At 69.5% G+C, this 57,671-nt stretch carries 46 protein-coding genes (2 of these 46 cut by a window edge); 24 read left to right on the top strand and 22 right to left on the bottom strand.

Annotation, left to right across the window (positions count from 1 at the left end; all coding sequences use genetic code 11):
* On the top strand, nt 1-339 hold the final stretch of the coding sequence (locus QSK25_RS39340) for a right-handed parallel beta-helix repeat-containing protein (RefSeq protein ID WP_285646094.1). It extends 561 nt beyond the left edge of the window; only the last 339 of its 900 coding nucleotides appear in the window; its start codon lies beyond the left edge, outside the window; the stop codon is at nt 337-339.
* A 399-nt stretch (nt 340-738) separates the two neighbouring features.
* On the opposite strand, the gene QSK25_RS39335 is transcribed toward QSK25_RS39340, so the two are convergent.
* A complete protein-coding gene (locus QSK25_RS39335; RefSeq protein ID WP_285646092.1) occupies nt 739-1,194 on the bottom strand; it encodes an SLATT domain-containing protein in 456 nt (151 codons plus the stop codon).
* Nucleotides 1,195-1,229: 35 nt separating this feature from the next.
* On the opposite strand from QSK25_RS39335, the gene QSK25_RS39330 reads away from it, so the two are divergent.
* Both QSK25_RS39330 and QSK25_RS39325 read left to right on the top strand, forming a co-directional pair.
* Nucleotides 1,230-1,958, top strand: coding sequence for a PIG-L deacetylase family protein (locus tag QSK25_RS39330; protein WP_285646090.1), 729 nt, complete (start codon nt 1,230-1,232; stop codon nt 1,956-1,958).
* Complete coding sequence (locus tag QSK25_RS39325; RefSeq protein WP_285646088.1) at nt 1,952-2,359, top strand: hypothetical protein; 408 nt, start codon at nt 1,952-1,954, stop codon at nt 2,357-2,359. The genes QSK25_RS39330 and QSK25_RS39325 overlap by 7 nt, the downstream gene beginning before the upstream one ends.
* Nucleotides 2,360-2,588: 229 nt before the next feature.
* Here the strand turns inward: QSK25_RS39325 and QSK25_RS39320 are convergent, their stop codons facing one another.
* Entirely contained in the window at nt 2,589-3,884 is a 1,296-nt protein-coding gene (locus QSK25_RS39320) for a UDP-glucose dehydrogenase family protein (RefSeq protein ID WP_285646086.1), read from the bottom strand.
* Nucleotides 3,884-5,215 carry a glycosyltransferase family 4 protein gene (locus QSK25_RS39315; RefSeq protein ID WP_285646084.1) on the bottom strand — a complete coding sequence of 444 codons (1,332 nt, stop codon included), beginning with the start codon at nt 5,213-5,215 and terminating at the stop codon, nt 3,884-3,886. The genes QSK25_RS39320 and QSK25_RS39315 overlap by 1 nt, the downstream gene beginning before the upstream one ends.
* A gap of 110 nt (nt 5,216-5,325) precedes the next feature.
* Here QSK25_RS39315 and QSK25_RS39310 point away from each other — a divergent pair, with 110 nt between their 5' ends.
* The 3 genes from QSK25_RS39310 to QSK25_RS39300 are packed head-to-tail and all read left to right on the top strand — an operon-like array spanning nt 5,326 to nt 10,402.
* Complete coding sequence (locus QSK25_RS39310; protein ID WP_285646081.1) at nt 5,326-7,326, top strand: glycosyltransferase; 2,001 nt, start codon at nt 5,326-5,328, stop codon at nt 7,324-7,326.
* Between the two features lies 1 nt (nt 7,327).
* Nucleotides 7,328-9,151, top strand: coding sequence for an asparagine synthase (glutamine-hydrolyzing) (gene asnB, locus QSK25_RS39305; protein ID WP_285646079.1), 1,824 nt, complete (start codon nt 7,328-7,330; stop codon nt 9,149-9,151).
* Nucleotides 9,152-9,157: 6 nt separating this feature from the next.
* On the top strand, nt 9,158-10,402 hold the full coding sequence (locus QSK25_RS39300) for an MFS transporter (RefSeq protein ID WP_285646078.1): 1,245 nt from the start codon (nt 9,158-9,160) through the stop codon (nt 10,400-10,402).
* On the opposite strand, the gene QSK25_RS39295 is transcribed toward QSK25_RS39300, so the two are convergent.
* Nucleotides 10,374-11,219, bottom strand: coding sequence for a glycosyltransferase (locus QSK25_RS39295; protein WP_285646071.1), 846 nt, complete (start codon nt 11,217-11,219; stop codon nt 10,374-10,376). The genes QSK25_RS39300 and QSK25_RS39295 overlap by 29 nt on opposite strands.
* Nucleotides 11,220-11,328: 109 nt before the next feature.
* Between QSK25_RS39295 and QSK25_RS39290 the strand changes: the two genes are divergently transcribed.
* From QSK25_RS39290 to QSK25_RS39280, 3 genes are read left to right on the top strand one after another with little or no spacing between them, the layout of a single operon-like run.
* Nucleotides 11,329-12,354: a glycosyltransferase gene (locus tag QSK25_RS39290; protein ID WP_285646068.1), complete on the top strand. Its 1,026-nt coding sequence runs from the start codon at nt 11,329-11,331 to the stop codon at nt 12,352-12,354.
* Nucleotides 12,351-13,802: a lipopolysaccharide biosynthesis protein gene (locus tag QSK25_RS39285; RefSeq protein ID WP_285646067.1), complete on the top strand. Its 1,452-nt coding sequence runs from the start codon at nt 12,351-12,353 to the stop codon at nt 13,800-13,802. Before QSK25_RS39290 ends, QSK25_RS39285 begins: the two co-directional genes overlap by 4 nt.
* Entirely contained in the window at nt 13,799-14,992 is a 1,194-nt protein-coding gene (locus tag QSK25_RS39280; protein ID WP_285646066.1) for a rhamnosyltransferase WsaF family glycosyltransferase, read from the top strand. The genes QSK25_RS39285 and QSK25_RS39280 overlap by 4 nt, the downstream gene beginning before the upstream one ends.
* A 1-nt stretch (nt 14,993) precedes the next feature.
* On the opposite strand, the gene QSK25_RS39275 is transcribed toward QSK25_RS39280, so the two are convergent.
* Nucleotides 14,994-15,959 carry a TolB family protein gene (locus QSK25_RS39275; RefSeq protein WP_285646065.1) on the bottom strand — a complete coding sequence of 322 codons (966 nt, stop codon included), beginning with the start codon at nt 15,957-15,959 and terminating at the stop codon, nt 14,994-14,996.
* Between the two features lie 137 nt (nt 15,960-16,096).
* On the opposite strand from QSK25_RS39275, the gene QSK25_RS39270 reads away from it, so the two are divergent.
* A complete protein-coding gene (locus QSK25_RS39270) occupies nt 16,097-16,987 on the top strand; it encodes a YveK family protein (RefSeq protein WP_285646064.1) in 891 nt (296 codons plus the stop codon).
* Nucleotides 16,966-18,294: an O-antigen ligase family protein gene (locus tag QSK25_RS39265; RefSeq protein WP_285646062.1), complete on the top strand. Its 1,329-nt coding sequence runs from the start codon at nt 16,966-16,968 to the stop codon at nt 18,292-18,294. The genes QSK25_RS39270 and QSK25_RS39265 overlap by 22 nt, the downstream gene beginning before the upstream one ends.
* Before the next feature lie 77 nt (nt 18,295-18,371).
* Here the strand turns inward: QSK25_RS39265 and QSK25_RS39260 are convergent, their stop codons facing one another.
* Nucleotides 18,372-19,553 carry an HNH endonuclease signature motif containing protein gene (locus tag QSK25_RS39260; protein ID WP_285646060.1) on the bottom strand — a complete coding sequence of 394 codons (1,182 nt, stop codon included), beginning with the start codon at nt 19,551-19,553 and terminating at the stop codon, nt 18,372-18,374.
* Nucleotides 19,554-19,907: 354 nt separating this feature from the next.
* Between QSK25_RS39260 and QSK25_RS39255 the strand changes: the two genes are divergently transcribed.
* The gene (locus tag QSK25_RS39255) at nt 19,908-20,642 is read left to right on the top strand and encodes a maleylpyruvate isomerase family mycothiol-dependent enzyme (RefSeq protein ID WP_285646058.1); all 735 of its coding nucleotides are present in this window, start codon (nt 19,908-19,910) and stop codon (nt 20,640-20,642) included.
* Complete coding sequence (locus QSK25_RS39250; protein WP_285646056.1) at nt 20,639-20,929, top strand: hypothetical protein; 291 nt, start codon at nt 20,639-20,641, stop codon at nt 20,927-20,929. Before QSK25_RS39255 ends, QSK25_RS39250 begins: the two co-directional genes overlap by 4 nt.
* A 42-nt stretch (nt 20,930-20,971) precedes the next feature.
* Here the strand turns inward: QSK25_RS39250 and QSK25_RS39245 are convergent, their stop codons facing one another.
* The 9 genes from QSK25_RS39245 to QSK25_RS39205 all read right to left on the bottom strand — a co-directional run bounded on the left by QSK25_RS39245 (nt 20,972) and on the right by QSK25_RS39205 (nt 33,726).
* On the bottom strand, nt 20,972-21,532 hold the full coding sequence (locus QSK25_RS39245; RefSeq protein WP_285646054.1) for an acyltransferase: 561 nt from the start codon (nt 21,530-21,532) through the stop codon (nt 20,972-20,974).
* On the bottom strand, nt 21,532-22,611 hold the full coding sequence (locus QSK25_RS39240) for a DegT/DnrJ/EryC1/StrS family aminotransferase (protein ID WP_285646052.1): 1,080 nt from the start codon (nt 22,609-22,611) through the stop codon (nt 21,532-21,534). The genes QSK25_RS39245 and QSK25_RS39240 overlap by 1 nt, the downstream gene beginning before the upstream one ends.
* Complete coding sequence (locus QSK25_RS39235) at nt 22,608-23,255, bottom strand: acetyltransferase (RefSeq protein ID WP_285646051.1); 648 nt, start codon at nt 23,253-23,255, stop codon at nt 22,608-22,610. Before QSK25_RS39235 ends, QSK25_RS39240 begins: the two co-directional genes overlap by 4 nt.
* A gap of 7 nt (nt 23,256-23,262) precedes the next feature.
* Complete coding sequence (locus QSK25_RS39230) at nt 23,263-28,038, bottom strand: DUF4082 domain-containing protein (protein WP_285646050.1); 4,776 nt, start codon at nt 28,036-28,038, stop codon at nt 23,263-23,265.
* Nucleotides 28,039-28,186: 148 nt separating this feature from the next.
* Nucleotides 28,187-29,317: a DegT/DnrJ/EryC1/StrS family aminotransferase gene (locus QSK25_RS39225; protein ID WP_285646160.1), complete on the bottom strand. Its 1,131-nt coding sequence runs from the start codon at nt 29,315-29,317 to the stop codon at nt 28,187-28,189.
* Nucleotides 29,318-29,608: 291 nt separating this feature from the next.
* Nucleotides 29,609-30,604: an NAD-dependent epimerase/dehydratase family protein gene (locus QSK25_RS39220; RefSeq protein ID WP_285646048.1), complete on the bottom strand. Its 996-nt coding sequence runs from the start codon at nt 30,602-30,604 to the stop codon at nt 29,609-29,611.
* Nucleotides 30,604-31,626, bottom strand: coding sequence for a Gfo/Idh/MocA family protein (locus QSK25_RS39215; protein WP_285646045.1), 1,023 nt, complete (start codon nt 31,624-31,626; stop codon nt 30,604-30,606). Before QSK25_RS39215 ends, QSK25_RS39220 begins: the two co-directional genes overlap by 1 nt.
* A 14-nt stretch (nt 31,627-31,640) precedes the next feature.
* Nucleotides 31,641-33,134: a sugar transferase gene (locus tag QSK25_RS39210; protein ID WP_285646043.1), complete on the bottom strand. Its 1,494-nt coding sequence runs from the start codon at nt 33,132-33,134 to the stop codon at nt 31,641-31,643.
* A 376-nt stretch (nt 33,135-33,510) separates the two neighbouring features.
* On the bottom strand, nt 33,511-33,726 hold the full coding sequence (locus tag QSK25_RS39205) for an RNA-binding S4 domain-containing protein (protein WP_285646041.1): 216 nt from the start codon (nt 33,724-33,726) through the stop codon (nt 33,511-33,513).
* Nucleotides 33,727-33,817: 91 nt separating this feature from the next.
* Between QSK25_RS39205 and QSK25_RS39200 the strand changes: the two genes are divergently transcribed.
* Nucleotides 33,818-34,501: a DUF2306 domain-containing protein gene (locus tag QSK25_RS39200; RefSeq protein WP_285646040.1), complete on the top strand. Its 684-nt coding sequence runs from the start codon at nt 33,818-33,820 to the stop codon at nt 34,499-34,501.
* Nucleotides 34,502-34,780: 279 nt separating this feature from the next.
* On the opposite strand, the gene QSK25_RS39195 is transcribed toward QSK25_RS39200, so the two are convergent.
* The 3 genes from QSK25_RS39195 to QSK25_RS39185 are packed head-to-tail and all read right to left on the bottom strand — an operon-like array spanning nt 34,781 to nt 37,146.
* Nucleotides 34,781-35,197: an SLATT domain-containing protein gene (locus QSK25_RS39195; RefSeq protein ID WP_285646038.1), complete on the bottom strand. Its 417-nt coding sequence runs from the start codon at nt 35,195-35,197 to the stop codon at nt 34,781-34,783.
* Nucleotides 35,194-36,396, bottom strand: a complete 1,203-nt coding sequence (locus tag QSK25_RS39190) for a DUF4231 domain-containing protein (protein WP_285646036.1) — start codon at nt 36,394-36,396, stop codon at nt 35,194-35,196. The genes QSK25_RS39195 and QSK25_RS39190 overlap by 4 nt, the downstream gene beginning before the upstream one ends.
* A 54-nt stretch (nt 36,397-36,450) precedes the next feature.
* Complete coding sequence (locus QSK25_RS39185) at nt 36,451-37,146, bottom strand: HAD family hydrolase (protein ID WP_285646034.1); 696 nt, start codon at nt 37,144-37,146, stop codon at nt 36,451-36,453.
* A 35-nt stretch (nt 37,147-37,181) separates the two neighbouring features.
* On the opposite strand from QSK25_RS39185, the gene QSK25_RS39180 reads away from it, so the two are divergent.
* The 4 genes from QSK25_RS39180 (at nt 37,182) to QSK25_RS39165 (ending at nt 43,174) form a co-directional block, all read left to right on the top strand.
* A complete protein-coding gene (locus tag QSK25_RS39180; RefSeq protein ID WP_285646033.1) occupies nt 37,182-38,567 on the top strand; it encodes an SDR family NAD(P)-dependent oxidoreductase in 1,386 nt (461 codons plus the stop codon).
* A 142-nt stretch (nt 38,568-38,709) separates the two neighbouring features.
* Nucleotides 38,710-39,372, top strand: a complete 663-nt coding sequence (gene ku / locus QSK25_RS39175) for a non-homologous end joining protein Ku (protein ID WP_285646032.1) — start codon at nt 38,710-38,712, stop codon at nt 39,370-39,372.
* Between the two features lie 175 nt (nt 39,373-39,547).
* Complete coding sequence (locus QSK25_RS39170; protein ID WP_285646030.1) at nt 39,548-42,418, top strand: bifunctional RecB family nuclease/DEAD/DEAH box helicase; 2,871 nt, start codon at nt 39,548-39,550, stop codon at nt 42,416-42,418.
* Between the two features lie 135 nt (nt 42,419-42,553).
* Nucleotides 42,554-43,174: an LPXTG cell wall anchor domain-containing protein gene (locus QSK25_RS39165; RefSeq protein WP_285646028.1), complete on the top strand. Its 621-nt coding sequence runs from the start codon at nt 42,554-42,556 to the stop codon at nt 43,172-43,174.
* A 65-nt stretch (nt 43,175-43,239) separates the two neighbouring features.
* Here the strand turns inward: QSK25_RS39165 and QSK25_RS39160 are convergent, their stop codons facing one another.
* Nucleotides 43,240-43,989 carry a PIG-L family deacetylase gene (locus QSK25_RS39160; protein WP_285646026.1) on the bottom strand — a complete coding sequence of 250 codons (750 nt, stop codon included), beginning with the start codon at nt 43,987-43,989 and terminating at the stop codon, nt 43,240-43,242.
* A gap of 96 nt (nt 43,990-44,085) precedes the next feature.
* Between QSK25_RS39160 and QSK25_RS39155 the strand changes: the two genes are divergently transcribed.
* The gene (locus QSK25_RS39155; RefSeq protein WP_285646024.1) at nt 44,086-45,318 is read left to right on the top strand and encodes a glycosyltransferase; all 1,233 of its coding nucleotides are present in this window, start codon (nt 44,086-44,088) and stop codon (nt 45,316-45,318) included.
* A 51-nt stretch (nt 45,319-45,369) separates the two neighbouring features.
* On the opposite strand, the gene QSK25_RS39150 is transcribed toward QSK25_RS39155, so the two are convergent.
* Nucleotides 45,370-47,157 (bottom strand): S8 family peptidase, encoded by a 1,788-nt coding sequence (locus QSK25_RS39150; RefSeq protein WP_285646157.1) that lies wholly within the window; start codon nt 47,155-47,157, stop codon nt 45,370-45,372.
* A 191-nt stretch (nt 47,158-47,348) separates the two neighbouring features.
* On the opposite strand from QSK25_RS39150, the gene QSK25_RS39145 reads away from it, so the two are divergent.
* Entirely contained in the window at nt 47,349-48,275 is a 927-nt protein-coding gene (locus QSK25_RS39145; protein WP_285646022.1) for a LuxR C-terminal-related transcriptional regulator, read from the top strand.
* A gap of 73 nt (nt 48,276-48,348) precedes the next feature.
* Complete coding sequence (locus tag QSK25_RS39140; protein ID WP_285646020.1) at nt 48,349-48,918, top strand: hypothetical protein; 570 nt, start codon at nt 48,349-48,351, stop codon at nt 48,916-48,918.
* Between the two features lie 110 nt (nt 48,919-49,028).
* Here the strand turns inward: QSK25_RS39140 and QSK25_RS39135 are convergent, their stop codons facing one another.
* Nucleotides 49,029-50,906, bottom strand: a complete 1,878-nt coding sequence (locus tag QSK25_RS39135; protein ID WP_285646016.1) for a S41 family peptidase — start codon at nt 50,904-50,906, stop codon at nt 49,029-49,031.
* 118 nt (nt 50,907-51,024) lie between these two features.
* Here QSK25_RS39135 and QSK25_RS39130 point away from each other — a divergent pair, with 118 nt between their 5' ends.
* Both QSK25_RS39130 and QSK25_RS39125 read left to right on the top strand, forming a co-directional pair.
* Nucleotides 51,025-53,418 (top strand): hypothetical protein, encoded by a 2,394-nt coding sequence (locus QSK25_RS39130; protein WP_285646015.1) that lies wholly within the window; start codon nt 51,025-51,027, stop codon nt 53,416-53,418.
* A 13-nt stretch (nt 53,419-53,431) separates the two neighbouring features.
* The gene (locus QSK25_RS39125; protein ID WP_285646013.1) at nt 53,432-54,025 is read left to right on the top strand and encodes a superoxide dismutase family protein; all 594 of its coding nucleotides are present in this window, start codon (nt 53,432-53,434) and stop codon (nt 54,023-54,025) included.
* Between the two features lie 11 nt (nt 54,026-54,036).
* Here the strand turns inward: QSK25_RS39125 and QSK25_RS39120 are convergent, their stop codons facing one another.
* Nucleotides 54,037-55,326 carry a helix-turn-helix domain-containing protein gene (locus QSK25_RS39120; protein ID WP_285646010.1) on the bottom strand — a complete coding sequence of 430 codons (1,290 nt, stop codon included), beginning with the start codon at nt 55,324-55,326 and terminating at the stop codon, nt 54,037-54,039.
* 141 nt (nt 55,327-55,467) lie between these two features.
* On the opposite strand from QSK25_RS39120, the gene QSK25_RS39115 reads away from it, so the two are divergent.
* Nucleotides 55,468-57,671 carry the 5' portion of a type 2 lanthipeptide synthetase LanM family protein gene (locus tag QSK25_RS39115; protein WP_285646008.1) on the top strand. The gene runs 403 nt beyond the window's last position, so the window shows 2,204 of its 2,607 coding nt (coding positions 1-2,204); it begins with the start codon at nt 55,468-55,470; the stop codon falls past the right edge of the window.

Below are 57,671 nucleotides of genomic sequence, written 5' to 3'. Positions count from 1 at the left end.
GGCCGCACCCTGACGTTCCGCAACAACCGCATCGACTGCTCCACCGGCAACGACACCGGCGCCCTGTTCATCCAGACCTACGGCGGCGACATCGACAACGTCACCGTCGAGGGCAACCTCCTCGAGGGCGGCGGCTACCAGCTCGGCCTCGAATCGGGCTTCGGCAACGTGTACGGCCGCAACATGAAGTCCATCAACAACCGCTTCACCGGCACCGGCTGGGGCGCGGCCTACGTGAGCCAGAAGGGCGCCACCGGCAAGTGGGCGGTCTGGCAGGACAACTTCCTGCACGACCCGAACGCGGCCGACGGCAAGGGCAAGCCGGCCGGCACCCCGTAGTACTCCCCTCGCAACGCCCTGGAGCCCTTCACCGCGACCCGGTTGCCCTCAACCGCGCGGCGAGGGGCTCCAGCGCTGTCGCGAGCTCGTCCAGTTCGGCGGCCAGCCGCTTCTTCGGCAGATGGGTTCCAGCAGCTCGAACATGCGGCGAGCGACGCGGGTCATGCGCCCATCCTGCCCCGCAGACGGGGTCGCCGAGCGCCAGGTTGCCGAGCGCCGGGCGGTGGAGCGCTGGACAGTCAAGACCAACGCAAGGCCGCAGGCGAGCCCTCAGTCTTGGCTGAACCGCCGAGCCGATGTGGTGACGTACGCACCCAACCCGACCACGTGCGCGTGGGATCGGGGCTCGTCTCGAGTCTTCGCACCCAACGCGGCCACTGCACCGGTGACCTGCTCACCTCACCCGTTGTCGCGGAACTTCAACCACCGCCCGCTCAACGAGTCCCAGATCTCCTGGTACTGCGCGAACATCTCCCCCACCTTCCCGGCATCGATCTGATCGGCCGGAGTGGACGCGACGTAGTACGCGAGATCGTCCTCCAGCCGGTGGAACCGATAGCTCGCCTCCTCCATCAGCACCCACAACGACCGCCAGGCGAAGAACGGCTCCAAAGCGGACACCACGGTCACCACCGCGACCAGCGAGAACGCCGTACCGGTCCAGGGGTTGAGGTTCTGGAGCCCCAGGATGATCGTGGACACCGCCGAAAGCACCAAAGTGGTCAGTCGGACAGTTACGGACTTCCACCTGAACCGCTGCTTGCGCGAGCGCGCGTAAGCATGCCCTCGGGAGATCTGCGACTGCAGGTGCTGTGCGAGTTCCAGCGGCTTCAGGCCGGACGGCAAGTCGGTCACCGGCAAGACAATAGTTTCGGGGTACCTTCCCCCGCGTGCAGTTCGATGGACCGAGAACCTTGCTGGCCGTCCACGCTCACCCCGACGACGAGTCGCGGTCGACCGGAGGAATCCTGGCCCACTACGCCCGCCAAGGCGTCCGGATCGTGCTCGTGACGTGCACCAGCGGCGAGTTGGGTGACATGCCGGACGGGTCGAAGCCCGGCGACCTCAACCACCACCCGCAGGCCGTCGCCGCACGGCGCAGGGCGCAGCTCAACGCGGCGTGCGACGTGCTCGGCATCACGGACCTGGAACTGTTGGGGTACCACGACTCCGGCGAGACCGGCCAGCTCCCGCAGGGCGCGTTCTGCTCCATCCCCGTGGAGACCGCGGCGGGGCGCGTGGCGGCGTTGATCGAGCACTACCGGCCCCAGGTCGTCGTCACGCACGACCACCACAACCCGCACCAGCACCGCGACCACGTGCACGCGGCACGGGTGGCGCACCTCGCGGTCAAGGAGACCGGGATCCCGGCGAAGCTGTACCTGGAGGCGCACGACAGCCTCGCGACGACCACCGTGGACACGTCCAGCGTGGCCGACGTGAAGCGAAAGGCTTTGTACTGCTACGAGAGCCAGTCGCTCATCGGGAAGCTGACGGCGCAGCAGCGGTTCGCGGCCGAGTCGTACATCCGCGCGATCGACACCACCGGCGCGAGCGTGCCGGAGACCGATCTCTTCGCGGGCATCACGCACCACGGACCGGATCTGCCGCGATGGTGAGAACGCTGCTGGTCGTGCTCGCCGACGACCTGTCCACCACCGCCGCAACGCTCGCCCACTACACCGCCCTGGGCGTCAGGACCGTGGTCCGCAGCGAGAACGAGAACATTCGACGCCAAGCGAAAGAACTCGGCGTCACGCACGTGGAGACGAAAGACCCGTACGACCTAATAGAACAATACGAACCCCAGGTCGTCGTCTGCGACCACAACGGACCGCTCAGGGAAACCAAGCTGGCGGTCTACCGGACGGGCATCCCGGCCAAGCTCTACCTCACCGCCACCGGAGGAACGACCAGCGTGGGGGCGTCCGCCGACCAGAAGCAGCACGACCACTACTTCCGAGACCTGGACCGGACGAACGCCCCGTTGCCGGAGACAGACCTGTTCGCGGGTCTCTAGAGCGGCAGCGCGGACAGCAGGCCGGCGGCCAGTTCGGACGCCTGAGCCAGCAGACCAGAAGCCTGGTGCACGAGACCGTGAACCATGTCCATGAGTCCAGCCACGGGAACCTCCCCGACAAGACCCGGCGGGCCAGTCCCACCGGGTGATGCCGGGAATCAAAACGCCGGCGCACGGGATGCGCGCGCCCAGTCACCCAATTGAGCTAAATGGACAGTCGCAAAAGGACTCAGCGACGCCCGAGCGACGTGCACGTCAGACCCGCGCGGCGCAGCACGTCCGGGTCCAAAAGGTTGCGCGTGTCAACGACAACGGGCTGCCGCACGGTCTCCGCGAGGCGCGCCCAGTCCAACGACCTGAACTCGGGCCACTCGGTCAGGACCACCAGCGCGTCGACGTCCTTCGCGGCCACGTACGGATCGTCCACAACGGACACCGCACCCAGGTCCGAGCCGCCCGTCAGCGCCGGGTCGTAGCCGACCAGCTCGGCACCCGCCTGCTTCAGCAACGCCGCCACCGCGAGAGCCGGCGAGTCGCGCAGGTCGTCCGTACCGGCCTTGAACGTCAGGCCCAGCAGGCCCAGACGCACGTGCGACAGCGAGCCGCCGCGCTTGCCGGTCACGGCCAGGCGGACCTTCTCGACCATCCGCTGGCGCTGGCGCTCGTTGGTGTCGATCGTGGCGCGCAGCAGGCGGAACTCGAAGTCGGCGGCGTCCGCGACCTGGAGCATCGCGTGCGTGTCCTTGGGCAGGCACGAGCCACCCCAGCCCGGGCCGGGGTTGAGGAACGCCTGACCGATGCGCTTGTCGTAGCCCATGCCCTCGGTGACGTCGGTGATGTTCGCACCGAGGCGCTCGCACAGTTCGGCGACCGCGTTGACGTACGAGAGCTTCATCGCGAGGAAGCAGTTCGCCGCGTACTTGACCATCTCGGCCGAGGCCGCGTCGGTCAGCACCGTCGGCGCGCCCAGACGCGCGTACAACGCCGCCACGCGCTCGGCCGCGTCCTGCTGGTCGCAGCCGACGACGATGCGGTCGGGGTTGAGGAAGTCGTGCACGGCCGAGCCCTCGCGCAGGAACTCGGGGTTCGACACGACGGCCACGTCGTCGCGGCGCAACAGCTCGGCCGTCCGCAGCGAGGTGCCCACCGGCACGGTCGACTTGTTGACGATCACGCAGCCCGACGGCAGCAGGTCGCGCGTCTCGTCCACAACGGACTCGACGGCCTGCAGGTCCGCGATGCCACCGACACCCATCGGGGTCGGCACGCACAGGAACACGACCTCGGCGTCGGAGACGGCCGCGGAGGCGCCCAGCACGAACGACAGGCGACCGGAGGCCAAACCCTCGGCGACGAGTTCGGCGAGACGCGGTTCGAGGATGTCGACCTCGCCGCGCGAGAGCCGCTCGACCTTCGTCGCGTCGACGTCCGCGCACACCACGCGGTGGCCCAGCGAGGCGAGGCAGGCACCGGTGGTCAGACCGACGTAGCCGGTGCCGACGACAGCGATCCTTCTGACGAACATCATTCTCCCGTTCGGTTCACGGCGAACGCGCGGAGCACGGCGTCGTCGCTCACGTCGATCATCTTGTTGCCCCACTGGTCGACGCCGGCCACGAGTTCGGGACGGCCGTCGGGGAACGGGCCGCGCGAGACGAAGCCGGTGAGCCCGTCGAACACACCCACGTAGTTCTCGGCCTGCGGGCGCCAGTCGAGCACCGACTCGCACCGGCGGCGGCCCTCGAAGCCCAGGCGCGCCCGGCGTTCCGCGTCGTCGAGCAGGTCGAGCAACGCCGTCGTGAAGCCCTCGACGTCACCCGGTTCGACCAGCACGGCGCACTCGCCCGCGGACACCACGGTCTCCTGCAACCGGTACGTGACGACCGGCAGCGCGTAGGCCATGTACTCCATGGTCTTGTTCATAGTGGACACGTCGTTCAAAGGCGACAACGGATCCGGGCCCAGTCCGACGGAGGAAGTCGACAGGTAGCGGGTGATCTGTTCGGGCCCAACCCGTCCGGTGAACTCGACGTACGGATCGAGCCCCCAGGCCGTGGCCTGCTTCTTCAGGTCTTCCAGGCAGTCGCCGAAGCCCAGCAGCGCGAACCTCACATCGGTGCGCCCGCGGTCGAAAACAACTCTCCGTGCGACTTCGAGGACCCCGTCGACGCCGTCCTGCGGTCCCATGATTCCGAGATAGGCCACCAAGTGTTTGCCGCCGCGTCGGAGTTCGTCCACGCCCTCGACAGGCCTCATCACGGTGGTGTCGGGACCGGAGCGCACGACGGTGGTGTGCTCGGGCGGCACGGAACCCCGCGTCCACGCGATCTTCTGGTACGAGGTGTTGGTCGACGTCACCCGGTTGGCCGTGCGGAACGTCCGCCGCTCCAGCCACTTCAAGATCCGGTACTGCACCTTGCCCGCGAACCCCTTGGGCTCACCGAAGCGCGACAGGAACACCTCGGGGTTGAGGTCGTGGTGGTCGAAGACGAACTTCACGCCACCGAGCCGCCACAGCAGCGCGAGCGCCCAGTAGGTGTCCGGCGGGTTGCACGCCTGCATGACGTCGAACCGCCTGCGGCCCCGCACCTTCACGCTCAGCAACGCCGTGCGCACCCAGCAGTACAGGAACTCCCAGGCGTAGCCCAGCGCACCCTCGGCCTGGGGCGGCGGAGCGTACTTGTAGATGTGCACTCCGTCGAGGAGTTGGTAGGCGGGATCACCCGGACCCTTGGGGCAGATCACCGAAACCTCGTACCCGGCGTTGGTCAGGGCGCGGCATTCCAGCCACACCCGGCGGTCCAACGGGACGGGGAGGTTCTGCACGATGATCAACACGTGAGGCGATGACGTCACGCTCTGGTTCTCGTTCCGGAGGGCAAAACGGTTACACCTGGCGCGAATCTCGTAACGGAGGTTGCAAAACACTCGATGTACGCGCAGAGGCCCCAAAGCGAGGAGCGGTTGTGGAGCGGTCACCTGTCGCGGTGGTCATCGTCACTTACCAGAGCGAACAGGTCATCGGCGGTTGTCTCGACTCGCTGCCGGATGACGTGAAAGTGATCGTCGTAGACAACGCTTCCACCGACGGAACTGTGGCGGCCGCCACTCGCCCCGGCGTGGAAATAGTGCGCAGTCCGGTCAACGGCGGTTACGCCGCCGGTGTGAATTTGGGCATCAAAGCGGCGGAAGGACACGACGTCCTCGTCCTGAACGCCGACATCCGGTTGCACCCAGGAGCCGTGGAATCACTGCGCGCCGCGGACAAACCGATCGTCGCGCCCAAGCTCGTGGACGAAACCGGCGCGCTGTCGCTCTCGCTGCGCCGCAAGCCGACCGCACCGGGCGCTCTCGCCGAAGCCCTCGTCGGCGGTGGCCGGGCAGGCGCCATCGGCCTCGGCGAGACCGTCACGGACGCCAAGGCCTACCAGGGCGCCCACCACGCCGACTGGGCCACGGGCTGCGCGTGGCTGGTCAAGCGCGAGGTCATCGAGCGGCACGGCCTTTTGGACGAACGCTACTTCCTCTATTCGGAGGAAACCGAGTACATGATCCGGGCCGGCGGCGTCTGGTTCGAGCCGCGCGCGGTGGTCACGCACATCGGCGGCGAGGTCTCCACGAACGCCCGGCTGTGGTCGATGCTCACCTCGAACAAGGTCCGCCTGCACCGCGAGCTGCACGGCGGGTTCGCCGCCGCCCTCATGTGGCTCGCCATGGTCGTGAACGAAGGGCTTCGCGCGCGGTCGCCGAAGCACCGCACCGCGTTGAAAGGGCTGTTCAGCATGCGCCGCTGGCCGGAGGAAGTCGCCTCCGAGGGACCGAGCTACCTGTGCTTCTCCGCGCAGGACTGGTGGTACCACAACCGCGCCCACTCCGACTTCCAGCTGCTGCGCCGGGTCGCCAAGCACCGCAAGGTCTTGCTGGTCAACAGCATCGGTCTGCGGATGCCGTCGCCCGGCAAGAGCACGCAGTTCCTGCGCCGCATCCTCCGCAAGGCGGCGAGCGTCGCGAAGCTGGTCCGCCGGCCGATCGAGGACACGCCGAACTTCTACGTGATGACGCCCGCTCCCCTGCCGTTCTACGGCAAGCCGTGGCTGCGCAAGCTGAACTCCGTGCTGGTCCGCGCGCAGGTCAAGGCCGTGTGCTTCTTCCTGCGCATGGGCACGCCCGTCGTCGTCGCCACGATCCCCACCGCGTGGGACGTCGTGGCACCGATGAAGACCAAGGGCCTGATCTTCAACCGCTCCGACCGGCACTCGGCGTTCCCCGAGGCCGACCAGGGCACGATCGCCGCGCTGGAGAACCAGCTGCTGTCCAATTCGGACACCGTGCTGTACGTGAGCCGCGCTCTCCAGGAAGAGGAGTCCGCGCTCACCGGCGACCGGGCGCACTTCCTCGACCACGGCGTGGACGTCGACCACTTCACCCGCCGCACCGAACTGCCCGCGGACATCGCGAGCATCCCCGGCCCGCGCATCGGCTTCTTCGGCAGCCTCGACGACTACCTCGTCGACTTCGACCTGATCGAGAAGGTCGCGCAGGAGTTCCCCGAGGCGTCCGTGGTGCTGATCGGTGACGCCACGTGCTCGATGGAGCGCTACGCCAAGTACCCCAACGTGCACTGGCTCGACTTCCGCAGCTACGAGCAGATCCCCGGCTACGGCAGCGGGTTCGACGTGGCGCTGATGCCGTGGCTCGACAACGACTGGATCAAGCACGCCAACCCGATCAAGATGAAGGAGTACCTGGCCCTGGGCCTGGCCGTCGTGTCGACGGACTTCCCCGAGGTCGAGCGGTACGGGGACGTCATCCGGATCGCCAGGGGCGACGCCGACTTCATCGACCAGATCCGCCTCACGCTCAAGGACGGCGGCCTGAAGACCCCGGCCGAGCGCCGCAACGCCGTGCTCGCCGCCTCCTGGGACTCCCGCGCCCGTGAGCTCATGCAGATCGCGGAGGACCGCTGACATGTGCGGCATCGCAGGCATCAGACGGTTCGACGGCGCGCCCGTCTCGCGCGAGGTCCTCGCCGAGATGGCGAAGCGGCTGCACCACCGCGGCCCGGACGACAGCGGGTTCTGGAGCGACGGCTCGATCGGCTTCGCGCACACCCGGCTCTCGATCATCGACCTGGCCGGGTCGCCGCAGCCGATGGCGGGCGCGTCCGGCACGACGCAGATCGCGTTCAACGGCGAGATCCTGAACTACCGGCAGCTGCGCGAGGAGCTGTCGTACCCGTTCCGCACGAACGGCGACACCGAGGTCCTGCTGGCGCTGTTCGAACAGCACGGGCCGTCCGCCGTCGCCAAGCTGCGCGGCCAGTTCGCCTACGCCGTCCACGACTCGCACACGGGTGACACGCACCTGTTCCGCGACCGGCTCGGCATCCTGCCGCTCTACTACTACGCCGACGCCAAGATGTTCGCGTTCGCGTCGGAGATCAAGGCGCTGCTGCCGGCGATCGGCGCGGCCGAGGTCGACCACGAGTCGTTGCACGACTACCTGGCGCACCGCTCGGTGCCCGCGCCGTACACGCTGGTCCGCGGCGTGCGGAAGGTGCCGCAGGGCCACCACCTGGTCGTCACGGCCAAGGGTGCCGTGCGGACCGAGCCGTACTGGGAGCTGCCGCGCGAGTCGGAGATCCGGTCCGTGACGCCCGAGGAGGCCGTGCGGCTCGTGGACGAGGCCCTGACGGCCTCCGTCCGCGACGCCCTGGTCGCGGACGTACCGGTCGGCGCCTACCTGTCCGGCGGCGTCGACTCGTCGCTCATCACGGCCCTGGTGGCCCGGGAACGCGGTGACGCGGAGCTGCACACGTTCTCCGCCGGCTTCGGCGACCCGCGGGTGGACGAGATCCACCACGCCGAGAAGGTCGCGAAGCTCGTCGGCAGCAACCACCACAACGTGATCGTGACGGCCGACGACTTCCGCGACAGCTGGGCCAAGCTCTCCTGGCACCGCGACGCGCCGCTGTCCGAACCGGCCGACGTGGCCGTGTTCCGGCTCGCCGAACTCGCGCGCAAGGACGTCAAGGTCGTGCTGTCCGGCGAGGGCAGCGACGAGCTGTTCGGCGGCTACCCCAAGTACCGCTTCGCCCAGGCCACCCGCCTCGCCGGGTTCGCGCCGTCGGCGGCGTTGAAGCGCATCGAGAAGGCGCTGCCGGCGTCGAAGGCACGGCTGGGCATCGCGCTGCGGGCCATCGCCGAGCCGTCCTACGCCGAACGCATGCGCGGCTGGTTCGCCCCGTTCACGGTGTCCGAACGGGCGACGCTGCTCGGCGGGCCCGCCACACGCTCGGTGCTCGCGCCGTACGAGAACGGCCGCGGGGACGCGTTGCGGCGCATGCTCTACGCCGACTCGCACACCTGGCTCGCCGACAACCTGCTCGAACGCGGCGACCGGATGTCGATGGCGGCGTCGCTGGAACTGCGCCCTCCGTTCCTCGACCACCGGGTGGCCGAGCTCGCGTTCTCGTTGCCCAGCAACGTGAAGGTGCGCGGCGGCACGACCAAGTGGGTGGTCAAGGAGGTCGCGCGCCAGCACCTGCCGGCCGACATCGTCGACCGGCCGAAGTCCGGCTTCAAGGTGCCTCTCGACGCCTGGTTCCGCGACGGCCTGCGGGACATGGCCTACGACCTGCTCACCGGCCCCACGTCGTTCGTGAGCAAGTCCTTCGACCGGGCCGCGGTGCGATCGCTGCTCGACGACCACGACTCGGGTGACCGCAACGAGCAGCCGCGCATCTGGACGCTGCTGTCCCTCGAGGTGTGGCACCAAACGCTCAGCTGGTAGGTGTCCATGTACGTCGCGTCCTCCCGACCGTCCAAGACGGACTTCCGCAAGCGGTTGCCCGGCACGGTGTTCGCGCTCGGCACGGTCAGCCTGCTGACCGACGTCTCGGCCGAGATGATCACCGCGTTCCTGCCGGTGTACCTGCTGTTCACGCTGAACCTGGGCTACGCGCAGTTCGGCCTGCTGGACGGCATCTACACCGGTGCCACGGCCGTGCTGCGACTGGTCGGCGGTGGTGTGTCGGACAAGTTCCGCAAGCCCAAGGCCGTCGCGGCCGCGGGGTACGGGCTGTCGGCCGTCACCAAGGTGTTGTTCCCGCTGGTCGGGGCGTCGCCGTTCGGCATCGGCGCGCTGATGGCGGCGGACCGGGCGGGCAAGGGCATCCGGACGGCGCCGCGCGACGCGATGATCTCGCTCGCGACGCCGGAGGACCGGCTCGGGGCGGCGTTCGGCGTGCACCGCAGCATGGACACGGTCGGCGCGCTGCTCGGCCCGCTGATCACGTTCCTGCTGCTCTTCCAGATCGGCACGGTGCCGGGGCCGATCTTCGCGGTGTCGGCGGCGTTCGCAGTCATCGGGTTGATCGTGCTGATCGCGTTCGTGCGGGACACGCCCACGGGCAAGGTGCCGAAGGGGCCGCGGCCGTCGTTCCGCGCGGGTCTCAACCTGCTCACCGACAAGCACTTCCGGCGGACCACGCTGAGCGCCGGCCTGCTCGGGCTCGCGACGGTCTCGGACGCGTTCGTCTACGTGCTGGTGCAGAAGGCCACGAACATCCCACTGGGCTACCTGCCCCTGCTCCCGCTCGGCACGGCGGTCGTCTTCCTCGCGGCCGCCGCGCCGCTCGGGAAGCTCGCGGACCGGGTGGGGCGCTGGCGGATGTTCCTCGCCGGGCACGCGTTGCTGCTGGGCGTGTACGCGCTGCTGTTCATCCCGGAGGGCGGGATGGGTGTGGCGATCGTCGCACTGCTGCTGCACGGGCTGTTCTACGCGGCGACGGACGGCGTGCTGTCGGCCAAGGTGAGCGAGACGGCGCCGGAGTCGTTGCGCGCCTCGGGGCTCTCGGTCGTGCAGACCGGGCAGGCGCTGGGGCGTCTCGTTTCGTCCGTCGCTTTCGGACTGCTGTTGCAGTACTCGAACTTCTCGCTGAGCGTCACGGTGGCGCTCTGCGCGCTCACCGTGACGCTGATCGCTGCTTACGGACTCAACCGCGAAACCGGGATCAACCGCGAGACGCCAGCTTCTGCTTGATCTTCTCGAAGCCGCCCTTGCCGAGGACCTTCATGGCCGCGTTCTTGGCGGCGACGCGCCCGGAGTCGCGCACGAACCGGATCGGCTGGTCGACCAGCCGGTCCTGGGCCACGGCCAGCGTGCCGGGCTCCGGCACGTCGTCGAGCGCGTCGCCGAACGAGGCCTTGTAGGGCTCGGGCGAGACGAGCCGGCCGCGCGTGCGGTTCGACACGTTGCCGCCGTGCACGACCTGCAGCCAGCCGGGCGCGCCCTCGAGCTCGACCACCGGGAAGTGCAGGTGCATGTGGTTGTGCCAGTGCGCCCAGCAGGTCACCGGCTCGTCCCAGGACTCGCGGACGGAGACGAACGCGTTGTGCCGGTCGACCCGGTGGTAGAGCCCACCCGGCGACTTGATCAGACCGTTGACCAGGTAGTACGCCGCGGTCGTGGTCGGGCGCGGGGCGGCGCAGAGGCGTTCCACGAAGTCGACCGCGAGGCCGTCGTCGTTGTCGAGGTTCGTGGTGATGAGCTCGTCGCCGACCTGACCGAAAAGCGAGCGGATGTCCGATCTGAGCTCTTCCCGCGACACTTCCGGACGGTAAACGGGCGTGTACGCGTCACCGTGTGAGGCGATTTTGTCCTTGAGCCATTGCGGTGATTCGGGGTCGAAATAGATGAGCCAACGCGTCCGTTTGTCCGTCTGCGCGAGCACCGATGGCAGGCAGTAGCGCTCGAACAGCGCAACGCGCTCGGTCAGCCATCCTTCCTTTGCCCGGACGTAACTTTCGGCGCCCTTCGACGGCAGGTTGAAGCGCGTCAGGATGACGTGGTCGGCCATGACTCCCCTTACTCCGGTCACCCCTACATCGTGCGTCGGACCCGAAACGTTGCGGCGCTAACGAATGCGCGGGGATACCGATAGCTAGGTTGTGCCAACGCTTCCCACAGTGGACGTCGTGATCCCCTGTTACAACTACGCCCACTTCCTGCCGACCTGCGTCCGCAGCGTCCTCGACCAGCCGGGCGTGGACGTGCGCGTGCTCGTGATCGACGACACGTCCTCGGACAACACCCCAGAGGTGATGGCCGAGCTGATGGCCGCCGACAAGCGCGTCGAGGGCTACCGGCACGAGGTGAACAAGGGCCACATCGCCACCTACAACGAGGGCCTGCTGGACTGGGCGACCGCCGACTACACGGTCCTGCTGTCCGCGGACGACCTGCTGGCGCCGGGAGCGTTGCAGCGCGCCGCCGCGGTGTTCGAGCAGAACCCCGAGGTGGGCATGGTCTACGGCCGGGTCGTCTACTACAGCGACCACGACGCGTTGCCGAAGATCACCCAGCTGCCGGTCACGTCGAAGGTGTGGCGCGGCGAGGAGTGGATCGAGAACCGCTTCCGCAGCAGCCGCAACGTGATCTCCTCGCCCGAGGTCGTGGTGCGCACGAAGGTGCAGCAGAAGGTGGGCGGCTACCGCGCCGACCTCCCCCACGCGGGTGACCTGGAGATGTGGCTGCGGATCGCGGCCGTGTCCGACATCGGGTACGTGTCGGGCAAGCCGGGCGCGTACTACCGGGTGCACGAGAACTCGATGATGCGCACGACGTTCAAGTCGGTGTTCGCCGACCTGGAGCAGCGCCGTGACGTGTTCGACCTGGTGCTGGCCGAGAACCCCGGGCTGCCGGGCCGGTTGCGCTCGATGGCGCGCAGGGCGATCGCCGCGGACGCGTTGTGGCGCGCGGTGCGGCTGCACGACCGCAACCAGCTCGACGGCACCGAGACCGAGTTGCTGGAGTTCGCCCGCGAGACCTACCCGGAGCTGGAGACGCTGCCGGAGTACCGGGCGTTGCGGCGGCGCAAGAAGTTCAGCCCCGAGTTCCTCAACAAGACGCAACTCTTCCTGGCCCCGCACGCCCTCAAGAGGGCGAAGTTGTGGGTGGGCACGCAAAAGTGGAAGTGGCGGGGCGAGTGGTGAGCACCGTCGAGCAGGACACCGGTCAGCTCGAAGGCCGGGTCTCCTCGGCCATCCGCTGGAGCGCCGTCAACTCGCTCCTGCAACGCCTCGCCGCCGTCGGCATCAGCATCCTGCTGGCCCGCCTGATCGCCCCCGAGCAGTTCGGCGTGTTCGCGGTCGCCCTGGTCGTGCTCAACATCGTGCTCAGCGTCTCCGAACTCGGCGTCAGCGCGGCCCTGGTCCGCCACAACGGCCCCGTCGAGGAGATGGCCCCGACCGTCACGACGCTCTCGCTGGCGTCGGGCGGTCTGCTGGCGTTGATCTGCGTGGTCGGCGCGCCCTGGTTCTCGAACGCCATGGACGCCCCCGAGGCCACCGGCGTCATCCAGCTCATGTCCGTCGCGCTCGTGATCGCCGGCGCGACCGCGGTGCCCGGCGCGATGATGCAGCGCAACTTCCGGCAGGACCACAAGTTCTACGCCGACACGGCCGCGTTCGTCTGCGGCACGGCGGTGGCCGTGGTGCTGGCGATCATGGGCTTCGGGGCGTGGAGCCTCGCGTGGCAGCGGATCGCGCAGAACCTGTCCGCCGCCGTCATCATGTTCTGGCTCACCAAGGACCGGTTCCGGCCGGGCTGGAATTCCGGGCAGGCGAAGGAACTCCTCGCGTTCGGCTTACCGCTCGCGGGGTCGAGCCTGCTCATCTTCGGCGTGATGAACGTCGACTACATCGTCGTCGGCGCCGTCCTCGGGACGGTGCCGCTCGGTTTCTACCTGCTGGCGTTCAACCTCGCGAGCTGGCCGGTGGCGGCGTTCAGCGCCCCGGTCCGCAGCGTGTCGCTGGCCGCGTTCTCCAAGGTGCGCGAAGACCCCGAGCTGTTCCAGAAGGCGTTCGGGCGCGCGCTCGGGCTGCTGGCACTCGTCACCGTTCCCGCCTGCGTGCTGCTCGCGGCGCTGGCCGAACCGCTGATCCGCGTCGTGTACGGCGAGCGGTGGGCGCCCGCGGCGGCCGCGCTGGCGCTGCTGGTGCTGCTCGGCGCGGTGCGGGTCGCGCTGGAGCTCGGGTACGACTTCCTCGCGTCGGCCGGGCGGTCCAAGGCGATCCTCGTGATCCACCTCGTGTGGCTCGGGGCGCTCGTGCCGTTGCTGGCGCTCGGCGCGCACCTCGACGGCATCCGCGGGGTGGCGGCGGCGCACGTCGTCGTGGCGGTGCTGATCATCACGCCCGCGTACCTGATCACGTTCAGGCCGTACGGGATCAGGGCGGGGGCGCTCGGCGTCCGGCTGCTGCGGCCGTTCCTCGGTGGCGTGGTGATGGTCGCGGTGGTGCTGGCGGTCCGGAACGTGATCGACAGCGAACTCCTCCAGATCCTCGTCGGCGGAGCGGCGGCGTGTCTCGCGTACGCGGCCGTGGTGTTCCCGATGCGGCACGAAGTCATTGCGGTGCTGAAGAAGAGAGCAGGCGCGTGAAGCGGCTCAGGCAGGTCACGAAGATCGTCCGCGAGCAGGGCGCGAAGCAGCTCGGTGCTCGGTTGCTCACGGCCGCGTCCCGCCGGCTCGGCGTCGAGGGCGAGGAGTTGCCCGTCCGGCTGGAGGACGTGCGCAGGGCCGACGTGGAGCAGCGCAAACCCCTCGTCGTCCCGCCGATCCCGCACGACGGCAGGCTCACGGTCAACTGGGTCACCACGCCCCCGTCCAAGGGGTCCGGCGGCCACACCACCATGTTCCGGCTCATCCGGCACCTGGAGTCGATCGGCCACGACTGCAAGCTCTACCTCTACGACACCTTCGGCAACACCGTCGCCGACCTCGAACCCGGCATCAGAGCGGCGTTCCCGTTCTTCCAGGGCGAGATCCACGACGTCACGGACGGCATGGCGGACGCGCACGCGGTGTTCAGCACGGCGTGGATCACCGCTTACCCGGCGTTCAACGACCCGTGCGCCGGCAAGAGGTTCTACCTCGTGCAGGACTACGAACCGTGGTTCTACCCGCAGGGCGGCCTGTACGCGCTGGCGGAGAACACCTACCGGATGGGCATGCACGGCTTCACCGCCGGGCGGTTCCTCGCCGACAAGGTGCGCGACGAGCACGGCATGCCCGCCGACCACTTCGACTTCGGTTGCGACGCCGACCGGTACAAGCTCGGCGACGACCGGCGCGACGGCATCGTCTTCTACGCCCGAAGGAAGGCCCCGCGCCGGGCGTTCGAACTCGGCCTGCTCGCGCTCGAGGTGTTCGCCCAGCGGCATCCGGACCTCAAGATCCACGTGTACGGCGAGAAGATCGGCCGGATCGGACCGCAGTTCGTCGACCACGGCCTCGTCACACCGGACGAGCTGAACGCCATCTACAACCGTTGTTTCGCCGGGTTGTCGCTGTCGATGACCAACGTGTCCCTGGTGCCGCACGAGATGCTCGCGGCCGGATGCATCCCCGTGGTGAACGACGCGCACTTCAACCGCGTAGTCCTGGACAACGACCACGTCCGGTACGCGACGCCCACCCCGCACTCACTGGCGCGTGCGTTGTCCGAAGTGGTCACCACGCCCGACTTCGACGCGACCGCCCGCGCGGCCGCGTCCAGTGTGGAGGGACGGTCCTGGGATGCGGCAGGCCATGAACTCGAGAAGGTGCTCCGCCGCGAACTCGCCACGTGACCTACATGACGGGCGAGGGCGACGTGGCCTCGGGGATCAGCACCCGCGCGGGCTGCGACCCGTCGGCGGGCGCGACGTGAACCGCGGGCAGCTTGGCGTCCTTCGGCACGGCGGCGAACGCGAGTTCGGAGGCGTTCAGCCACGTGGCCTGGTCGTCGACGCCCGCGGTGCCCGGCAGGCGCTTCTCCTCGCCGGTGGCGAGGTCGAGCACCGCGAGGTCCCACGGCCCGAGGCGGCCGATGCGCTTTTTGTAGGCGACCTTCGTGCCGTCCGGCGACAGCGACGGGCATTCCGCGTCACGGCGCAACGACGTCACGGCCTTGGCCGCCAGGTCGCCCTTCACCAGCCAGGTGAAGCCGCCGCTGGCGAGCGTCGCGTAGAACGTCCTGTCGTCCGAACCGACGGTCAGGCCCCAGTAGTTGGTGTCACTGGCCGTGAGCGGTGCACCCTCCACAGTGGCGGCGAAGTGCTCGAGCGACTCGGCCGTCTCCCCCGTGCGCAGGTCGTAGAAGCCCGTCCGGGTGGAGAACCCGCCGGGCACCGAGTACGAGTCGCCGGTGACGAAACTGGTCCACGACACCACGTTCCCGGACTGCGAGACCTTCGCGCGGCTCGGGATGCCCGGCAGCCCGATGGACTTCACGACCTTGCCACCGCGGCTCACCTCGGCGGCGTAGGTCGGCCCGGGCCCGGAGAGCTTGAGGCACACGCTGGTGCCGCCGGCGGCGTAAAACCGCTGGCAGGCCAGCTCGGTCGGGGTGCGGGTGCCGCCTTCGGCGAGCTTCTCGACCCGGCTCTGGCCACCCGCGAGGTCGACGAAGAGGAGATCGCCGGTCTTGGCCTGCGACACCTGTTCGGCGCCCGCAGGCTGCTTCGCGTCAGTGGCCGCTGTCACGACGTAAGCCGTTGTGCCACCGATGACCACGAGAATGGCCGCGACGGTCACGGTCAGACGTCCTGCACGCATGCTGCCTCCTGGATTCTCCTCCTTCATCGCTCGTCAGCTACGGCCTGTAACAGTTGGCAGCTCACCCCGATTTTCCTAGCAGGCGATACCCTACGAACAGTGCGTTCGCAAGACCGAGCCGCGGATCGGGGATTTTGATGGACTTCTGGGGAACCGTACGAGTGCTGCGGCGGCGGTGGTACATCGCCCTGCCCGCAGTGCTGCTCACGGGGATCCTCGCGCTGTACGTCTACATCACCGTGCCCACGCGGTACGAGTCGAGCGGCGTGCTGGTCCTCACCTCCCCCGCGGCGGGCGGCCGCTACACGGCCAACACCAAGCCCGAGGACGTCGTCAAGGTCAACCCGCTGCTGCAGTTCGACGGCAGCCTCACGACGACGGCGCAGATCCTCACCCAGATCCTCGGCGACCCGAAGACCGCGGAAGAGCTGGCGGGCAAGGGCTCCACGTCCGTCTACACCGCGAACACCGGCCCGGTGGGCGGCCCGCTGCTGTTCATCACGACCGAGTCGGACTCGGCCGAGTCGGCGGAGGCCCTCGTCGGCAAGGTGCTCGACAAGACCGTCGCGGAGCTCGCGGCGCAGCAGAAGGCGTTGAGCGCGCCCGAGCAGACGTTCATCACGGCGCAGGTCCTGGTGAAGCCGACGACGGCGTCGGCCAAGATCGGCGGCAAGGTCCGGTACGTCGGCGCTGCCACGGTCGTGCTGCTGCTGTTGACGCTCGCGTCGACGTTCGCCGCCGACTCGATCATGCTCAGGGCGAAGCGCCGCAAGGACGGCAAGGACGCGAAGGGCAAAGAGGACAAGGACGACACCGGTCCGGCACCGTCCGAGAAGGACACCACGCCGGCTCCCCTGCCTCCGGTCCGCCCGCAGCCGCAACCCCAGCCGCACGGCAACGGCAACGGCGGCCCGCCGCCGAACCAGCCTCAGCGCCCGATGCCCCAGGGCATGCCGAACGCGCACCAGAAGACCGTCATCATCGCCGCTCCCAAACCTGACCCGGCATGGCCGACGAAAGACGACTGACCGCCCAGCGCGCCGACGGCGCCACCCTGCTCATCTTCTACATGGTGGCGCTGCTGGTCGTCCCGGCCAGGTTCACGATCGCGTTCGTCCCGATCACGCTGCCGCCCGCGTTGTTCGTGGCGATGTGCCTCGCGGTCGTGTGGTTCGCCGCGCACCTGGTCGACCACCTCGGCATGGCCAAGGGTCGCAACGCCGTCCGCACGATCCTCGCGGTCTACGTGATGCTGCACCTCGCCACCTACGCGCTGGCGACGCGGCGCTACCTGCCGATCGACGAGCTGTCGGTGTCGGACTCGGCGCTGATCAGGATCGTGTCGATGTCCGCGCTCGCCGTGTTCATCTGCGACGGCGTCCGCAGCGGTGAACGACTGAGCCGCGCGCTGCGGGTGATGGTGGCGTGCCTGACGGTCAGCGCGTTCGTCGGCCTGTTCCAGTTCGGTCTGGGCCTGGACCTCGCCTCGTACATCACGCTGCCGGGCCTGCGCGTGCAGGACAACGGCTACTCGGCGCTGGAGTCCCGCTCCATCTTCTTCAGACCGGCCGGCACCGTGAACCACCCGATCGAGTTCGGCCTGGTCTGCGTGCTCGGCGTCCCGTTCGCCGCGCACATGGTGTTCCGCGCCAAGGACAAGGGCGAACCGGTCGGCCGCTGGTGGCTCGCGCTGTCGTTGCTGGCGCTGATGTCGATCCTGTCGCTCTCGCGCACCGCCATCCTCGGCCTCGTGATCACCGGCATCGTGATGGCGATCCTGCTCCCCCGCGAACGCGGCCTGCCCCTGCTCGGCGTGGGCGCGGTGTTCCTCGGCGGCGCCTCGGTCGTCGTGCCAGGCCTGTTCGGCACGGTCACCTCGATGTTCTCGAACATCGAGGACGACCCGTCGTTCCAGGGCCGCACCAAGGACTACGACGGCGCGTGGCTGGAGATCGCCAAACACCCGTGGCTCGGCCGGGGCTTCGGCACGTTCCTGCCGTCGAAGTACACGATCCTCGACAACCAGTACCTGCTCACGATGATCGAGAACGGCTACCTCGGCCTGATCGCGTTCGTGCTGCTGTTCCTGGGCGGCATCTTCGCTGCTTTGAGGGCCCGCGCACTGTCCCGTGACGAGGACGTGCGGGGCATCGCGATGTGCCTGGTGGCGGCTTTGCTCACGTCGGCGCTGGGTGCCGCGACGTTCGACGAGCTCGCGTTCAGCGTCGCTACCGGGATGACGTTCATGCTGATCGGGGTGTCCGGGGCGTTGCTGCGAATAGCCAAGCGGGAGGCGGACGACCGGAAGGCGGCGGAGGTCAGCTCAGCCAGCTGACCAGGCTGCGTCTCGTCCTCGGTTCGGGCAGCGCGGCCTCTGACGTGTTCGCGGTGCGCGGCAGCGTCTTCTGAGGTTCAGGCGGCGCGGATCTCGTTGGTTCTCGGCCTTCGGAGCGGGTCGATGAACGCCGGAGGGCGGAAGGCGGGGCGGCCTTCGAGCATCTGGATCTGCCACTGCGAGTGGTGTGCCAGGTCATGGTGGCGGCGGCAGAGCAGGACGAGGTTGGCCGCGTTGGTCTCGCCGCCGTCGGCCCAGAACCTGATGTGGTGTGCTTCGCAGTGCTTCGGTGGCCTGGTGCAGCCGGGGAAGGCGCAGCCCTTGTCGCGCGCCACCAGGACTCGCCGCAGGCCGGCGTTGATCGTGCGGGTCTTGCGGCCCACGTCGTAGATCTGGGAGCGGCTGCTGCCCAGCACGGCCGGGATGACGGCCGCGTCGCAGGCGATCCTGCGGACCCGGCTCATCGGGAGGCGGTCGCCGTTGTCCAGCAGAGCGGTGCCGATGCCCTCGCGGAGCTTGTCGTAGTCGACGGTGACGGTCAGCTGGACCCGGTCGCCGCCGTGGATCCGGTCGCCGCTTCCGCGCAGCGCCAGGTCGGCCACCTCGCACAGGGCATCGCCCTCGCGCTCCGGCGCGAACCTCAGGTCACCGGGCTCCGGCTTGGCCAGCGGGTCGATCAACGCGTCCAGCTTCGCCCCCGTCTCGGCGTCCAGATCGGCGGACAGCAGGTACCGGCCTGCCTTCCACTGACGCCGCAGGGAGTTCCTCGGCTGGACCGGCTCCGGCTCACGAGGTTCCGGACCGTCCTGGTCCAGCCGGTACGCCAGCTCCGTGCAGAACGCCCTCGCCGAACGAGGTTCGTGCTGGAGCGCGTAGGCGACGACGTGCTCCTCCGCGACGGAGGGCAACCCCGCCATCGCCTCGGCCAGCACCTCGACGTGGTCCTCGGACAACTCTCCCGCGGCCATCGCGTCCGCCACCCCGGGCAGCGCCGGGGCGAGCAGCGAGCCCGTCGGCGTGATCGAGGGGCACAGGGCCCGCGCCTGCTTCACCCTGCGGCGCGAGACCTTGGGGTCCCAGCGCAGCGCGTGCTTGAAGACCTCGACCAGGTCCTTGTAGCCCAGCGCTTGCGCCGCGCCCTGCTGATCGAGCGCGCCGATGAGCTGCAGGACCTGGAACTGGAGCTGGTTGACCGCGCGGACCTTCCGCTTGAGCTCGTCGAGGAGCTCGAGCGGCGTGGAGAGTCCGAGTGCTGTCATGCGTTCATCGTGGCATGAACACGTGTTCGAATTCCATGCCACGATCGGATGAAGCCGCAGGTCAGACCCTATGGCGCCGTGCGCGACACACGGCGCCATAGGGCTCGCCGTTTTCACCCGTGGCGTGGACCGACCCCGCTCTTTGCGGGTCGCGCGGTGCGACTCAGCCCGCCGACATCCCTCAAGCTGCGGAGTTCGTCGCGCAGGTCGCGCCTGCACGCGGGGGAAGTGATGGCAGTCATCGCCGGACGCCGGGCGCCAACTGCCGGAAGACCTCCACCGAACAGCTCGTACGGGCGAAACGGGCGCTAAAACCGTTGGCAGCCCGATGAACGCGGGTGATAGACAGCAAACGTGCACACCCCCATGCCGTTCCCCGACCTGCTCCGCCTGATCGAGGAACGGACCGCCGCGTTCTGCGCCACGATCGCCACCGCGCCCGACCTCGGCGCCCAGGTCCCCACCTGCCCCGACTGGACGCTGTTCGACCTGGTCGGGCACCTGGGCGACGGCCGCCGCAAGTGGGCGGGCATCGTCACCCACGGCCTCACCGAGCGGACGCCGGTCGAGGCTCCCCGCGAGGGCCTGCTGGAGTGGATGACGGAGTCGACGCGGCTGCTCGTGACCGCACTCGAGAAGGCGGGCCCTGACCAGGAGTGCTGGGGCTGGTGGGGCGAGTCGCAGTCGTCGCTGACCGTCGCCACCGCAGCCCGCCGCCAGCTGCACGAGGTCGCCGCCCACACCTACGACGCCCAGCTCGCGGTGGGCGCCCCGCAGCCGATCCCGGCCGAGATCGCGGTGGACGGCGTCGACGAGTTCCTGATGACCTGCTTCTCGACGTCGAGCCCGTGGCCGCACGCCCCCGCCGTCGTCGACTACCACCTGACCGAGGGCGGTCAGTGGCGGATCAAGCTGTCCGCGGAGGGCGCGCGCGTCGTCGAGCTGGACGGCACCGCGCCGGACGCGACGGCCGAGGGCGCCGCCCACGACTTCCTGATGGTGTTCTACGGGCGCGGCTCGTTGGAGCCGTTGAAGGTGGACGGGGATGTGCGGGTGCTCGAGCAGCTCGGCGAATGGGTGCCGGAGTGATCGACACCCACGAGGCCGACGGCCTCCGCCAGGCCAACCTGCGTCATCTGCTCAACCAATGGGACCCGATCGGGGTCGCCGATGTCGTCGACGACGAGTACGACTGCCTGCTCGCCCCGCTCTGGGACGAGCTCACTCACGGCGCCACCCGCACATCGCTGTCGGAGTTCCTCTGGTTCGAGGTCCAGGACCACTTCGGCCTCGATCCCGAGCTGTGCGGCACCGACGCGTTCGCCGAACGGTTGCTCGTGCTGGCGGCCGCTTGGAGGGATCAGGACCGCCCCTGACACGACCGAGGCCCCCCGGATTCCGGGGGCCTCGGTGGGTGCTCAGACGGCTTTCAGGCCGTCCGGGGTCTCCTCGTGCCGGGTCGCGCACTCGGGGCAGGAGAGATCATCTGAGAGCCTCGCGCCGCACGCGCAGACCCAGCCCTTGACCACGGCAGGGTTGCCCGCCACGAACGCGTGCGCGGGCACCGAGCGCGTCACGACCGAGCCGGCCGCGGCGAACGCGTGCTCGCCGATCTCCGTGCCGCACACCACGACCGTGCCCGCGCCCAGCGTGGCGCCACGCCGCACCAGAGTGGTCTCCAGGGCGTCGCCGGTCTTCTTGACGTGGGCGCGCGGGCGCAGGTCGTTGGTGAACAGGACGTTCGGGCCGAGGAACACGTCGTCCTCGCACGTGACGCCGTCGAAGACGAGCGTGCCGTTCTTGACCGTCACGTTGTTGCCCAGCACGGCTCGTGACTCGACGAACGCGCCGTCGCAGATGTTGCAGTCACGGCCGATGCGCGCGCCCGGCAGCACGTGCGCGAACGCCCACACGCGCGTGCCGTCGCCCACGTCCTCCGATTCGCAGAGGCCGTGGGGGTGCACGCGGACGCCGGTCATCAGAGCGCCGCCTTCAGCGCCTCGACCACGCGGGCCTGCTGCGCCTCGGTGATCTCCGGGAACAGCGGCAGCGACAGGATCTCCGCGGCCGACGCCTCGGCCACCGGGAACGAACCGGCCAGCCCCGCGAACGCGCCGGTCTTGTGCAGCGGCGTCGGGTAGTGGATGCCGGCGCCGATTCCGGCCTCGTGCAACGCCTTCAGCACCCGGTCGCGCTCGGCGACGCGGATGACGTAGAGGTGCCAGACGGGCAGGTTGCCGTCGAGCACGACCGGCGTCCGCACGCCGGGAACGTCCGCGAGCATCTCGGTGTAGCGGGAGGCGGCGGCGCGGCGGGCCTGGTTCCAGGCCTCCAGCCGGCGCAGCTTCGCCGACAGGACGACGGCCTGCAGGGTGTCGAGGCGGCTGTTGAAGCCGAGCACCGGGTGCTCGTACTTGCGCGGCGAACCGTGCTCGCGCAGCAGCCGCACGGACTCCGCCACCGCGTCCGAAGTGGTCAGCACGGCACCACCGTCGCCGTACGCGCCGAGGTTCTTGCCGGGGTAGAACGAGGTCGCGGCCGCGACGCCGAGGCCACCGACGGCCACGCCGTTGCGGCGGGCGCCCTGGGCCTGGGCGGCGTCCTCGACGACCGGCAGGCCCGCGGGCAGCAGCTCGACCGGCGCGGCCTGGCCGTACAGGTGCACCGGCACGACGGCCTTGGTGCGTGAAGTGACCACAGAGGACACTTGCGAGGTGTCGATCAGCAGCGTGTCGTCCACGCAGTCCACGAGCACGGGCGTCGCGCCGCAGCGGGCGACGGCCTCGGCCGTGGCGATGAAGGTGTTGGCGGGCAGCACGACCTCGTCGCCGTGGCCGACGCCCAGCGCGCGCAACGCCAGTTCGATCGCGTCGGTGCCGTTGCCGACGCCGATGACGTGCGGCACCTCCTGGTAGGCAGCGAATTCCGACTCGAACCTGGCGACCTGGGGGCCACCGATGAAGGCCGTCGTCTTGAGCACCTCTGCCCAGCCGTCGGCGACCTCGTCGGCCACCTGCTCGTGCTGGGCACGCAGGTCCACCAGCGGAATCTCGATCACGCGCTCTCCCCACGCAACGGGCGGGCCGGCACGCCGGCCCACGTCTCTCCTGCCGGAACGTCCTGCAGGACAACGGCTCCCATGCCGATCACGGCACCGGCGCCGATCTTCAACCCCTCGCGCACCATGGCTCCCTGTCCCAGGTACGCGGCCTCCCCGACGTGCACGGACCCCGCGAGCGAGGCGCGGCCGGCGAACGTGACGCCGTCCGACACCTCGTCGTCGTGGGTGATCAGCACGTGGGGCATGGCCACCACGTGCGCGCCAACAGAAAGCGGGGTCGTGATCACGACGCCCGCGAGCAGAACCGTTCCGGCGCCGAGAGAGGCACCGGACGTGACGGCCGCCGGGTGGACGATGGTCGCCCACCGCTCCTGCGGCAGGTCGAGCTTGCGCGCCAGTGCCAGCCGGGACAACGGCCGCCGTGCGTTCGCGATGCACATCACGACGGCCGCGTCCGGGTGATCAGCCAGGGTGGCGAGCCCGCCCAGCACGGGCACCCCGTCGATCAGGGTGCCGTGCAGGGCGGTGGAGTCGTCGAGGGCCCCGACGGGGTTCCACGTCTCCGGGAGGAGGCGGACCGCCGCGAGGGTTTCGCGGGCGAGTCCACCTGCTCCGACGAACAGCAGTGGCCGTGCGGTCACTTCTGCATCACTGGAAAACCACATCCACCCAGTAGTTGCCACCGTTGTAGGTCGAGGTCGGGAACCCGGACCCGGCGGTGAACACACCGGCCGACGGCGAGGCGGTCAGCGGCGGTGAGGTCACCGTGCCGAAGTAGCCCGCGTTGACCGCGTAGTGCCCCGTGGTGGTCGTGTACGAGGCCGTGTACTCGGTGTTCGCCGTGATCGTCACCGGCGAGCTGAAGGTCAGCGTCTGCCAGCCGGACTCGGTCTCGTTCGAGAACGTGCCGGTGGCGAGGCGTTGCCCGTCCGCGGACCAGAGCGAACCGGTGTGCGTACCGGTGTTGCCCGCTCCCTTGTAGAACTTCACGCCCGTGATCTGGCCGTTGGTGGCGGACGTGAACTTGACGCCCAGCTCGTACGCGCCGTTGTCATCAGCCGAAGTTACCGTCGGAACGGTGGCCGCGCTGAACAGCGAGCACGGGCAGGTCTGCGTCGTCGCCGTGGTGAACGACCACGTGACCGCGTTGGCCATCATGTTGCCGAAGTTGTCCGCCGCCTTGACGCTCACCGAGTACACAGTGGACGCCGCGAACCTCGCCGCCGGGGTGAACGTGATCATCCGGCTGTCCGGCGACAACGACCTCGTGCCGGCGATCTTCGCGCCACCGGGGTCGGTGACGTCGAACTGCGCCGAGTTGAGGTCCACCGGCTCGTCGAACGACACGGTGACCGTGGAGTTGAGCGCCACGTCGGTCGCACCGCTCAGCGGCGTGTGCGACTGCGCCACCGGGGCCGTGTTGTCGGCGTTGGGCTGGTAGACCACGTCGACCCAGTAGTTGCCGGAGCCGTAGGTCATGGTCGGGAACCCGCTGCCGGGCACGAACACGCCGTTGGTCTCCTGCGGCGCCGACAGCGGACCGCTGGTGACCGGCCCCGTGCCGAAGTACCCGGCGTTCACCGCGTAGTGCCCGGTGGTCGTCGTGTACGAGGCGGTGTAGGTCTGGCCGGCGCTGACGATCACCGGCTGGGCGAACGTCAGGGTCTGCCAGCCGGTCGCGGACTCACCCGTGAAGGTGCCCGTGGCGAGGCGCTGGCCGCCCGCGTTCCACAGCGAACCCGTGTGCGTGCCGGTGTTGCCGGTGCCCTTGTAGAAGCGGACGCCGGTGATCTGGCCCGACTGGGTCGGGGTGATCCGCACGCCGAGCTCGTAGGCGCCCGAGTCGTCCGCGGACGTCTCGTCCGGCACCGTCGCCGTGCTGAACAGCGAGCACGGGCAGGTCGGTGTCGTCGTGGTCGTGAAGTTCCACTCCGCGGCCGTCGTCATCGCGATGCCGTTGACGTCCGCGATGCCCACGTGCGCCTGGTACTGCGTGCCGGAGACGAGCTTGCCGGTCGGCGTCCAGGTGACCGTCTTCTGGTCACCCGAGAGCGAGATCGTGCCGGAGAGCTTGGCGCCCTTGGGGTCCTTCAGCCAGATCTGCGCCGACGCGGGGTCGACCGGCTCGCTGAACGTCGCCGTGATGGCGCTCTGGAGACCCACGTTCGTCGCGTTCACGGCCGGCGTGCGGTTCGTGATCGTCGGCGGTGTGGTGTCGCCGTTGAGGCCGTTGCGGTAGATGACGTCGACCCAGTAGTTCGTGGCGTTGTACGAGTTGTTCGGGAAACCGTTGCCGTACTTGTAGACGCCGTTGCCGCCGTCCACGCCGTTCTGCAGCGCGTGCAGGGACTGGTAGCTCGCCTCCTGGCCGTTGAAGTAGCCGGAGGTGACCGAGTACCGGCCGCCGGGTGCGTTGTAGGACACCACGTACGTCGTGTTGGCCTGGACCTGGACCGGCGAGCTGAACATCAGCTTCTGCCAGCCGGACGTGGTCTCGGCCGTGAACGTGCCGGTCGCGAGCAGCAGGCCCGTGGAGGTCCAGAGGCTGCCGGTGTGCGTGCCGGTGTTGCCGGTGCCCTTGTAGAAGCGGACGCCGAGGACCTCGCCCTTGCCGTCGAACCGCACCTTGGTGCCGAGCTCGACCGCGGTGGTGTCACCGGAGTCGATCACGGCCGGTGCCGCGAAGTCGTCCCAGACGGTGCACGGGCAGGTCGCCGGGCGCGGCGAGCCTGTCGTGAACGTCCAGTTCGACTGTGTGGACAGGTTCCCCGCCGCGTCCGCCGCCCTCATCGCGACGGTGTAGGACGTGGCCGCCGCCAGAGGCGCCGACGGCGTGAACGTGATCGTGCGGGCGTCGTTGGAGATCGCCTTGGTGCCCGTGACCGCACCGCTCGGGCCCGTCACCGTGACCTGGGCCGAGGAGAGGGTCACGTTCTCGTCGAACGTGCCGGACACCGTGGTGTTCAGCGCGACGGAACCGGCGTTGGCCACCGGGGACATCGCGCTCTGGATCGGCGCGCGGGTGTCGGGACCGGGGTCCGTCGCCCACACCACGTCGACCCAGTAGTTGGTGTGGTCGAACGTCTGGTTCGGGAAGCCGGCGCCGAAGCGGAAGACGCCGTTCGGTCCGTCCACACCGGACTGCAGGCCGGTGATCGGCTGCATGTACGCCTGCTGCTGGTAGAAGCCGCCGGTGTCGTACGCGAAGTGCCCGGTCGGCGTGTAGTAGCTGACGATGTAGGTGGTGTTGGCGTTCACCGCGACCGGCTGCGGGAAGAGCAGCGTCTGCCACCCCGTCGGGCTCTCGTTGGTGAACGTGCCGGTGGCCAGGAGGTCACCGTTGCTCGACCAGAGGCTGCCGGTGTGCGTGCCGGTGTTGCCGGTGCCCTTGTAGAACTTGACGCCGCGGACGTAACCGTTGCTCGCGGCCCGCCACTTCACACCGAGCTCGAGCTGCGAGCTGTCGTCGGCGGAGGTGACCTTCGGGACCTCGTTGCCCGCGAACATGCCGCACGGGCAGGTCTTCGCGGTGACGTTCGGGGTCGCGCTGACGGGAGCCGACAGGTTCAGCGAATCGTCGACCGCGCGGACCCGCAGCTGTGCCGTGCCGGACTGGTTCGGCGTGTACGTGTAGCTCCACGACGTCTGCCCGGCCTGCCAGGTGGCGTAGTGCCAGCGGGTGCCGCCGTCGGTCGAGACCTCGACGCCCGCCACCCTGCCCGCGGCGTCGATGACGGTGCCGCCGAAGGTGTAGGGCTGGCCGACCGTCGACTGCGCCGGCAGGGTCGTGATCTGCACGCCCGGCGCCGCGTTGTCGTTGATGGCGCCGGAGATCGTCAGCTGGTCGGCCGCCCACAGCTGGTAGGGCTGCACGCCCATGTCCGCGAGGAAGTTGACCGTGGCCTGCTTGATCCGCTTGTCCGACGTCGGCGTGTTGGTGAGGAACGCGTGCTCGTCGTCCACGCCCCACGCCCACTGCACCGTGCCCGCGCCGAACACCAGCGCGCCCGAGGGTGCGCGGTAGTAGGTGATGGCGTGCGTCTCGGTGCTGGAGCCGTACTCGTCGCCGTAGTTCTTCAGCGCGTAGTAGCCGTCGAGGTTCACCGTCGTGCGCGACATCTGCGCGACGCCGGCGGGCTGGAAGCCGTTGTCGTAGACGGTGTTCCACTCGTAGCCCAGCGTGCCGGGCTGGAACGTGTACGTGGTGCCGGCGGCGAGGTTCACCAGGTCGGTGTTGCGCCAGAGCCGCATCTTGCCGTACGCGGCCGGGACCTGGAGCGAGTCGTCCCGCCTGCCGTTGACGGTGAACATGTTGCCGAGCAGGGCGTTCTCGGGTCTGCCGCCGTCCTGCGGCGGGCTGTACCTCGGGTCTCTCCAGGTGCCGGTCCACGTGTTCGTGCCGTCGTTCTGGGCGCCCTTGGTCTCCTTGTAGCAGACGATGGTGCGCCAGTCCGTCTGGGAGGAGTCCATGCTCTTGTCGTACCGGGTCTTCCAGAAGATCTCGTTGCCGGTCAGGAACGCCATGTGCACACCCGCGTCACGGGCGGCCATCACGTTGTTCCACTGCTCGTTCGACCAGTACTCGTCGTGGCCGACCGCCATGAACACCTTGTGGTTCTTGATGAGGTGCCCGCGGCGCGCGGAGTCGACGTCGGTCGTGTAGCTCATGTCGTACCCGTTGCGCTCCAGGAACCTGAGCATCGGGTACTCGGCGTTGAAGATGAAGTTCTCGTCGCCGTCGCCGCCGGTGTACGGGCGGTTGTAGCTGACCTTGTACGAGGAACCGCCCTGGCCGGGGCCGTCACCGAAGTAGAGGCTGTTGCCGCCGTAGCGGTTGTAGGCGACCCAGGTGGCGTCGGAGGTCTGGAAGAAGATCTTCGACTGCGAGCTGTCGTCGCGGACGACGAACGCCATCTCGTTCTCGGCGCCGGTGTCGTTGCGCGTCATGCGCACGTAGTAGATGCCGGACACCGCGGTCGACGGGATGTTCCAGGTGAGGGAGACGGCCCAGTTGCCGCAGTCGATCAGCGCGCTCGCTTCTTCCCGCAGGCATGGTGGCTGGTTCTGCGGGGTGTTGCGCTGGACCGTGCCCATGTAGCGGGCGCCCTTGCCGTTGTACCAACCCATCCGGTAGATGTCGAGCTTGTACGACGAGGCCGACGTCAGCATCTTGAAGCTGACGGTCTGACCCACGTTGTAGCTGATGTCCGTCGTGTACCCGAGGATCGTGTCGTCCCGGTACTGCGCCTGCCAGTCGTCCGCGCCCGTCTGCGTGTTCTCACACGCGACCTTGTTGGTGACGGGGAAGTCACACGGGGCGGCGTTGGCCTTGCCGGGGTTGAAGACCCCGAGCACGAACATCGTGGATGCGATTAATGCCGTGATCACAAGCACCCGCACGAGACGCGACTGCTGAGCCACCATTGGGTTTCACCTCTCGGACGGAGTTACCGTGTGTGATCCGCGCACTACGCTGGACAGCACAGGGCTGCTACTCCGAACGTCGGCGATCTGGTTATAACTGTTACGTGTCAACACAAAAATGTTCCAGTGAGGGTTGAATCTTTATCTTTCAACCACGCACGGTCAGTTGGGATGTGTGGAGAGTTTCCGACAACGCTGACACGACGGTGTCCTGTTCGGACTCGGTCATGTCGTGGAACAGCGGCAGGATCAGCGTCCGGCTGGTGAACGCCTCCGTCACCGGGAGGTTCGCGGCGGGATGTCCCTCGTAGGCGGGTTCGAGGTGTGACGCCATGATTCCGCGCCGTGCGCTCACGCCGCGTTCCGCAAGGCCCGCAAGCACTTCCTGGCGGTACGCGCCTTCCGGCAGCCAGACCCAGAACGACTGGTAGTTGGTCGTCCCGTACTCAGGGTCACGAACGGTCTCGATGCCCGTCTCGGCGAGCAGCTCGTGGTAGCGGGCGGCCAACTCACGGCGACGGGCGATGATCGCGTCCAGTTTGGACAGCTGCACCAGCCCGACCGCGGCCTGGATGTCCGTCATGCGGTAGTTGAACGCCGTCTCCAGGTACTGCTCGATGACGGCGCTACCACCGTGGTGGCGGTCGGCCGCCGAGACGCTCATGCCATGCTCGCGCAGGCGCTTGAGCCGCGTGGCCCACTCGGCGTCGTCGACGGTGACCATGCCGCCCTCACCGGTGGTGAGGAGCTTGCGGGGGTGGAACGACCAGGCGGCGACCGTGGCGTTCGTGCCGACGGGTTTGCCCTTGTAGGTCGAACCCGCGGCGCAGGCCGCGTCCTCGATGACCGCGATGCCGCGCGGTTCGCACAACGCCTTGATGGCGTCGACGTCGGCGGGCACGCCGGCCTGGTGCACGACCATGACCGCGCGGGTCCGGCCGGTCAGCACGGACTCCACCGTGGACGCGCTGAGGTTGCCGGTCTCGACCTCGACGTCGGCGAAGACCGGGGTCGCGCCGGTGTAGCGCACGGAGTTGGCCGTGGCGATGAAGCTCAGCGACGGCACGACGACCTCGTCGCCGGCGCCGATGCCGAGCAGGTGCACGGCGAGGTGCAGGCCCGTGGTGCACGACGACACCGCGACACCGTGCCGCGCGCCGACGGACGCGGCGAAGGCTTCTTCGAACTCGCGGACTCGGGGGCCCTGCGCCACCCAGCCGGACCGGACGGCCTCGGCGGCGGCGAGCGCCTCTTCTTCGCCGAGCAACGGCCGCATCACCGGGATCAAAGCTCTACCTCTTCGTCAGCGGAATGGGTGTCCGCGGCCGCCGCTCTGCTCGACGGCGGGTGGAGCAGAGCGGCGACCGCGAAGGGGGTGCGGACGCGGCGGACCTGGGGGTGTCGGCCGCGCCCGCGGTCTGGGCGCACGAACGGACGTGCGGCTACTCGCTGCACGCCAACGAGCGTGCGGGGTTCTGCGGGCCTTACGAGCGTGCGGATCTTGCGGTGCGATCGCGGCGGCCTGCGAAAGGCCACCGCGATCGCGGTCGTGCGTGTTGTTGTCGCTGGTTCAGGCGTTCTCGGCGGCCTTGTCGGCGGCGGCCTTCTCGGCCCGCCACCACGCGACGAGGTCGCGCAGCCCGCCGTCCATCTCGATCTCGGGCTTCCACCCGAGCTCGGTGGCCGCGAGGCTGATGTCGGCGAGCCGGCGCGTCACGCCGTTCACCTTCCGCTCGGGGCCGTGCTCCAGGGGCAGGTCGGAGTCCATCGCCGCGAGCAACGCGAGGGCGAGTTCCTTGAGCGAGGTCTCCTTCGAGGACGCGATGTTGTACACCGTGTCCGTGACCGGCGCCTTGGCCGCGAGGATGTTGGCGCGCGCGATGTCGTGCACGTGCACGAAGTCCATCGTCTGGGCGCCGTCGCCGAAGATGAGCGGCGACTTGCCGTCGACGATGCGCTCCATCCAGCGGATGAGCACCTCGGTGTACAGGCCGTGGACGTCCATCCGCGGTCCGTACACGTTGAAGTAGCGCAGCGCCACGTAGTCGAGGTCGTACATGGCCTTGAAGCTGCGCAACATGCCTTCGTTGAACGCCTTCGCGGCGCCGTAGAAGGTGTCGTTGTTGTACGGGTGGTGCCGTTCGTTCGTGGGGAACGACTCCGCGAGGCCGTAGACCGAGGCCGACGACGACGCGATGACCTTCTTCACGCCGGCGGCCGCGGCGGCCTCCAGGATCGTGAACGTGCCGTCGACCAGGCACTCCAGCGCGAGCCGCGGTTCCTCGGCGCACTGGGTGATGCGGATGGCCGCGAGGTGGAAGACGAGGTCCTTGCCCTCGGTCAGCTCGCGCACCAGCGCCTTGTCGTTGATGTCGCCCTCGACGATGCGGACGACACCGGACTCCAGCGCGGAGGCCAGGTTCTCCCGGCGGCCGCGCACGAAGTTGTCGAGCACGACGACCTCGGCCGCGCCGGCCTCGACGAGCTGGTCCACCACCGAGGAGCCGATCGTGCCAGCGCCGCCCGTGACGAGCGCGCGCTGTCCGGCAATCGGTTGTGCCGACATCAGGAAACCCTGCCTTCAACTTGTTGAACGGGAACGAAGAGCCCGCCGGAGCGCAGTGACTCCGACGCGGCCTCCAGGACGGCGAGCACGCGCAGACCCGCGCGGCCGTCGGTCAGCGGGGGGCGCTTCTCGGTGATGGACGCGGCGAACTCCGCCATCATCGTGCGCAGCGCCTCGCGCTCCAGCAACGCCGGCGCGACCATGTCGCCGGTGCGGTAGGAGATCGTCTGCTGTTCCTTCGAGTGCTCGACGCCGCGGTCGTAAATGGACAGTCGCTGCGCCGGGTTGTTGTCGTCCCACACGACCGTGCGCTGCGAACCGCCGATGACCATCGTGCGGATCTTGGTGGGCGACAGCCAGTTCACGTGCACGTGCGTGATCGCCCCGTTGGACAGGCGCACGGTGAGGTGACCGACGCACGCGACGCCCGCGCCGATCGGGTCGGAGCCGTGGGCCGCGACCTCCACCGGGACGACGTCGTCGGGCAGGATCGCCTCGAAGATCGACAGGTCGTGCGGGGCGAGGTCCCACAGCACGTCGACGTCGGGCTGCACCAGACCGAGATTGATGCGCACCGAGTCGATGTACTGGATGTCACCGATCTCGCCACCGCGGATGATCTTGCGCAGGTGCTGCACCGACGACGTGTACGCGAAGGTGTGGTCCAGCATCAGCGTGAGGCCGCGCTGCTCGGCGGTCTCGACGAGCTTGCGGCCGTCCTCGAAGTTGGCCGCGAGCGGCTTCTCCACGAGCACGTGCTTGCCGGCTTCGAGCGCCGCCAGGGCGACCGGCAGGTGCGTCGCCGCGGGCGTGGCGATCGCGACGGCGTGCACCTCGGGGTCGGCGAGCACCTCGTCGAGCGAGGCGGTCGCGCGGACGGTCGAGTACTCCCCCAGCACCCGCTGAGCCTTCTCGACGTCGAGGTCGCACAGGTAACGCAGGCGCAGCGCCGGGGTGGCCTGGGCGTTGCGAACGAGGTTCGGCCCCCAGTACCCGGCTCCGATGACAGCAAGGCCAATCACGTCTTGGTTCCCCATCAGTAAGCCCCCTGGCCGCCGAAGACGGCGCGGAAGGTCTTCCACATGATCACGAGGTCGAGGGCGAGCGACCAGTCCTCGACGTAGCGCAGGTCGAGGCGCACCGACTCCTCCCACGAGAGATCGCTGCGTCCGCTCACCTGCCACAGACCCGTCAGCCCGGGCTTCACCAGCAGCCGGCGCCGCACGTCCGAGGAGTACTTCGCCGTCTCCTCCGGCAGCGGTGGGCGCGGCCCGACGAGCGACATGCTGCCCGCGAGGACGTTGAACAGCTGGGGCAGCTCGTCGATCGAGTAGCGGCGCAGGAACGTGCCGACCTTGGTGATGCGCGGGTCCTTCTTCATCTTGAACAGCACGCCGTTGCCTTCGTCGACGGCGGCGAGCCTGGCGCGCAACGCGTCGGCGTTGGTCACCATCGTGCGGAACTTGATGATCGTGAACGGCACACCGGTCTTGCCGACCCGCTTCTGGCGGTAGAACACGGGTCCCCGGCTGTCGATCATGACGAACGCGGCGACGGCGAACATGAGCGGTGCCAACAGGACGAGGAGGAGGAACGCTCCCACACGGTCGACGACTTCCTTGACCAGTCGGCGGAATCCGCTCAGTGCCGGTTCGCTCACGCGGAGCAGTGGCATGCCGAGCACGGCGCTCATGTGCAGTCGCGGGCCGGCGACCTCCATGAGTCCGGGCGAAACGACCATTTCGGCACCGGTGCCTTCGAGTGCCCACGCGAGCTGCTGGAGACGGCGAGGTGTCCAGTAGGCGTCGGGCGTGACGGCGACGATGCGGTACCCACCGCGGCGGACGTGCTCGGCGAGCTCGCGCAGCTGGCCGACGACGGGCACGCCGTCGACGTCGGTGCCGGAGCGGCCGCGGCCGTCGATCGTGCAGATCGCGTCCACGCGCCAGCCGAGGTGGGCGACGCGCTTGGTGCGGTGGATGAGGTCCTCGACGGTGTCCAGGTTTCCCGCGGCGAGGACCGAGAGCAGGAAACGTCCTTCACTTCGGCCGCGGTGCAGCGGGCGGCGCAGGAGGTAGCGCATGGGGAACGCGACCAGGGCGATCGCGGGTACTACGACGAAGATCCACAGGCGGGCGCCGGGGATGTCGACGGCGAGCGCTCCGAGGCCGAGCGCCACGACGGCACCGAACAAGCCCCGGCCGAGTCTTCGGAACTCCTCGGCCCCCTGACCGAGAACCGCCGGCTGCCACACGCGGTTGATCGCGAGCGAGCCGACGACGAGCACTACTGTGAGTATGTCCAGCAAGGCGAGGGAAAGCGGACCGAAAGCGGTGTGCCGCATGCTCATGACGGCACCGACGGCGATGACGACCAGGGCAACGGTCAGCACATCGGCGGTGATCACGGCATAGCGGTAACGACTTTCCCAACGCGCTACGGGTGGGTGGGTCTGTCTGCGTTCCGACAGCGTGTTGAGCGTGGAGCGCAGCCCGTCGACGTCACGGGTAGCGCGGACCTGCTCACTCATCGTTCTGATCTCCCCGGCTCAGCGGCGATTCCGGACGTGCACGTGCACAGGTCACCCCGAGGACCTTGATTCTTCGGACTCCGCGATCTTCGTGGACGCCGCAGAACTAGATCGGCAGCCGAAGCTCGCAACCGGTGATTCGCGCGTACCGGGATCGGCGTTACAGACCCTGGAAAAAAGTTTCCCCGAAGTCCGAATACCGGACGTGACGCGCGTCTCACCACCTGGAAACCAAAGCGACGTAACGCGTTTCCAGATGTCCACAAGGGACATAATGGTTACGTATGTCGCGAGGTGTTCGTTCAGAACAGGCCTTCAGGCCCTAGTCTGATCGACTGCCATTGTGCATGCACTTACCGCTGAACGGAGTAATGAGCTACGGCCGAACGGAAATGCGCACTTCGTCACCGTTGACGACCACTACGTCACCGTGCCTCAGCTGAGCCCCGCGCCGCAGCTCCACAGAGCCGTTGACGTGGACTTCCCCGTCCTCCACGAGCTCTTTGGCGTGCCCGCCGTCCTCGGCCAGCTGCGCCAGCTTGAGGAACTGCCCTAGCCTGATCGGCTCTTCGGAGATCTCGACCGTCCGCATGAGTCACATCATCCCAGTAGGGCGCACCCCACCGCTTGCTCGGGGGAGCACACCAGCGCGTTCGAGTGAAACCGTTGACAGCCTTACGACTATGAAAACTTCGTGGGGGTACGCCGCCTGGTTGGCGGTGTCGGGATTCGTCTGCGTCGCGATAACGATCTTCGCGGCCAGCGCGTACGTCACTCTGGACATGGAGCAGGCGCGGCCGCCGCTGCACGGCGCGGTGCACTACGGCCTTCTCGTCGCGCACATCTTCACCGGAACGGTCGCCGTCCTGGCGGGTGTCTCGCAGTTCTGGCCGCGGCTGCGCTCCCGTCACCCGAAGGTGCACCGGGTCATGGGGCGGGTCTACTTCGGGGCCGTGCTGCCGTCGTCGGTCCTCGGCGTCGTGTGCGCGCAGCTGTCACTGGCCGGCCTGGCTTCTTCGGCACCACTGACGGTGTTGTCGGTGCTGTGGTTCATGTCGGCCGTCTACGGCCTGAAAACAGCACGGCGGCGCCAGTTCGGCGAACACCGCATCTGGATGATCCGCGGTTTCGCACTCACCGGCGCCGCCGTGATGGGTCGCCTCTGGGGCCTCGCACTCGGCGCTCTCGTGCCCGACGGGGACGGGCTGCTGGTCTTCGCCACCGCGAACTGGCTGTCGTTCGTGGTGAACCTGCTGGTCGCCGAGTGGTGGATCCAGTCCAGGGGTTACACCCGGACCTTGCCCTCCGTGGCGCTGAGGCCCAGCATCTCCAGCAGGTCGGCGCAGTCGAGCGCGTCCGTGGCGTGACAGGCCACGGTGCGTGCCGCCTTGCTGTTCTGAATCGTGCTGTGCTCCTTCTCCAGAGCCTTGGCCTCGGCAAACGTGCCGGTTTCGGGCTCGGCGATCGCGGGACGCGCCCAAGTCATGTCGTGCCTGCTTCCGCATCGGGGGATGTGGCCATCATGACCTCTGGGTGACCAAAACACCAGAACCCGTGCTTACCGTAATCGACCATCCACGCAGCGTACAAACCGTGGAAGCGTTTTCCTGGAACGAACTTCGCGCGTTTGCCGCCAGTTTTTCGCGCTACCGGCCGTACCTCAGCACCGACTCCACTTCGGTCACGAATGCGACCAGCCTTTCGTCGTCCACGTCGTCGGGCGTGGGACCGTCCACCGCGAGCCGTTGCAGCGCAACGGAAGTGGTGGCGCTCTCCCGCGCCAGGCGGCGGAAGCCGAACGTGGCCTCGTAGAGCGACACGGCGGTGGCCGCGGCGGCCAGAACCGTTGCCACGAAACCCCACATGGCCCGGCGCGGCCCGTCCGCCATCCCCACGGCGGCGGCGGCCGCGGCGGCGATGAAGAGCGCGGCGGCGATCGCGACCGTCCACGTGCGAGCGCGGGAGTAGCGCTTGCGGGCGCGTTCGTAGTGGTCGAGCCGGTCCTGGAAGCGGTGGCGCAGATAGGCTTCCACGAACTGGGCTTGGCGCAGCTTGTCGCTCATGTCCTGACCACCTCGTGCTTGCGGTTGCTGACCGCGGCTTCCAGATCGGCGACCTTGTCCTGACGCTCCTCTTCGGACGCCGGCGCGACGGACGCCAGATGCGCGAAGTACAAGGCGCGCAACCGTTCCGCTCGCGAGCGCGCGGTGAGGTACTTGTCGAGCGACTCGCGCTTGCGCGCCACGATCGTGATGGCCGCCGCGAACGCGCCACCCGCCACGACGAGCACACCGGGCCACGGCGTGTCCTTCAGCCAGATCTGCAACGCGGCGAACACCGTCGTCGTCAGACCGCCCGCGATGGCGAGCACGGCCGTGAGCCGGTAGCGGTTCTGCTCGACGTCGGCCTCGGCGTCGAGTTCCTGGAAGACGGGCGCGACGACCTGGTTCGCGTCGTGGATGGCGTCGGCGAGCGTCGGGTACGCGACGACGAAGCCGGGGTCGACCAGCGGCCGCGCGTCCGGTGCCTTGTAGCGCACCTTGGGCCAGATCCTCGGCGGCCTGACGGGCTTCTCCTTGCCCAGCAGCCGTTCCAGGGCGGTGACGGCCTTGCCGGCGCCCTCGTCCACGTGGACGATGAAGATCTTGCCGCTGCGCACCAGCACCGCGAGGTCGCCGGTGAGGTCACCGGTCGCGATGCGGTCCGCGAGCCCGCCCGTGCCGGCGAGCACCAGCAACGGGTTGTCGCCGCTGAGGTGGTCGACGACCTCCCGTTCGTTCTCGCCTCCAACGACGAGGGCGACGACGGGTTTCTTGTGGCGCACGGCGTCGATCGTGCGGAACAGCACCGGGGTCGCGTCCGTCCACTCCGAACCGGGGACGATGACGGCGACGCTGTGGTTGGGTTCCAGCGCCACCTGACCGTTGCTGGAGGTCTCGGTGAGGTCGTGGACCTTGCTGCTCGGCGCTACGCCGATCACGACGGGCCAGCGCTGTTCGCACGCCTGCAAAGCCATGCCCAGCAAGTGGACCACGCCTCGGTCGGTGCCTTCCGTGACGAACACGGCGCCGTTGCGCGCCGCGGTCACGACGACGGATCTGAGCACCGGCAACAACTTCGCGGCGAGATCCGTCTCGATGTCTTGGGTGGAGCCGAAGACCGAGATCACCGTCCGGCCCCGGGGCAGGCCGAGGGCTTTGGGTTTGATGTCGGCGTCCGGCTGGGACAGCCGTTTGACTGTCGGGCCGCCTGCAGTGGGCATGCGGGGCACCATAACGGTGTGATCGAGGCCTGACCAGGGCCGAACAGCGGCGTGTCAGACCGCGTGCACGCTCCTGATCAGCAGTTCCAGGTCGCTGAGGTCGTCGATCACGATCTGGGCTCCAGCTCGGCGGAGGTCCTGCCTCGAACTGCGGCCGGTGGCGACGGCGACGAGCCGCACGCCCGCCTTGGTCGCGGCGTGCACGTCGTGCGGCGTGTCGCCGATGATGACGATCTCGTGGTCCGCGAACTCGCGGATGTGCCCGGCGCGTTCGCGGGCGACGGTGACGAGGTCGGCGCGGTCCAGGTGGTCGTCGCCGAACGCGCTGACGTCCCAGTCGACGAGGTGCGCGAGGCCGAACTCCTCCAGCTTGACCAGCGCGACGCTCGCGAGGTTCGCGGTCAGCACGGCCTGGTGCACGCGCGGGTCGTGCGCGAAGTGCTCGAGCGCCTCCAGCGCCCCCGGCAGCACCTCGCCGTGGCCCGGCAGCTCGGCGCGGCGGTGCTCGAACGACGTGCTGAGGGCGTTGCCGAGCAGCTCGCGCGCTTCGGCCGTGGTCTCGATGCCGTTCCGGCGCAGGACCTCCTCGATCACGTCCCGCTCGGTGCGCCCACCGAGGTCGACGCGTCCTTCGAGCGGCCTGCCGAACGCGCTGTGGAACGCGTGGCCGTACATCAGCCCGCCGAACCCGCGCGCCGAGATCAGCGTGTTGTCGATGTCCCACAGCACCAGCAGCTCCGGCCCGGTCACCGGACCACCCCCCACTCCCCGTAAAATGCCTGTTCATGACCTCGATCGACCCCGCAGAGCTGGAAGTCTGCCTGCGCGTGCTTGCCCAGGTCGAGGACCTGCCGGCCGAACACGACGACGCCGTGCGCGTCCGCCGGGCCACCGCGAAGATCTTCAAGGCCGCGAAGAAGTTCCGGAAGTCCGAGCGCAAGGCCGCCATCGTGGCCAACGACCGCGCCGTGACCGCGCTGACCGCCACCGGCTCGCCCGACCGCATCGACGACGAGACCCAGGGCCTCCCGCTGGTGTCCACCGCTCAGGGCGCCACCGCCGGGACCCTCCTGCGCGCGCGTTCCTGCTACACCTGCCGCAAGAGGTTCGTCGAGGTGGACGCGTTCTACCACAACCTCTGCCCGGACTGCGCCGCGTTCAACCACAGCAAGCGCGACGCCCGCACCGACCTGACCGGCCGCAACGCCCTGCTGACCGGTGGCCGCGCGAAGATCGGCATGTACATCGCGCTGCGCCTGCTCCGCGACGGCGCGCACACCACGATCACCACCCGGTTCCCCAAGGACGCGGCCCGGCGCTTCGCCACGATGCCGGACGCCGACGAGTGGATCGACCGGCTCAAGATCGTGGGCATCGACCTGCGCGACCCGTCCCAGGTGCTCGCACTGGCCGACGAGGTCGCCTCGCGCGGGCCGCTGGACGTCCTGATCAACAACGCCGCGCAGACCGTGCGCCGCTCCGCCGGTGCCTACGCGCCCCTCGCCCACGCCGAGCACTCCGAACTGACCGGCGACGCCCGGCGCCCCGAGCTGATCTCGTTCGGCGGCCACGGCCAGCTCGCGTTGCCGGGGACCGCCGTGCCCGAGGCGCACTCGGTGACGACGCTGGCGCTGATGGCGGGCTCGAAGGACATCGACGCCGGTGGCCTGGTGCCGGACACGGCGTCATCGAACTCGTGGATCCAGAACGTCGACGAGGTCGACCCGGTCGAACTGCTGGAAGTGCAGCTCTGCAACTCGACCGCGCCGTTCCTGCTGATCTCCCGCCTGCGCGCGTCGATGGCGAAGTCGTCGTACCGCCGCAAGTACGTGGTGAACGTGTCGGCGATGGAGGGGCAGTTCTCGCGCGCCTACAAGGGTTCGGGACACCCGCACACCAACATGGCCAAGGCCGCCCTGAACATGTTGACGCGCACCAGCGCCGAGGAGATGCTGCAGGCCGACGGCATCCTGATGACGGCCGTCGACACCGGCTGGATCACCGACGAGCGTCCGCACCCGATGAAGCTGCGGCTGGCCGAGGAGGGCTTCCACGCCCCGTTGGACCTGGTCGACGGCGCGGCCCGGGTGTACGACCCGATCGTGCGCGGCGAGGCGGGCGAGGACCTGTACGGGTGCTTCCTGAAGGACTACGCGCCTTCCCCGTGGTGAGGCTCCCAGAAGTGTCGCAGTAAGGCCTTCCGGGTGACTTTCGTCGGATACACGCGTCCGTGACACCTCTCGGACGCGTCCGAACGAGGCCTTTCACCAGCCACGATGACTACTAGAACATCTGTTCGAGTAGTCATTTGTCATGAGAACTGTGTGGCGGGGAGCACTCCGGTTCGGGATGACGACCATGACGGTGCGGCTGGTCTCGGCGGCCACCGAGCACCGCAGCAAGGTGCACCTCGTGCACCGCGAGGACAGCGGCCGCGTGCGCCATCAACAGGTGTGCGGTGAATGCTCGCTCCGACTGACCCCGGAGGACATCGGCCGCGGCTACGAGCTCGACGACGGCCGCATCGTGCAGATCGACCCCGGCGACCTGCCGGCACCCGAGGACGGCGTGATCGACGTGCAGCAGTTCGCGCCGCAGACCGACGTGGACCCGGTCGCGTTGCACCGCAGCTACTACGTGGAGCCCGACGACCTGGCCGTGCGCTCGTACGTGCTGCTGCGGGAGACCCTGGAACGCACGAAGACCGCCGCGATCGTGAAGTTCGCCCTGCGGGGCAAGGAGACCTTGGCGGCCTTGCGGCCGCAGGCCGGGGTGCTGGTGCTGCACACGTTGCTGTGGCCGGACGAGGTGCGGGAGCCGCACTTCGCGTTCCTGCACCGGGACACCGAGGTGCGCACCGGTGAGTTGGCGGCCGCGGCCGCCCTGGTGCGGGCGCAGACGCGTCCGTTCCGGCCGCACGACTACCCGAACACGCGGCACGAGGCCTTGCTGCACCTGGTGGAGGCGAACGTATAGCGGCTCGCCGAGGCCTGGGTTCCCGGGACTGTCGGTGTGGCTGACCAGTGGTGTGGCTCGGAACGTTGCCGGGGAAGTTCGCGGTCAGACGGGTGCGTCGCGGCACCGCGAGGCGCCCTGCTGAATGCCGATTACCTCGCCAACGTTCCGAGTCACACCACTAGCATCAGGTCCCATGCTCGCCAGCCCGTCCGATCTCGTCGACCTGCTCGAGTGCGAGCACCGCAGCTACCTGGCGCGGGACGAGCGGCGAGGTGATCCCGCCGAGCTGGCGCGGGCCGCCGAAAGCACCGCGGCGTCGATGCGGTCCGGGGCCGACCTGGTCGAGAACGCCGTGTTCTTCGACGGCGTGTTCCACTGCTCCGCCCAGACCCTCGTGCGCACCGCCGACGGGTACGAGCCGTGCGACGAGGCTGCCGACGCCACTCCCCTGGCGGTGTTGTCGCTGGTGAGCGTGGCAGCGGCGGTGGGTGCCGAGCGGGCGCACCTGGTCGTGGACGGGCGGCGCGGTTCGTTCCGGGTGGCCGACTTCCTGCCGTTGGTGGCGCGGTTGCGGACGCGGCTCGCGAAGCCCGGACCCGCGCCTGCGCGGTCGTGGGGTGATGTGCGGGCGGCCTGTGCCGGCTGCCGGTTCGCCCGTCATTGCGCTTCCGGACGCGAGGAGGCGCGGGACCTGTCGCTGGTGGCCGGGTTGCGGGCGGACCAGCGGCGGAAGCTCGTTTCGGCCGGCATTGACACCATCGACGCGCTTGCAGCGACCGAGGAACGGCCGGTCACGTTGTCGCCGGCGTCGTTCACGGCGCTGACCGCGCAGGCCCGGCTCCAGGTGGAGCAGGAACGCACCGGCGTCGTGCGGTACGAGGTGGTGGCGCCCGAGGCGCTGGCGAACCTGCCGGAACCCGCCGAGGACGACGTGTTCCTGGAGGTCGACGGCGACACGTTCCGCACGCCGGGGTGGTCGGGGACGTTCGCGGAGTTCGTCGCGCGCACGCCGGAGGGCACCGTCTACCACTTCACGCCGCACGACCTGGCCGGGCGGGCCGCCAGGAGCGCCACGCTGGAGTCCGAAGTGGACGAGCTCGTGCGGCGGACGGTCGACCTCGGCGCGCTGACGCGGCGGGTGTTGCGGGTGTCCACGCGGGAGTACACGCTGCCCGCGCTGAAGCCGTTGGTGCAGGACGAGAACCTGACGCGCGGGGTGCGGGACCTGTTGCACCGCGTCAAGGTCGAGCGCGAGATCGAGACCGCGGTGCGGGAGGAACGGGACGAGGCGGCGCTGGAGAAGGCCGCCGAGCGGGCCCGGCGGATGGCGGCGCTGACCGAGCCGTTGCTGGCGGAGGGACATGCGTTGTTCGCGGCGACCGTCGGGTACCACCGGCGGGAGGCGAGTCCGGCCTGGGGTGACTTCTTCCGGCAGGCGCTGGCGCCGATCTCCGACCTGGAGACGGATTCCAACTGCGCGGTGCCCATCACGGTGCGGGCCGAGGACTGGGTGCCGCCGTCGGGGCGGGTCCGGACGCACAAGCGGCAGGTGCACGCGCGGATCGACCCCGAGCGGCCCCACCCGTTCGGCGCGGGGGAACAGGTCCGGCTGCTCTACCCCGGCAACGTCACGCGCAACGCCGCGGTGTCCGACGACAACCCGTACGAACTGGTGCTGACCGAGAGCAACGCCGTCGAGCACGGGGACGTGCCGATCGCGGTGCTGCCGGGGAGCCCGGTGCCGGCGTCGCCCAAGGACGAGGCCGTGGCGGAACTGGCCGAGCAGGCGGTGCGGATCCTGCCGTTGCTGCCGCGCAACCCCGGTATCGACCTGTTGCTGCGCACACCGCCCGCGCAGCCGTTGCCGCAGCACGACGACGTGGTGCAGGCGGTGATCAAGGCCGTCGACCAGCTCGACGGCGGGACTCTCGCCGTGCAGGGCCCGCCCGGCGCCGGCAAGACCTACCTCGCCACCAAGCTCATCCGGCACCTCATCGACCAGGGCAAGACGGTCGCGGTCACCTCGACGTCACACAAGGCCGTCGAGAACGTGCTGTCGAGCGTCGATCCGGACGTGCCGATGGCCAAGCGGTCCAAGGAGCGCAAACCCGAGGAGGGCCTCGCCTGGGACCAGCCCAAGGACAACGGGGCGCTGGCGCGGTGGCGCGAGGAGCACCCGCAGGGGCACCTGGTCGGCGGCACCGCCTGGACGTTCTCCAACAACGTCATCAAGGCGCAGCCGTTCGACGTGATGATCATCGATGAGGCCGGGCAGTTCGCCCTCGCGGACGCGGTGGCGGTGGCCACGGCCGCGCGGAACCTCGTGTTGCTGGGCGACCCCCAGCAACTCCCCCAGGTCGTTCAGGGTGTGCACCCGCCGGGGTCCGACGCGTCGGCGCTGGGCCATTTGCTGGGGGACGCCGACGTGATCCCGCCGCATCTGGGCTATTTCCTGGCGGAGACGCGGCGAATGCACCCGGCCGTGTGCAGGCCCGTGTCCGAACTCTCCTATGCCGGGCTGCTCCATTCGCACGAATCGGCCGCCAACCGGTCGATCTCCGGCGTCGAGCCCGGGATCTACCTGCGCGAGGTCGACCACCGGCACAACATCACGTCGTCCACCGAGGAAGCGGACGCCGTCGTGGACACGGTCAGGCAGATCGTCGGTCGCACGTGGACGGACAACGGCAAAACGCGCGAACTGACCGATGCGGACATTCTCGTTGTGGCGCCGTACAACCTGCAGGTGCGGGTGATCCGGCGCCGACTGGCTGATGCGGGGTTCAGCGAAACTCGGGTGGGCACCGTGGACCGGTTCCAAGGGCAGGAGGCACCGGCGGTCATCATGTCCATGACGTCGTCGTCCACCGTGGACCTGCCCCGTGGCCTGGACTTCCTCCTGTCGCGCAACAGGTTGAACGTGGCGTTGTCGCGCGCCCAGGTGCTCGCCGTGATGATCTGCTCCCCCCGTTTGCTGGACGCGGACGTACGCGGAGTGGAGCAGATGAGGTTGGTCGCGGGCACGATCGGCCTAACAGAAAACATGAGGATCTTTCCGTGGTGACACCAAGGCGTTGTCATACAGTGACCTTCTGAACCCTCTGTGTTGTTAGCGTGACGCGGTTCACCCAGTCGGGTGATTCAGATCATGAATGATCGCTCGATCCGCCACGCATCAATGCAGAGCAGGAGAGATTCGTTGGCAAGGAGAGTTCTGGGCGCGTTCGCGGTGACCGTCACCGCGGCGTTGACGACGCTGGCGCTGACGGGCACGGCGCAGGCTCACAGTCCCACCCTGAACAAGGGTTGTGACGAGAAGTCCGGGAAGTCCTGGTTCACGGTGTCCCTGAAGGACTACCGCGGTGAGAAGGACAACTTCCTCGAGGTCTGGATCGATGGCAAGGCACAGCCGAAGGTCCCCTTCAGGCAGAACCTCGACACGAAGAAGTACGAGGAAGACGGTAGCGCCAAGCACACGTACGAGGTCAAGGTCACGGCTTGGGACGACCCGAACTTCGAGAAGAACTGGAGCTTCAAGGCGAGCCGCACGACCGAGGCGTGCGTGAAGAAGACGCCGCCGACCACGACGACGAAGCCGGCGACGACCACCACGACGCCGCCCGCCACGTCTCCGGAGGTGCCCTCGTCCTCCGCGGTCCCGCCGACCACCACCACCCCGGTCGCCCCCGGCGGCAGCGCTCCGGAACCGCCCCTCGCGGCGACCGGCGCGTCCCCGCTGTGGCTGCTGCTCTCGGGCCTCGGCCTGGTGGGCGCCGGTGCCGGCACCCTGCTGTTCCTGCGCCGCCGCCGCAGCGCGTGAAGTAGCCGAAAGACAGAAGGGGGACGGTCCGAAGTGGACCGTCCCCCTTTCCGGTCCCCGAAGGACTAGAGATCCAGGGCGTTCGCCGGTCCGTGGCCCGCGCGGATGAACGACTCGGTGCCGAACGCGTGCGCGAACGTCGGCTCGTCGAGCGACAGGAAGAACGAGTCCTCGGTGATCTGCGAGGCGTGCGCGCGCATCGCCTTCCGCTTGAGCCCGAGGTATTCGGTGACGTCGACGCTGACGTTGATCTCCGACTCCGGCACCGCGCCCTCGCCGAGCGGCGGCGGTTCCTCGATGCCCGCCATCCGGAACGCCTCGCGGAACTCCGACTCCCGCACCATCGCCTGGTAGACGACGGGGGTGCCGGCGATCTCCGCCGCGCGCATGCCGACGCGGTGCACCTGGATGTGGTCCGGGTGGCCGTAGCCGCCGAAGCTGTCGTACGTCGTGAGCACGCGCGCGTCCTCCTCGCGCAGGATCGCCGCCAGCTTCTCGGCCGCTTCCTCGACGTCCGCGGTCCAGAACGAGCCGGGACGGGCGTTCAGCTCGTCGCCCATCATCCCGGAGTCGCGGTAGCCCAGGAACTCCACGCGCGCGACGCCCAGCAGGTCCGCCGCGGCGTGCGTCTCCACGACGCGCCGCTGCCAGAGCTCCTCGCCCTCGGCCAGGTCGTCCGGTACCTCTCCGGCCTCGCCGCGCGTCGCGACGACGAGCACGACCCGGTGCCCCTCGTCGTGCGCCTTGCGCATCACGCCGCCGGTCACGATGCACTCGTCGTCGGGATGGGCGTGGAACGTCACCAGTGTGGCCATGGCCTCGACGTTACCCGGCGGTGGAATCTCGCCAGTCGCCCGCGCTCCCGCGGTTCCCTAGGGTCGGAATGAAACCTAGGACGCGGGGAGGAAGTAGTGCGCGTGTTGTGCACCGTCGCGTTCTCGGCCGCCCACGCGCACACGTCACTGCCCCTCACCGCCATGCTCGCCTCGCTCGGCCACGAGGTCCTGGTGGCGGGTCCCGGGTCGGTGCTGCGCGGCCTCGCCGACGAGCCGGTCGCCACCGCGCCGGTGTTCCCCGAGGTCGTCGACCAGCTCGCCGACCTGCTGCAGGGCGAGGTCCTGACGCTCCCGGCGGACTACGACCCGTTCTCCGACGAGATGATCGTCGAGCTGGCGGCGGGCCCGCACATCGCGGCGGCCGTGGAGGCGTTGCTGCCGGTGGCCGCGGAGTTCCGGCCGCACCTGGTGTTGCGGGAGGGCATCGAGTTCGCGGGACTGCTCGTCGCCGAACGGCTCGGCATCCCGCACGTGACGGCGCCGACGGGCGTCGGGCAGTACGTGGACCGGCTGACGTTGCTGAACGCCCTGAACGAACGCCGAGCGGAACTGCGGCAGCCGCTGCACGAGTCCCTCGACTCGGCGCACCGGTACGGGCGGCTCGACTCGGTGCCGCCGGGCTACTCGTTCGCCCGCCAGCCGATGCCGCCCGCGTTCGCGTTCCAGCAGCCCGCCCAGCACAGCCCTGGCGAACGGCTGCCGCAGTGGCTCGCCGACCTCGACCCGGCGCGGCCGCTGGTGGTGGCCTCGACCGTCGCGTCGGGCGGGGTGTTCGAGTCCGAGTCGGCGCTGGGCCTGTTCGACTTCGACGCGTTGCCCGTCCAGGCCCTGGAACGCTCGCCGCTCGCGCACCTGGAGGCGATCGCGCGTGGTCTGTCCGCTGTGGACTGCGAGGCGGTGGTGCTCACGGGCGGCCTGCCGGTGGAGTCGGCGGCGCCGAACGTCCACCTGGTGGACGAGCTCCCGCAGGCGTTGCTGTTGCAGGGCGCGGACCTGCTGGTGTCGCACGGCGGGTACAGCTCGGTGCGCGAGGCCATGCGGGCGGGCGTGCCCATCGCGGTGCTGCCCGTGCTGCACGACCAGATGCACAACGCTCATCGCGTCAACGACCTCAAACTCGGTGTCAGGGTTCAGGACTTCCAGGCCGCGGCCGTCGCCAGGGCGTGCGAACACGCGTTGGGCAGCGACGACGTCCGGGCCGGGGTGCGGCGCGCGCAACGGCACGTGCTCGGTCTGCCGTCGCTGCGGGACGTCGCGGGCTACCTCGAACGGATCGTGCACCGCAACCGCAAGAGGGTCAGCACGTGAAAGGGCGGCGCCCCCGCAGGGAAGGCGCCGCCCCTCGGCGAACTCGTGGAGCTATCGCAGGGTCAGGTTCCAGGAGTTGATGTACCCGGTGTCACCGGAGTACACGTCCTGGACCCGCAGCTTCCACGTGCCCGCCGCGACCTCGGACGAGGCGTTGACCGTGTAGGTCGCCACCACGTTGTCGGCACTGTCCGAAGTGGACGAGTTCTTCAGCCGGTAGGCGGTGCCGTCCGGCGCGACCAGGTCGATCACCAGGTCACCGCGGTAGGTGTGGACGATGTCCACGCCGACCTTGGTGGTGGAGGAGGCGTTGCCCGACAGCGTCGAGGTGATCGACGACGTCACGGCCGCGCCGCGGTCCGGGATGGCCACGTCGGTCGTGTTCTCCAGGCCACCGGAGGGCGGCGGCGTGGTGTCGACGGCCGCGACGGTCTTGGCCGCGTCCGCGAGGCCCGCGCCACACCCGCCGGAGCAGGTGCCCGGCAGCGGACGGGAGTTCGTCTTGATCAGGTCCTTGATCTGGGCCGGCGTCAGCGAGGGCTTCTTGGCGACGAGCAGCGCCGCGAGGCCCGCGATGTGCGGGGCCGCCATCGAGGTGCCCTGGTAGGGCTTGTAGTTCTCGGCACCGGGGGTGGTGGTGCCCGCGTTCAGCGTGGACCAGATGCCGTTCTCCGGCGTGGTGATGGTGCCGGGGGTGTCGGTGCCGCGCCGGGTCTCGCCACCGGGGGCGGCGATGTCGATGCGGGTGCCGAAGTTCGAGTAGAACGCCTTGTTGCCCTCACGGGAGGAGGCCGCGACGGTGATGACGCCGTTGCAGTTCGCCGGGGTGAAGTTGGCGACGTTCATGTTCGAGTTGCCCGCCGCGACGACGACCGTGGTGCCGCGGTTGATGGCGCCGTTGATCGCGTTCTGGTAGGTCGTGGAGCAGGACGACTGACCGCCCAGCGACATGTTGATGACCTTGGCGACGTTCTGGTTCGCGGGCACGCCGCTCACCGTTCCGCCGGACGCCCAGGTGATCGCGTCGGCGATGTCCGAGGTGGCGCCACCGCACTTGGCGAGCACGCGCAACGGCTGGATCTTGGCGTCGTAGGCGATGCCCGCGATGCCCTTGCCGTTGTTGGTGGCCGCGGCGATGGTGCCCGCGACGTGCGTGCCGTGCCAGGACGACCCCTGGTCGGACGGCGGGACCGGCTGGCCGTTGGCGTCCGTGCCGCACTCACCGCGCGCGGTCCAGTCACCCTCGTCGGCCGGGTTGGAGTCGCGGCCGTTGTTGTCGCGGGCACGAGCCGAGTCGGAGACGAAGTCGTACCCCGCGACGACCTTGGACGCCAGATCGCTGTGCGCGACGTAGCCGGTGTCGATGACCGCGACGGTCACGCCCGCACCGGTGGAGCTGGACCACGCACCGGGCACGTTCATGCCCGCGGTGGCCTCGAACAGGTCCCACTGCCGGGAGTACTCGGTGTCGTTCGGGTCGGCGAACGGCTGCATCAGCAGGTCCGGCTCGACGTAGGCGACCTTCGGGTCGTTCTTGAACGCCTGGATCGTGTTGTCCGCGTTCGTGGTCTTCGACCCGAGGTCGACGACGACCGCGCCGCTCGACATGCGGCGGTGCACGGACTTGCCCTTCTTGCGGGCGTCGTCCGTGGCAGCGGAGTCGGACGAGGCTTCGGCGGTGCCCGGCTTGTAGCCGACGATCAGTCGCTCGAAGGGACGGTTCACCTGGGTCGAGTCCGGCTGGGACTGGATCTGGGCGGGGGCAGCGGTCGCCGATGGGGCGACAACGCTGAGCACGGCGGCGGAAACTGCCGCGGCGCACACACTCGTGCGTCGCATCTTGTTCACGTGAGGTCCTTCCACGCAGGGCCTTCGCGTGCCGTTGAGGGCGTCAGGGTTCTGAACCGGCTGCGGAGGTGGAGGGACCGTAAGTCGCGTCACACCTGCGAAAACAGGTCTAGCCGAGTCCGATAAACGACACTGGCGTGTTCACGACAGGGGTACTGCGCTGAATGGCGCACAATATGGCCGTGTTCGGACACCTGGGCGTTCCGCCGGAGCTGACCGTCGTTTACGAGCTTCTGGTAACGGGCGGAAGCCGCACGACGGAGGAAATCGGCGTTTCCGGTGCGCTGCTGGAGCAGATGCGGGAGCTCGGGCTCGTGCGGCACCTGCCCGGCGACGTCTGGCAGGCCGTGGCACCCGACCTCGCCGTGGAGGCGCTGATCGCGGCACGGGACGAGGCCCACCGCCGGGCACGCGCGGACGTCGGCCCGATGATGGAGCTGTACCTGCGCAACCGCGACGAGGAACTGGCGGACAACGCGTTCGTCGAGGTGATCTCCGGCGTGGACGCGGTCCGCGAGCTGTGGCACACGTTGCTGCGTGGCGCCCGCGAGGAGGTCTGCGTCCTCGACCAGCCGCCCTACGTGACGCCGCTGGGCCAGCACGTCGCGCTGGAGGACGAGACGCGGTCGCGGGACGTGCAGTGGCGCGTCGTCTACGACCGCTCGGCCGTCGACCTCCCCGGCCGCGTCACGGAGATCATCGAACTGGTCGCGGCCGGCGAACGCGCGCGCGTCACGCCGACGCTGCCGTTCAAGCTCGCCGTGATCGACGCGCACGCCGCCGTGCTGCCCGTGGTGAACGGCGACGTGGTGGACAAGGTGCTGCTGATCCGCCCGTCGGCGTTGCTCGACGTGCTGCGGTCGACGTTCGAGCTGTACTGGGACAAGGGGATCCCGTTCAGCCCCGGCGGGATCTACGCGGCGGCGGCCGACGTGGACCCGAACCTGCTGGGGTTGCTCGCGGCGGGGCTGACCGACGAGTCGATCGCGCGGCAGCTCGGGCTGGCGCCGCGGACCGTGCAGCGGCGGGTGCGGCAGCTGATGGACCGGTGCGGGGCGCAGACGCGGTTCCAGGCGGGGGTGCAGGCGATGCGGCGGGGCTGGTTGTAGATCAAGAGGCAACCTCCGGTGATCTTGCGGCGTCTCACTGTGTGCAAGCAGGTACTCACCAGGGGGATTCAAAATGCGCATGCGCAAGGTGATGGCGGCTGCCCTGACGGGCCTCGCGTTGATCGGGCTCGCGGGAACGGCGACGGCGTCGCAGGAGTCGACGTGGCCGCCGAAGGACGTCACGCCGGTCGTCAAGACCAAGGCGGAGCTGGAGCAGCTGGCGGCCGGGTTCACCGCCCGCCAGCAGGAGACCTACCCGCGGATCTTCCGCTCCTCGAACGTCACGCTGTCGCCGTGGGGCGGCGAGTCGCCCGGCTCCATCAGCGACGGGCAGCAGTACCTGACCAGCAGCGGCTCCTACGAGCGCAAGGGTGTCCAGACCCAGGTGTTCGTCCAGGTCAACGCGCCGGGCTTCTTCCAGACGTCGCCGGAGCAGCTGTGCGAGCGCAACGCCTGCACCGGCCAGGTGCGGGACGGCCGGGGTGGGCTGACCGTGTTCACCGAGAACACCGTGCACGGCATCACGATCGCGTGGAACTACCGCCGCAACGGTGAGGTCGTGTGGGCGCAGAGCTGGGCTCAGGACTCGAAGGCGCAGGTGGCGGCCGTGGCCTCCGACCGCGCCTACTCCTTCACCCGGTAGCGGGTGCGGGTCAGCTGACCTCCACCGCGGCGCCGCCCGGCGGGCGGCCCGGCCGGTGACCAGAGAGCGGGCGCTTCCGGTCGTGGAAGCTACCGGAAGCGCCCGCTCGGTCAGCTGGCGACCTTGCGCGCGGCCACCAGCCGTCCGTCCGCGAAGCCCTCGACGCGCACCTCCTGCCCGGTCGCGGTCAACGTCGCGGTGTGCGCGCCGTCGGTCACGTCCAGCGAGGTCATCGGGCGGCCGTCGACGTAGACGTCCACCCGGTCGAGGTTCACGGTGTCCAGGGAGACGGTCGTGCCCGCGACCGCCACGCCGAGCCTCCGCACCGGCAGCTCTCCCAGCAGCTCGCCCGCGCGGGCGAGCAGGTCCTTGTTGCCCTCCAACAGGTCCGTGCGCGTCACCTTGTGCTGGTGCGTCGGGCGCACGCCCAGGTCCTCCACCGGCGTGCCGGCGAGCTTGCCGACGCGCAACGTGCGGCGGATCGACACGCGCATGTTCGCCTTGTTGGGCAACGGTTTGTACGGCGACTCGGCGTCGATCGGCGCCGGGAGCCTCAGCAGGGTCATCAGAAGCCCGTGCGTCCACACGTTCGCGCCGCCCGCGCCGGTGTTGTCGTCCACGCCGAGGATCGGGCCCAGCTCGTGGTCGGCCCAGCCCGCGGCGAAGATGTCGGTGGCCGAGTAGCAGCGCGCGTCGGTGATCAGCACGACCGGGCCGTGGTAGGTCTGGCCCACCGCGTTCGCGCCGTCGACCGGCGTGATCGTGTGCGAGCAGGAGAACGCCTGGCCCGTCTCCGTCGAGCTGTCGAGGGACGGGAACCACGGGCCCAGGTCGATCTGGCCGGTCGGGTCCTCCGCGTGCCGGCGGCAGATGCGCAGGTTCAGCGGCGTGCTGAGGAACTGCACGGGTTCGGGCTGGATCGGGCGCGGCGTCATCGTCTGGAGCAGGAACTCCGACGCGAAGATGTGGCCGCCGCCGTTGTCCCGCACGTCGACGATGAGTCCGTTCTGCGGCAACAGGGACGCGAGGCGGACGAACTCCGCGAGGAACGCGTCCGGGTCGTCGACGCTGAACGTGAAGATCCGCAGGTGCCCGAACGTGCCGGACGGCGTCACGACGGGACGGGCGCGGAACACGCCGGGCATCGTCGTCGGCACGTCCTGCGCGGCCATCGCGACCGCTCCCCCGGCGGCCTCCGCCTGCACGACCTTGGGCGCGTGCAACAACTTCTTCGCGCGGGCCTTCTCGTCGGAGTCGAGGTCGACGCCCTGCGCGGCCGCCGCCGGGCTGAGCGAGTCGACGTCCGTCATCGGCGGCAGGTTCTCGGTGACCTGCCAGTCGACCCGGATCTCCTCTGCCGCACCGGTCTCGTCGCGGTAGCTGACGACGACCCAGTCCTCGTCGGGCGGGAGCTGGATCACCAAGGGGCGCAACGTGAGCGACTCCAGGCCGCGGGCGAGGTTGGCCGCCGTGTTGCTGCCCGCGAAGATCGCGCCGTTCAGCGCGACCGCGCGCGCGATCGGGGTGCCGTTCCAGTGCGTCACCTCGGCGCCGACCGCAAGCCCGTCGAAGTCCGCGACCGTGCGGGCGACGACGTACTGCTCCGTGCCGTCGGCGGCGAAGCAGCGCTCCAGCTGGAACGGCAGGAAGGCGATCCTGCCCGCGAACGGCGCGGGCAGCAGGTAGTTCGTGTGCAGGTCGCGCACCGAGTGGAAGGTGCTCGACAGCTCGCGGTGGAACTGCCACTCGGGTTCGGCCGAGGCGTCGGTCTGCCGTTCGAGTCTGGCTCTGAGCACTCTGAGTCTCTGCACCGGGTTCACGGCGTGCATGGCGACTTTCAGAGGCAGGTGCGCGTAGTTCTGCTCGAGCAGGACCAGCGCCTGGTCGACGATGAGCTTGCGCTGCGCCAGCGTGAGCGTGCCCGCGGTGGCGAGGAACTCGGCCAGGCCGACGGAGTTTGCGACGTTCGGGTGAGCGGTTGCGGTCATGGTGGGGCCTCCTTGCTCAGTAGAGGCTTCGAAGGCGGTCTGGATACACCTTTTTCACCCGTTCGGCCGCTAACCGGAGCAGTTTTCGGGACGACAACTGGAGTAAAGGGGAGGCGCCATGTCCGCACGCGTCCTGGAACTTCGCATACACGGGGTGAACAACACGCCACCGGACGCGATGCTGGGCCTCCCCGATCACGCCGTGGAACAGTTCCGCGGGGACCGGTTCGGCAGCTTCTGGCGGCCGAACCCGGACAAACTCGCCGAACTGCCACCGGATCACGCCGGTCAGGTGCCCGCAGGCGTGCGGCGCGAGGCGTATTCGTGGGGCGGCATGGCGCGCAGCACTCCCGGGGTGCCGGGCAGCGGGGTGCCGTCGGTGCTCGCGAACGCCTTGGGGCGCGTGGGATGGGCGCTGCTGCTGCCGTTCGGGCTCGCGAACGTCGCCTACTGGTCCCGGAAACTGCCCGACGGCTCGTACACAGGCGCGCGCCGGATGGCGTGGTGGAACGCCGGGCGCGGGGCGGCGTCGACGCGGCTGTTCGGGCTGGGGCTGACGGTGTTGCTGGTGCTCGCCGTGTGCGAGGTGGCCATCGACGTCTTCGCGGTCCAGTGTTCGCTGCCGGACGTGACGTGCAAGCGGGTGCCGGAGTTCCTGGACGTGCTCGGGGATCCCGCGCGGCACGTCCGGGTGCTGGCCGCGTCCGCCGTGCCGCTGGTGCTGTTGCTCGGGTTGCTGGCGCTGACGTCGTTGTCGCGCAGCAGGTACGAGTCGGCGGCGGCGCGGGTGGAGCCGGCACCGCGGGACGGCGTGGTGCTCAGCCGCAGGTCGATGTGGGAGGGCAGTCCCCGGATCCGGCGGCTGTCGCGGCTGCACATCTCGGCCGGGTGCTGCGTCGTGGTGCTGGTGACCAGCACCGCGTTGTGGCAGCACGGGTTCTTCGCCGTGATGACCGTGCTGGCCGGCGTGGTGCTCGCGGTCGTGACGGCACGGGTCGTGGTGACGACGGCCGACTGCCCGGACGTGCCGACGCGCGAGAAGGGCGGGCTGTGGTCGTGGCTGCTGATGGTCGCGGCCGTGGTCGTGCTGGCGGTGCACGGGTTCGGGTTGTACCTGGCCGAGCCCGCTTTCGACGGCCCGCTGTGGCTCACGTCGTGGGGTCCGCCGGTGGTCGTCGTGGCGTTGCTCGGGTCGGTGATGGCGGCGTGGTCGTGGCGGCGCAACGACGCCAAGGGGCCGTTGGTGCTGCTGGTGTTGTTCGTGGCGTTCATGGTCGCCACGTACTGGGTTCCGCTCGCCTGGGTCGGTGCCGCGGTGTTCGGCGGGGCGCTGGCGTGGCGGGCGCGACCGCGGGCCGGGGACGAGTGGCAGGCGTGGCGCGGAGCCGGGCCCGGTGTGCTGCTGGGGTTGTCGTTGTTGACGTCGGTGATGCTGTCCTCGGTGCTGGTGCTGACCTTCCGGGGCTGGGTGGGCACCGGGCTGGTCGTGCCGTCGTTCTACTCGTGGTTCTCCGCCGCGTTCGCGTGTGCGCTGGTACCGCTGGTCCTGCTGGTGCTCGCGCAGGCGTTCGTGTTGCTGTCGCGGCTGATCACGCCCGCGGTGCTGGACGGCGACGCCGACGCGCTCGTCGTGCGGGTGCGGCACGTGGTGGCGGTGGCGCACCGGGCGGAGAACGTGGCGGGCGCGCTGTCGTTGCTGGGCGTGCTTTCCCTGCTGCTGACGACCTACCTGACGTTCGCCGCGCCGTCGTGGGCGTCGTGGTGGGGCGTCGCGTGGGTGGTCGGCAAGGGCGACTGGGTGACCGGGCTCGCGGGCGTGGCGGTGGTCGGGTCGTTCGTCGGGGCCGGGATGCTGACGAACCGGCGCCCGCTCGGGCTGGTGTGGGACCTGATGTGCTTCCTGCCGCGCACGGCGCACCCGTTCGCACCGCCCTGCTACGCGGAACGCGCGGTGCCCGAGATCGCGGACCGGTCGCGGGAGTTCCTGGACTCCTCGCCGGAGAACCGGGTCGTGCTGTCGGCGCACAGCCTGGGCGCGGTGCTGGCCGTCGCGGCCCTGTACGCGTTGCCCACCGGCTACTTGCGACGGACGCAACTGCTGACGTACGGCGTGCAGCTGAGGCCGTACTTCGGGCGGATCTTCCCGGAACTGCTGGGTCCCGCGGTGCTCGGCGTGCCGCCGGTGCGGGCGGGCGCGATGTTCTCGTGCGATCCGTGGGGGCGTGCGCCGGGATCTTCTCCCGGGGGCGGGCTGTCGGAGTTGCTCGGGAAGAGCTGGCTCAACCTGTGGCGCCGCACCGACTACCTCGGGTTCCCGGTGCACGGCTGGGACGACAACCCGCGCGACCGCCGCGCCGGCGAGACCGACGGTGCACCGGACGCGGTGGAGACCCACGGCGGCTACCACCTGTGCGCGGCCTACCGGCAGGCGTTCGCGGACCTCGTCTCGATTGATCTGAACCAGTCGCCCGATCGTGGACGTGGAGGGGGTGGGAACCTGGAACGCAGTTGAACCAAGGAGAGACATGCGCACGTCTGTGGCGACCCTCGCGGGTGCCGTTCTGCTCATCGGCGGGCTGGCCGCCTGCTCGTCGTCGCCCACCGCTCCCCCGGCCGCGCCGCCCGCTCCGGCGATCAAGCCGATCGCCGAGACGTCGGTGGCCGCCCCCGCCGCGACCGGGAACCAGCCCGCGGGCGTGACCTACGACGTGGCCCGCATCCCGGTGGGCGCCAAGCTCTCCACGGGCTCGTCCGTCACAAGTGGACGGACCGCCGTCGAGCTGACGGTCTCCGGCCTGCTGCCGAACACGAAGTACGGCGCGCACGTGCACACCAAGCCGTGCGGTGCCAAGGGAGCCGACGCGGGCCCGCACTACCAGAACCAGAAGGACCCGGTGTCGCCGAGCGTCGACCCGGAGTACGCCAACGCGGAGAACGAGATCTGGCTCGACTTCACGACCGACGCGTCGGGTGCCGCGACCGGCAAGGCGAGCGTGCAGTGGGAGTTCCGCAAGGGCGAGGCCAACTCCGTGATCGTGCACGCCACGCACTCCAGCACCGAGCACGGCAAGGCGGGCACCGCCGGTGACCGCCTCGCCTGCCTCACCGCTGCCTTCTGAACGGCGTCTTCCTAGACCGGCCAGCTCAGGGCCACTCCCGCGGAGAGGTGTGGCCCTGACACCGGTTCCCGCACGGCCGCGCGCACGAGGTTCAGCACCTCGTACCGGGGTCCGGCGCGGCGGACGAGGCCCCGCAGGCACAGCTCCCTCATCGGCCCGCCGTGCCCGCCGTCCTCCCCTTCGGCCAGCCGGGCCAGCAGCGCACGCCCGTCTTCGTCCAAAGTGGACAGCGAGCGGCGCAGCGAGTCCCGCAGGTGGGCCGACGTGGGGTCGAGCGGGTTGGACCGCAGCCGTTCCAGCAGGTGCTGCGGCGAGTAGACCATGAACCACCCGGCCGCGAACTCCAGCGCCGACGGCAGGCCGTCCAGTTCGTGCACCAGTCCCGTCAGGGCCGCCTGGTTGGCGGGCTCCGGCCGGAACGCCGGCCGCACCCGGTGCACGTGCGTGAGCAGCAGCTTGACCGCCGCGTCGTCGCCCAGCGCGCCCAGTGGGAACAGGTGCTCGCCGGGCAGGCCGGTGGGTTCCAGTGCCGTGACGACGATCCGCAGGCGCGGGTGCGCCTCCAGCAGGCGCGGGTCGGGCCGCTGGTCGGTGACGAGGACGGTGTTCTGCTCGTCGTCGACGGACGGGTTCGCCTGCGCCGGGTGCCACAGCACGGACCAGCCGTGCCGGAAGTGCAGTTCGCCCGCGACCTCCAGGGCGAGGCGCGTCTTGCCCACGCCGCTGACGCCGGTGATGGTGATCAGCCGCCGCGCGACGTCGAAGGGCGCGCCGAACACGACCCCGGCCACGTCCCGGGCACCCGTGCCACGCGCACCGCCGGAGCCGACGTCCTGCCGGCCACCCGCACCACCGGAGCCGACGTCCTGCGGGCCGCCCGCGCCACCACGCGCACCGCCGGCACCACCTCTGACGTCCCGAAGGCCGTCCGCGCCACCGCTCACGTCCAGGCCGCCAGGAGCCCCCACCCCGGGCCGTCCTTCCGTGAGCAACGCCATCAGCGCCGCCGTCTCCGCCTCACGTCCCACGATCACCCCGGACGACCCGGCCGGCGCGGGCGGTGCCACGGCGGTGCGTCCCGCCGCCCGTCCCCCCGCCTGCTGCAGGTCCGCGCGGCTGCCCTCGTCGAGCCTCAGGCCGTCGGCGAGCAGTCTCACCGTCTCCGCCCTGGGCGAGCGGGTGCGTCCGCACTCCAGGTCCCGGATCGCCCGGACGCTCACCATCGCGAAGTCAGCCAGCTGCTGCTGGGTGAGGCCCGCGCCGATGCGATGCGTGCGCAGCAGTTCTCCGAACTCCCTCATCCCGTTCCCTCCCTCGACGTCGAGTCTCGGGCCGATCGGGCGGCAATACATGGGTGGCGATCCCCCATATTCACCTCACCCACCTAAATCTGGGGGGTTGGTCCCCATGTGCCGCGCGCCCGCGCATGCGACGTTGACCGGGTGACCTCCGCGGCCGAGACCAGCACCGGCGAGAGCTGGACAGCGGCGTTCGCCCACGCCCTGAGCCCGCTGATCGACGCGTCCAGGGCCGAGGTGGCGCCGCCGTTCGACGCCGCGTTCGCCGAGCAGCTCGGCACGCGGCTGGTCGGCATCGCGGCGCGCACGCTCGTGCTCGAACTGCACCGCGCGAAGCCGGCGCTCACGAGCCCGACCAGCGAGGAACGGTTCACCGAGTTCACCCGCACGCTGAACCTGTCGGCGATCTTCACCCGCTACCCGGTGCTCGCGCGGCTCCTCGCGCAGGCCTGTGAGCAGGCGGTGTCCACGCACCACGAGCTGGCGTCGCGGTTCACCCGTGATCGCGGGCGGATCGTCCGCACGATCTTCGCGGGCCACGACCCCGGCGCGCTGGTGTCGGTCGAGTCGGGCCGGGGTGACGCGCACCAGCAGGGCCGGACCGTGGCGATCCTGACCTTCGAGACCGGCGCGAAGCTCGTCTACCGGCCGCGGCCGATCGGGCTGCACACGCGGTTCCAGGAACAGCTCGACTGGCTCTCCACGCGGACCGGAATCACCTTCCGCACCCCGAGGCTCCTCCCCCGCGACGGCTACGGCTGGCTCGAGCACATCCCGTACGAGCCGTGCGCGGACGTGGCCGGGGTCGCCGAGTTCTACCAACGGCTCGGCGCGCTGCTGGCGTTGCTCTACGCGGTCGACGGCACGGACATGCACTACGAGAACCTCATCGCGTGTGGTGACCAGCCGGTGCTCGTGGACGTCGAAACGCTCTTCCACCCCACTCTCACGCCGGACACCGATCCGGCCGCACGGGCGTTGGTCGACTCTGTGCACCGCACGGCTCTGCTGCCGCACGTGTTGCTGGGTGACAACGGCGTCGCGGACGTGTCCGGGGTCGGCGGCGACCGCGGCGTGCTGTCGCCGACCGACGCCGTCGACTGGGCCGATGCTGGAACGGACCGGATGCGCCTGGTCCGGCGTCCCAAGACGGCGAGCGGCGCGGCCAATCGGCCGGTGCTGGACGGCGTCCACGCCGAGCCCGCCGACTACCAGGACTCGCTGCTGGCCGGGTTCCAGACGGCCTACGACGCGATAGTCGCGCACAGGGACGAGTTGTTGCGGCTCGTCCGGAAGTGCGCCGACGAAGAAGTGCGGTTCATCGCGCGCGCGACACGGCAGTACGCGCGGCTGCTCGACGAGTCCACGCATCCGTCCGTGCTCGCCGACGCGCTCGACCGCGATCTGGCGTTCGGCGTGCTGGTGGTGGACGATCCGCTGCTCGACCGGCTGGTGCCGTTCGAGGTGTCCGACCTGTGGCGCGGCGACGTGCCGCTGTTCACGTGCAGGCCGGGTTCGACCGACCTGTGGACCGCGTCCGGGCTCCGGCTGCCGGGGATGCTGCCGGAGCCCGGGCTGCACGCGGTCACCCGCAAGGTCCTCGCGATGAGCGAGGTCGACCGGCACGACCAGCAGTGGGTGATCACGGCGTTGCTGGCCTCGCGCCCGCGACCGGTGTCTCACCACAGCGGTGTCCCCGTCGCGGCCCACGCCGCACCCGTCGACCCCGACCCGGCCCGGCTGCTGTCGGCCGCGTGCGGGATCGGGGACCAGATCCTCGCGCACGCCGTCACCGGCAGGGACCGGGTCAACTGGCTCGGCCTCGAACTCGTCGACGACCGGCACTGGACGGTGCAACCGCTCGGCGCGAGCCTCACCAACGGCTACACGGGTGTGGCGCTGTTCCTCGCCGAACTGGGGGCGCTCACCGGTGCCGCGCGGTACGTCGACTTCGCCCGCGACGCCCTGCGGCCGTTGTCCGCGCTGCTGGACCTGTTCGCGGCGGAACCGGAACTCGTCGCGGCCGCGGGCGGCGGGATCCACGGCCTGGGCGGCATCAGCTACGGCCTCGCGCGCCTCACGCCGTTGCTCGGTCTCGACCCGGACCTGCTCACGCGGGCGGTGTGCCTGATGCCCCGGGAGGACTCGTCGTGCAGCGTCGTGGACGGCGTGGCGGGCGCGCTGGCCGCCATGCTCGCCGTCGGAACGCCCGAAGCGCTGGAACTGGCCGATCACTACGCCTCTACTTTGCGTAGGTCCTTCACCACCGCAAGCGGTTTCGCGCGCGGCCGTGCGGGTGTCGGATGGGCGCTGAAGCGTTACGCGGCAACGGTTCGTGACGAACCGTC

Source organism: Lentzea sp. NBRC 102530, assembly GCF_030269365.1.
Taxonomy (GTDB): domain Bacteria; phylum Actinomycetota; class Actinomycetes; order Mycobacteriales; family Pseudonocardiaceae; genus Lentzea.
The sequence above is the reverse complement of the archived record's forward strand: the minus strand, read 5'-3'. Positions and strand labels throughout refer to the sequence as shown.

Coding starts and splice junctions, on each gene's coding strand:
- QSK25_RS39125 (WP_285646013.1), top strand. CDS start 53,432: ATGCGCACGTCTGTGGCGACCCTCGCGGGTGCCGTTCTGCTCATCGGC.
- QSK25_RS39245 (WP_285646054.1), bottom strand. CDS start 21,532: ATGACCGGCGTCCGCGTGCACCCCCACGGCCTCTGCGAATCGGAGGAC.
- QSK25_RS39130 (WP_285646015.1), top strand. CDS start 51,025: ATGTCCGCACGCGTCCTGGAACTTCGCATACACGGGGTGAACAACACG.
- QSK25_RS39300 (WP_285646078.1), top strand. CDS start 9,158: ATGTACGTCGCGTCCTCCCGACCGTCCAAGACGGACTTCCGCAAGCGG.
- asnB (WP_285646079.1), top strand. CDS start 7,328: ATGTGCGGCATCGCAGGCATCAGACGGTTCGACGGCGCGCCCGTCTCG.
- QSK25_RS39295 (WP_285646071.1), bottom strand. CDS start 11,219: ATGGCCGACCACGTCATCCTGACGCGCTTCAACCTGCCGTCGAAGGGC.
- QSK25_RS39135 (WP_285646016.1), bottom strand. CDS start 50,906: ATGACCGCAACCGCTCACCCGAACGTCGCAAACTCCGTCGGCCTGGCC.
- QSK25_RS39140 (WP_285646020.1), top strand. CDS start 48,349: ATGCGCATGCGCAAGGTGATGGCGGCTGCCCTGACGGGCCTCGCGTTG.
- QSK25_RS39195 (WP_285646038.1), bottom strand. CDS start 35,197: ATGAGCGACAAGCTGCGCCAAGCCCAGTTCGTGGAAGCCTATCTGCGC.
- QSK25_RS39320 (WP_285646086.1), bottom strand. CDS start 3,884: ATGTTCGTCAGAAGGATCGCTGTCGTCGGCACCGGCTACGTCGGTCTG.
- QSK25_RS39260 (WP_285646060.1), bottom strand. CDS start 19,553: ATGACAGCACTCGGACTCTCCACGCCGCTCGAGCTCCTCGACGAGCTC.
- QSK25_RS39120 (WP_285646010.1), bottom strand. CDS start 55,326: ATGAGGGAGTTCGGAGAACTGCTGCGCACGCATCGCATCGGCGCGGGC.
- QSK25_RS39180 (WP_285646033.1), top strand. CDS start 37,182: ATGACCTCGATCGACCCCGCAGAGCTGGAAGTCTGCCTGCGCGTGCTT.
- QSK25_RS39160 (WP_285646026.1), bottom strand. CDS start 43,989: ATGGCCACACTGGTGACGTTCCACGCCCATCCCGACGACGAGTGCATC.
- ku (WP_285646032.1), top strand. CDS start 38,710: ATGAGAACTGTGTGGCGGGGAGCACTCCGGTTCGGGATGACGACCATG.
- QSK25_RS39170 (WP_285646030.1), top strand. CDS start 39,548: ATGCTCGCCAGCCCGTCCGATCTCGTCGACCTGCTCGAGTGCGAGCAC.
- QSK25_RS39275 (WP_285646065.1), bottom strand. CDS start 15,959: ATGCGTGCAGGACGTCTGACCGTGACCGTCGCGGCCATTCTCGTGGTC.
- QSK25_RS39200 (WP_285646040.1), top strand. CDS start 33,818: ATGAAAACTTCGTGGGGGTACGCCGCCTGGTTGGCGGTGTCGGGATTC.
- QSK25_RS39190 (WP_285646036.1), bottom strand. CDS start 36,396: ATGCCCACTGCAGGCGGCCCGACAGTCAAACGGCTGTCCCAGCCGGAC.
- QSK25_RS39230 (WP_285646050.1), bottom strand. CDS start 28,038: ATGGTGGCTCAGCAGTCGCGTCTCGTGCGGGTGCTTGTGATCACGGCA.
- QSK25_RS39270 (WP_285646064.1), top strand. CDS start 16,097: ATGGACTTCTGGGGAACCGTACGAGTGCTGCGGCGGCGGTGGTACATC.
- QSK25_RS39325 (WP_285646088.1), top strand. CDS start 1,952: ATGGTGAGAACGCTGCTGGTCGTGCTCGCCGACGACCTGTCCACCACC.
- QSK25_RS39220 (WP_285646048.1), bottom strand. CDS start 30,604: ATGTCGGCACAACCGATTGCCGGACAGCGCGCGCTCGTCACGGGCGGC.
- QSK25_RS39265 (WP_285646062.1), top strand. CDS start 16,966: ATGGCCGACGAAAGACGACTGACCGCCCAGCGCGCCGACGGCGCCACC.
- QSK25_RS39205 (WP_285646041.1), bottom strand. CDS start 33,726: ATGCGGACGGTCGAGATCTCCGAAGAGCCGATCAGGCTAGGGCAGTTC.
- QSK25_RS39210 (WP_285646043.1), bottom strand. CDS start 33,134: ATGAGTGAGCAGGTCCGCGCTACCCGTGACGTCGACGGGCTGCGCTCC.
- QSK25_RS39150 (WP_285646157.1), bottom strand. CDS start 47,157: ATGCGACGCACGAGTGTGTGCGCCGCGGCAGTTTCCGCCGCCGTGCTC.